Below are 46,637 nucleotides of genomic sequence, written 5' to 3' on the forward strand. Positions count from 1 at the left end.
AATCCGCGGTGAATGCACCGGCAGTAATCAGGCCCTGTTTGGTGCCGGTGATGGACATGTACGCTGGCGTCGCCATTGATGCTCTCCTTGCTGAAAAATAAGGACTTGAAAGGCCTAAATGCCGGTCAAGTGCTGAATGGAGTAACCAAAGTTCATGCCAACTTTTATCAAGCCATTTAAAAACAAGGAGTTACATCAAGTAAGGAATTTGGTTGATTATTTTTTAAACAAAAAACCCTAAAAAGTGCGCAAGAAGTTGCGCAGTACTGTGCAACTTCTTGCGCACTCGTCTACAGATCACGGTTTATATGTCATGTGGCAATGTATCCACACGGTTATCCACACTTGAGTGCGCAACTTCTTGCGCAGTCGCGAAAAATGAGAAACTTCAGAAACGCGATTTTTAAAAGTCTGTTCAGTTTAAAAACAGGCTGTTTTTAGCCCTCAAAATAGTCATTGAGCAGAGCTAAAAATCAGGGGCATTTGGGTAGGCATAACGACAGCGCCTCCCCCCCTCGGCAAAGGCTCTGTTGGTACTGAGCAGAACAGACTTCAAAGATTGGATGGAAGCCCTGCGAGGCTCAAACACAGCGACCAACGGCACAAGCCAAGCGCTTTACGTCGAGAAAAAAATCGGTGAATCAAGGACCGTAGACATCAGCACGCGTGACATCGAACTGTTCCAGCCGCTGTTACTTAAACAAGGACTCGCCCAAACGGCCGTGAATGACATTTCTATGATTGTCAGGCACATCGAGGTCAACATTTTTTTGAGACGGGACTCGCAAATCCACCCCTCTGGGCAGCATCAGTCATGGGGGGTACTGATGCTCAAGTGCTGGGCGGGACTGTCTTTATCTGACGTGATCTAGAAGCCGTACGGTGCAGGTACGCTGGCCGCCAGTGGTTCGAGAATGTCCTTTCATCAAATCCCGGAAACGAAAAAGCCCCTGAAATGTTCAAACATTTCAGGGGCTTAGTCGTATTCAATAATGGCGGAGAGATAGGGATTCGAACCCTAGGTACTGTCGCCAGTACAACGGATTTCGAATCCGTCCCATTCGGCCACTCTGGCATCTCTCCAACGGCGCGCATCATAACAGCACTTTTGATTCAGGCAAACCTTATTTTCAAAAAAACTGCGTGCTATCAGATGCTTGCGCGTTTTTACTGCTTAAAGCGGAACACCCAGGCGGTTTGCCACTTCTTCGTAGGCTTCGATGACGTCGCCCAACCCCTGACGGAAACGGTCTTTGTCCATCTTCTTGCCGGTGGCTTTGTCCCACAGACGGCAGCCGTCCGGGCTGAACTCGTCGCCCAGTACGATCGACCCGTCATGGAACACGCCGAATTCGAGTTTGAAGTCGACCAGCATCAGGCCGGCGTCGTCAAACAGCTTGCTCAGCACCTCGTTGACTTTGAGCGACAGCTCTTTCATGCGCACCAGTTGCTCGGCCGTACCCCAACCAAACGCCACTACGTGGGATTCGTTGATGAACGGGTCGCCTTTGGCGTCGTCTTTGAGGAACAGTTCGAAAGTGTAAGGGTTGAGTTTCATGCCCTCTTCAACGCCCAGGCGCTTGACCAGGCTGCCCGCCGCATAGTTACGCACGACGCACTCAACCGGGATCATGTCGAGCTTTTTCACCAGGCATTCGTTGTCGCCCAGCAGTTTGTCGAATTGGGTCGGCACGCCGGCTTCTTCGAGTTTCTGCATGATGAAGGCGTTGAACTTGTTGTTCACCATGCCTTTGCGATCGAGCTGCTCGATGCGCTTGCCGTCGAACGCCGAGGTGTCGTTGCGGAACAGCAGGATCAAGCGGTTGGCGTCGTCAGTCTTGTAAACCGATTTCGCTTTACCGCGATAGAGTTCTTCACGTTTTTCCATGATGGGCTCCGCATGCTAAGTAGGTGGGCTAGGCGATTGTGCGCCAGTCTAGCCCTGAATCTTGATCGGCCAGTTGCAGCCAGTCCGGGTCGCACCCAAGGGTGTCGACGAAACATTGCCGGGCCAGCTGCGGCAGGTTGTTCTTGCTGCTCAGGTGGGCCAGCACCAGATGTTGCAGGTCTTTCCAGCCCAACTCGGCCACCAGGTTTGCAGCCTGATGGTTGTTCAAATGTCCTTCCTGACCGCCCACCCGCTGCTTGAGAAAGTACGGGTAGTGGCCACGGGCAAGCATGTCGCGACAGTGGTTGGACTCAATTATCAACGCATCCAGATCACGATAGCTGTGCAGTATGCCGTCGCAATAGGACCCCAGGTCAGTCAACAAACCGAAACGCCGTTGACCATCACTGAATACGTATTGCGTTGGCTCCTGTGCATCGTGGGCGACCCGGGTAACGCTGATATTCAACGCACCAATCTGCAACGTTTCGCCACCCGCCACATAACCGGCAGGCTCAAGGGGTTTGCGCATCCCGCGCTGGGTGCCACGGCTCATATAAACCGGCAAATTGTAACGCCGAGACAGTAAACCCACGCCATGCACGTGATCGGCATGTTCGTGGGTTACCAGAATCGCGCTCAGTTGGTGTGGGCTAACGCCCAACCGAACCAGGCGGCGTTCGGTTTCCCGCAGGGAGAAACCGCAATCAACCAATACATAGGTGCTGTCGCTGGCTATCAGCGTGCCATTCCCTTGGCTACCACTGCCGAGAACGGCAAAACGCATAGGATCAGCCCAAGTTGTCCTGGATCACGCTCAACACTTTGCGTGCCACTTCTGGCGACGCGACGGTATTGATGTTTTCTTCGACCGTCACTTGCACCGCGTCGCCCACCTTGCTCAGGCGAACCTGATAGCGCTCGGCGCGGGCTTCGACTTCTTCCTTGTCGGGCTTACTGCCAAACATACCGGCGAAGAAACCAGGCTTATCGTCTTTTTTCTGGGCTTTTTCAGCGAGGTTGATGTAGTACAAACCCAACGTGCGGTTGATATCTTCCACACGCCATTCGCCCTGCTCCAGCGCACGGCCCACGCTGGACCACGCACGGTCGAGGTCTTCGTTGAGGGTCAGCACCGGGTTGCCGCTGCCATCTTCGTTCAGGGTCACACGGGTCGGCGTGTCGAAATCGCGGGCCGCCAGTAGTGACACCGTACCGCCCTTGTCGGCGCTGCGGCTCATGCTGACCAGCATTTCGTTAACCAGCGCTGCATCCAGACCGGTGTTGACTGAACGGTTAGTGAAATCAACATTGGCCGTGCTGCCCGCAGGGCGGTTGGCACTGACCACATAGATTTCGCTGGTATTGCGCTGCACGCCAGGCTCGATGCGGACCCGCAGACGGGTTTCGCTGTCTGCGGCCAGACCACTGCTGCCCAGGTGACGGGCCATCGGGGAGGACAATTCGCTGGCGCCCTGCCACGTGGTGGTGAACTCGCCGGTTTGCGGGCGCTGTTCATCAATACGGAAGCCGTTGTCCTGGAAGAACTGAACGGCCAGCGGCCAGACTTCAGATGGAGAACGCTGCGCCATTAACCAGCGGCTGTCGCCGCTTTTTTGCAGGCTGAAATCGCTGGCGCTGGTGGTAGCCAACAAAGGCTGCGGACGCGGTACTTCAAATTCGCCCTTAACGTTGTCATCCGGCACGTTGCTCGGGATCGGCAACAGCGGCACAAGGCGCTTGTCAGTCTGCACACCCGGCGGCAATTGCATTGGCGCCGTTTGTTGCGCCTCCAGATAGTCACTGCCACGGTCCCGGAAATAACCCTCTGGACCCCACAGCCAACCGCAACCGCTGGTGCTGGAAATAATCACGGCTAGTGCGGAAAGTCCGGCCAATCGCTTCATGCGTAGTGCTTCCTCAATTAAACCAATACGCCGGACTGGCGCAGGGCCTGACGCAGCGGTTCGTGGCAGGCTTCGCTGAGCCAGGTGAGCGGCAGACGGATACCGTCCGGCATCATGCCCATCTCATGCAGCGCCCACTTCACGGGGATAGGGTTGGATTCGATAAACAGGGTTTTATTGAGCGGCATCAGCTTTTCGTGAATGCCACGTGCCTTGACGGCATCACCCGCAATCGCGGCAGCACACAGGTCGCTCATGGCGCGCGGGGCTACGTTGGCGGTCACGGAAATATTGCCTTTGCCGCCTAGCAGCATCAGCTCAACAGCCGTAGCGTCGTCACCGGAGTACACCAGGAAATCTTTGTTGACGCCGGCCAGGATGTCCTTCGCGCGCTGCAGGTCGCCTGTGGCTTCCTTGATGCCGATGATGTTCGGCACCGTCGACAGGCGCACTACCGTGGCAGGCAGCATGTCGCACGCGGTACGACCCGGAACGTTGTAGAGGATCTGCGGGATGTCGACCGCTTCAGCGATGGCTTTGAAGTGCTGATACAAGCCTTCTTGCGTTGGCTTGTTGTAGTAAGGCGTGACCAGCAGGCAAGCATCTGCACCTGCCGCTTTCGCATTGGTGGTCAGCTCGATCGCCTCACGGGTCGAGTTGGCGCCCGTACCGGCGATGACCGGAATACGCCCTGCGACTTGTTTGACAACGTGACGAATCACTTCGATGTGTTCGTTCACATCCAGCGTTGCCGATTCACCTGTAGTGCCAACGGCAACAATGGCGTTGGTGCCCTCTTGCAGGTGAAAGTCCACCAGTTTGCTCAGAGCGTCCCAATCCAGGCGACCTTGTGCATCCATAGGTGTGACCAGTGCCACCATACTGCCCGCAATCATGCAACCGCTCCTGCCGGAAAAAGAGAGCCGTAATGGTACTGGCGCCTTGACCCTTGCACAAGCAACAGCGCGCCCGATGAGCATTCCCCTTCGCGCTGCTTTTCGCTACCCTTCAGCCTTTGATTGGTACTGATGTGCACGCGGGCCTGTTTTACGGCTCTTTATATCGCGCTCAAAGCCCCACCCAAACGCCGCCGTGCCAGGTTTGCAATTTTCCAAACCTTGTGTGACGGCCACTGTGTGCGAGCAAGTCGCGCTCTATTCAGCGGTCCCTGACAGCGCGTGCACCGACCGTACCGACCACTCATCGTTTTAGGAAGGCTGAATGTCCACCCCCACAGTTCGCGAACAATTCCTTGTCATCAGTGCCCTTGGCGCCAACCCAATGGAGCTGACCAACGTCCTGTGCCGTGCCAGCCATGAGAACCGCTGCGCTGTCGTGACTTCGCGCCTGACGCGCCACGGCGAGTGCAGCGCACTGGTACTGGAAGTCACCGGCAGCTGGGATGCCCTGGCGCGCCTTGAGGCCGGTTTGCCAACACTGGCCAAAAAACACGCATTCACCGTCAACGTGATCCGCAGTGCAGCGCTCGAAACCCGCCCGCAAGCCTTGCCTTACGTGGCGTATGTCAGTTCGGCGTATCGCCCGGACATCATCAATGAGCTGTGCCAGTTCTTCATCGACCACAACGTCGAACTCGAAAACCTGACCTGCGACACCTACCAAGCCCCGCAAACCGGCGGCACCATGCTCAACGCCACGTTTACCGTGACCTTGCCGGCAGGCGTGCAAATCAGCTGGCTGCGCGATCAGTTCCTTGATTTTGCCGACGCGCTGAACCTGGATGCGCTAATTGAACCTTGGCGCCCACAGAACCCGATGTAAGGAGCGACCCATGGCTGTTGCAATTGATCAACCCGTCAGCGACTTCCAGATCGCGGCCACCAGTGAGAAAACCGTCAAACTGTCGGACCTCAAAGGCAAGCAGGTGGTGATTTACTTTTACCCCAAAGACAGCACGCCGGGCTGCACCACCGAAGGTCAGGGGTTTCGCGACCATTACGCCGATTTTCAGGCGGCCAATACCGACATTTTTGGCGTTTCACGAGACAGCCTGAAATCACACGAAAACTTCAAGGCCAAGCAAGGCTTCCCGTTCGAGCTGCTGAGCGACAAGGACGAAGCCCTGTGCCAGTTGTTTGACGTGATCAAGCTGAAAAAGCTCTATGGCAAGGAATACCTGGGCGTCGACCGCAGTACCTTCCTGATCGACAAAGAAGGCGTGTTGCGTCACGAATGGCGTGGCGTGAAGGTTCCCGGTCACGTTGAAGCCGTGCTGGAACGAGCCAAGGCGCTGAATAACGCCTGACGCCAGATAACCCGCAGGCGCTAGCCTGCTCCTGCGGGTAATGGTCCTTACTGACGCACCAGGCGCACGTTGTTGAACTCGACCGTTTCAGTAGAACGGTACGGGTTGATGTCCAACCCGCCGCGACGCACGTAACGTGCATACACGGTTAGCTTCTCGGGCTTGAGCAGGCGTTGCAGGTCGAGAAAAATCCGCTCAACGCACTGTTCATGGAAGTCGGAGTGCTGGCGGAAGCTCACCAGATACGCCAGCAGACTGGCGTGATCCAGCGCAGCGCCACGGTATTGCACCACCACGGTGCCCCAATCGGGCTGACTGGTCACCGGGCAGTTGGATTTGAGCAAATGGCTGTAAACGCTTTCCTCAATCACCTGCGAATCATCGCACTCCAAAAGCTCAGGACGCGGCTGCGCATAGTCACTGACTGTGATGTCCAGCCCGTCGATGCACACACCCGGCAAAACACCTACGCCATCAGCTTGCACTTCATCCAACGTCCGTACGCGAACGATGACAGGCTTGCCCGAAGCTTCTGACAAGTCGGATGTCAGGGTCTCAAGCAGGCTTGATGTATCCGTAAACACGGTCTGGTTGAGGGAGTTGAGGTACAACTTGAAGGACTTGGATTCCACAATGTTGGGCGAATCGGCGGCGAAACAAAACTCGCCAATGGCAACGACTGGTTTACCCGACGGCAATAGCCAGGACAGCTCGAAGCACGTCCAGTAATCCACCCCGACATAAGGCAGCGTTTCGGCGCTCAGCCCCAGCTCTGCCCATTTCGCAGCTCGCGGGATGGGGAATAGCAGGGACGGGGTGTAGGTGCTGATGTATTCACTGGACTTGCCCAGCGGCGAATGTTCGGCTGCGGGATGCATGACAAAAAACCTGGCTAGAAAAACCCGGTAATTCTATCGGGTTTACGCCCGGCTTTCAGCGCCCGCAGATGAACTTCACGATTTAAGGCGCCACTTTGAGCGTCCCGACCATGCCTGCCTGATAGTGACCGGGCACATTGCAGGCAAATTCAAGGTCGCGAGCATCGCTGAATGTCCAGGTCAGCTCTGCGGTTTTACCTGGCTCAACCAGCACGCTGTTGGGGTCATCGTGGACCATCCCGGTCATCGACATCGAACCCTGCCCCATCGCGCCATGGTCCATTCCCGAGTGATCCATACCCGAGTGATCCATACCCGAGTGGTTCATGCCCGTGGTGGTCATCGCCCCGCTTTGCTGCATCTTGAGCATTTCTTTCTGATGCTCGGCATGCATCGCCGCATCGCCCAGGTTGAATTCATGCAGCAGCTGCCCCTTATTCACCAGCACAAAACGCACAGTTTCACCCGGCTTTACATTCAGGGTCTTGGGCGAAAATGCCAGATCAGTCATTTCAATATTGACCGTGCGTGTCGCGCTGGCAGCCGGAGCAGGCTGGCCGATCTCAGAATGACTGCTCGGTGAAGCACCGGCCGAGACACTGAATGCCAGCACACATGCCGCAAGGGCTACACGATTACGTCGGGTCATGGGAACTCCAGAAGGCTACTATTCGAATACCCCCCCCCCACTTTAAGCCTCGGCACTGGCAGTCAACTGACCGCAAGATTACAACTTTGTCAGGATTACCCTTCGCCGCAAGCACCGCTGTATAAGGCTGAGGTATTTTTTTAATAGGTCGCCCATGAAACTGCTGATTGTTGAAGACCAGCCCAAAACCGGGCAATACCTGCGTCAGGGCTTGAGCGAGGCGGGTTTCATCACCGAGCTGGCTGCTGACGGTATTACCGGTCAGCACCTCGCCCTGACCGGCGACTATGCGCTGTTGATCCTCGATGTGATGCTCCCCGGACGCGATGGCTGGCAAATCCTGCAAGCGGTGCGCAGCGCCGGGCTGGACATGCCTGTGCTGTTTCTCACCGCCCGTGATGCTGTCGAAGACCGCGTTCATGGCTTGGAACTGGGGGCCGACGATTACCTGGTCAAGCCCTTTGCCTTTTCCGAGCTGTTGGCACGCGTGCGCAGCCTCATGCGGCGAGGCAGCAGTACCCCCCAAGAAACCAGCCTGCAACTGGCCGACCTGCGTCTGGACTTGATCCGCCGCCGTGTCGAACGCAACGGCCAGCGCATCGACCTCACTGCCAAGGAGTTCTCACTGTTGGAGTTGCTGCTCAGGCGTCAGGGTGAAGTGCTGCCCAAATCGCTGATTGCCTCTCAGGTGTGGGACATGAATTTCGACAGCGACACCAATGTCATCGAAGTCGCCATCCGCCGTCTGCGCCTGAAAATCGATGACAGCCACGAACAAAAGCTGATCCACACCGTGCGCGGCATGGGTTACGTGCTCGAAGAGCGCACGCCGTGATGCGTCGTCTGTCGCTGAGCAGTCGTCTGGCGCTGCTGTTCGCGGGTTGCACGGCGGTGGTGTCGCTGTTCGCCGGGGTGCTGTTCGGACGCGCCAGCGAGGTGCATTTCGTTGAACTGGATCAGCAACTGATGGAAGCCCGGCTTGCCGGACTGCGCAGCACGCTGCACGGGGTCAGCACTCTGGACCAGTTCTCCCTGCGTTTACCGGTGTTGCTGCAAGACTTGAGTCATCAGCCCGATCTGAGCATTCGCGTACGTGGCCCGGACGGTCACGTATGGTTCGACAGCTCATCCCGGCTGCCCAACGATTTGCCCACCTCACCCGGACTGGGCAGCCTGCAAATAAACGGCACCGATTATCGCGTACTCAATCCCCAGCCGGAATCCCCGGACGCGCCACGCTTGACGTTGCTGCTAGATATCACCCATCACCAACATTTCTTGCAGCGCATGCAACGCTTGATCTGGATGACCGTCGGCCTCTCAGCGCTGGCCACGGCAATCTTGGGCGCATGGGCCGCGCGCAGTGGCTTGCGTCCATTGCGCCGCATGAGCGCTATTGCGGCCAGCGTCTCGGCTGATTCGCTAAATTCACGCTTGCCCGAAGCGCAAATGCCTACGGAGCTTGCAGATTTGGCGCGTGCTTTCAATGCCATGCTGGAGCGGCTTGACGCGTCATTTCAGCGCCTGTCGGCCTTCTCCGCCGATATTGCACACGAGCTGCGCACACCGCTCTCCAACCTGCTGACCCACACCCAAGTCACGCTGACACGGCCGCGCGACATTGATGCCTACCGCGAAGCCCTGCACAGCAACCTCGAAGAGCTGCAATGGATGGCACAGCTGGTCAACGACATGCTGTACCTGGCCAAAGCCGACCACGGCCTGCTGACACCCAGGCGCGAACCGCTGGACCTTGCACAAGAGGTGGAAGCCTTGCTGGAGTTTTATGCGTTGCTGGCAGAAGAGTCGCACATTCAGTTGACCCACGAAGGCAGCGGCCACTTGGCAGGCGATCGCAGCATGCTGCGCCGGGCCCTGTCCAACCTGCTGGATAACGCCTTGCGCTACACGCCCGCAGGCGGCGAGATCCGGGTGCGCATGACGCCGTCAGCACAAAGCGTGCGTATCACCCTTGAAAACACTGGACCCGGCATCCCGGCAGCGTTACTGCCACGCCTGTTCGACCGGTTTTACCGGGCGGACCCGGCACGCCGGGAAGGCAGCAGTGAGCATGCAGGTTTGGGGCTGGCAATCACCCAATCGATCATTCGCGCCCATGGCGGGCAGATTGGGTGTGAGTCACAGGAAGGGATGACGCGGTTTGTGATTGAACTGCCGGTCAGGCCGCAGTCGGTGTAGGCGCTGTCGCAGGCTGCGATGCTTCGATCATCAAGCAAGCAGCCTGCGCACACGTACGAGGATCAGGAGTAACGCAGGGCGTGGGCCGGCTGGATTTTCGCCGCGCGGTACGCCGGGTACAACGTCGCGAGGAAGCTCAGCACAAAGCCCGCCGTGCAAATCAGCAGCACGTCTGCGCCCTGCAACTCGGACGGCAGGTTGCTGACGAAGTAAACGTCAGAACTAAAGATGTGCTGCCCCGAAACCCGCTCCATCCAACCCACAAGCGCACTGACATTCAGTGCGGCAATCACGCCCAGCACGCCACCGATCAGGGTGCCGACAATGCCGATCACCGTGCCTTGCACCATAAAAATGGCCATGATCTGACGCGGCGTGGCGCCGATGGTGCGCAAGATCGCGATGTCAGCGCCCTTGTCATTCACCACCATGATCAAGGTTGCGATGATGTTGAACGCGGCCACGGCCACAATCATCAACAACAGCAGACCAATCATGGTTTTTTCCATTTTCATGGCGCTGAATAGACTGCCCTGGGTGTGCGTCCAGTCATCCGCGCGGTAGCCGTCACCTAACCCGGCGGCTACTTCAGCCGAGACGCTCGGCGCGGCATACAGGTCCTTGACCGCCAGGCGCACGCTCTGTACCTGATTCGGCTCCCAGCGTTGCATGGTGGCTGCGTCGGCGACGTGGATCAGCCCCATCGAGCCATCCAGTTCGGCGCCCACTTTGAAGATCCCCACCACATTCAAGCGTTGCAGGCGCGGGGTGATGCCACCCGGCGCGGTGCTGGCTTCCGGCACGATCAACGTGATCTTGTCGCCCACGCCCAAGCGGAAACGGCGCGCGGTAATATCACCCAATACCACGCCAAATTCGCCGGGTTTCAAGTCTTCCATGCGCCCCTGCACGATGTGCCGGGTCACGATGGACACCTCGCCTTCCCGTGCCGGGTCCACGCCGCTGATCTGGATAGGCTGCATAGCCCCCTTGTAGGACAGCATCCCTTCCATCTCGGTGAACGGCACCGCCGCCGTGACCTCTGGATTTTTCATGGCGGCTTCGGCCACCGGGCGCCAGTCATCAATGGGCTTTACGCCAATGATGGTGGCATGGGGCACCATGCCGAGGATGCGGTTACTCATTTCACGCTGAAAACCGTTCATCACCGACAGCACCACGATCATCGCCAGCACGCCCAGGGCGAGGCCAATCATTGAAGTCATGGAGATGAACGAAACAAAACGATTGCGGCGCTTGGCGCGGGTATAGCGCGTGCCGATAAAAATCGATAACGGTCTGAACATTCGCGGGCACCGTAAAAAAATAAAAGACCCGGCACCGGTCAGGGCGCCGGGTTTTGGCCGATTAAATCGTGGTCAGGCGACCTTCTTGAAGGTGCAGCACACGATCCATCTGACGGGCCAGGTTCATGTCGTGAGTCACCACCAGGAACGCAGTGCGCATCGAGGTACTGAGTTCGAGCATCAGGTCCTGAATGCCTTGCGCGGTGTGGGCGTCGAGGTTGCCGGTCGGCTCATCGAGCATCACCAGCCCGGGCTTGTTGACCAGCGCACGAGCAATGGCCACGCGTTGGCGCTCACCACCGGACAACTCGGCCGGCTTGTGCTCCAGACGGTGGCTCAGGCCGACACGGGTCAACAGTGCCGTGGCCCGCTCCCGCGCTTCAGGAATCGATGTCTTGCCGATCAACAACGGCATGCACACGTTTTCCAGCGCCGTGAACTCGGGCAGCAAATGGTGAAACTGGTACACGAAACCCAATGAACGGTTACGCAATTGGCCACGGGCCTTCTCGCCCAGCGCCGACAGTTCTTCACCCGCCAGCCACACACTGCCGGAGGACGGCGTGTCGAGGCCACCGAGCAAATTAAGCAAGGTACTTTTGCCCGAACCCGACGTGCCGACGATGGCTACGCGCTCACCCGGGTGCAACTCAAGTTGCAGGCCCGACAACACCACCACCGACTCCGGGCCTTCCTCGTAGGACTTGCCCAGGTCGCGGCAACTCAACACTGCTTGTTCTTTCATGCCCAACTCACTCATAACGAAGCGCCTGCGCAGGCTGGGTGCGCGCAGCACGCCAGGCCGGGTACAAGGTCGCGAGGAAACTCAGAACCAATGCCGCGCCACAGACCATCAACACGTCCTGCATCTGCAATTGCGACGGCAGGTAGTCGATGAAATACACGTCGGCGTTCAGAAACTTGTGGCCGATCAGCCCTTCAAGGGCCGCGATCGCCGCGCTCACATTCAAGGCTGCCAGCATGCCCAGCACCGCGCCAATGGCAGTGCCGACCACGCCGATCACGGTGCCCTGCACCATAAAAATGGCCATGATCGTGCCCGGCGTAGCGCCCAGCGTACGCAGGATCGCGATGTCGCCCTTCTTGTCGTTCACCACCATGACCAGCGTGGAAATGATGTTGAAGGCCGCCACGGCCACAATCAGCAACAGGAGCAGACCGATCATGGCTTTTTCCATGCGGATGGCCTGATACAGGTTACCGTGGGTGCGGGTCCAGTCACGTGCGTAATAACGGTCATCGCCCAGCTTTTGTGCGATTTCCCACGCCGTGCGAGGTGCCTGGAACAGGTCGTCGAACTTCAGGCGCAAACCTTGCACCTGGTCTGGCTTCCAGCGCTGCAAACGCGCCAGATCCTGCAGGTTAGTAATGCCCAGATAGCCGTCGATTTCACCGGCGCCCACATGGAAAATGCCCTGCACCGTGAACCGCTTCATGCGCGGAAACATACCTGCCGGGGTCACCGTGACTTCCGGGGCCACAAACGTCAGTTTGTCGCCAACCGCCACGCCGAGCTTTTTCGCCGCCTTGTCGCCAATGATGATGCCGAAGCCGCCGGGCGCCAGTGAGTCGAGCTGACCTTGCAACATGAACCGGTCAATGATCGACACCTTGCGTTCTTGCGCGGGATCGATCGCATTGAGCAGGACCTTTTGCACGTTACCGTCATGGGTCAGCAGGCCCTGCATCTGGGTGTACGGCGCAACCGCCTCCACCTTCGGGTTCTGCCTGACCTGAGCGGCCAACGACTGCCAGTCACTGATCGGCTGGTCGCCGACAATGGTCGCGTGGGGCACCATGCCCAGCACACGGGTGCGCATCTCATGATCGAAGCCGTTCATCACCGACAACACCACAATCATCACGATCACGCCAAGGGCGAGTCCGATCATTGAAGTCAGAGAAATGAACGACACAAAATGATTGCGACGCTTTGCACGGGTATAACGCGTGCCGATAAATACGAAGAGAGGTCTGAACATGTCGGGGCTTGTTCGAGGGAAAAGAAGACGTCCTTGTGGCGGGGCCTGATAAGCAGCTTTACACTCAGACCACAGCCGCCACCATGGGTTCGCCATGTCGACATTAGATGAAGCAGATCGCCGCGAATACTACCGTATCGATGATGTGATCGCACTGGAAATAACCCCGCTGTCGGCACCTCAAGCCGCGAGCACTGAAGTGTTGCAGGATGCTTCGCCTTTATTCAATTTACTCAGTGAGTTACACCTGAGTGAATTCGAGTCGCAGCACCTGCTGCGCCAGATCAGCGAACGCGACCGCACCCTCTCCAGTTACCTCAAAACCCTGAACAAACGGGTTGACCTGCTTAGCCAGGTGGTCGCGCAGACCGTACTGGGCAAGATCGGCGAACTGCAACCGGTCAAGCTTTCCGAAGGTGGTATCGAGTTCCAGCATGCAAACGCCTATTCACCGGGTACCCACCTCTCAATCAAACTGGTGTTGATGCCGCAAGCGTTGGGGCTGCTGTTGCGCGCCAAGGTCACGCATTGCACCCCGCGCAGCGGCCAATTCGAGATAGGCACCGAGTTCGAAGCCATCACCGACGCACAGCGCCAGTTGCTGGCCCGTTACATATTGCAGAAACAGGCTCAGGCACGCCGTCTGGCCCGAGAACAAAACGAAGCAGCCGAAGAAGAGTAAGCGCGTCCCAACGCTGTGAATTGTGTATTAAGGAGCAATTGTGACCCTGATTTATGGCCATCGCGGCGCCAAAGGCGAAGCACCCGAAAACACCCTCGCCAGCTTTGAGCAATGCCTCAAGCACGGCGTGCGCCGCTGCGAACTCGACCTGCACCTGTCCAAGGACGGTGAGCTGATGGTGATCCACGACCCGACGCTCAAGCGCACTACCGACCGACGCGGCAAGGTGATCGAACACACCGCAGCGGACCTGGCGACCTATGACGCACGCAAAGGCGGCCCTGGCTGGGTGCATCCGTGTCCGATTCCACGACTCGAAGAACTGTTTGAAAAATGCGACTTCGAACACTGGCAGCTGGAAGTCAAAAGCGCGTCACGCACGCGAGCGGCGACCACCGTACTGGCGATTCGCGACATGGCCCAGCGCCACGGCCTGATGGATAAAGTCACCGTGACCTCAAGTTCCCGTGAAGTGCTCAGGGCTGCTATCGAGCTGACACCGGACTTGTCCCGCGGACTGGTTGCAGAGTACGCCTGGCTCGACCCGTTGAAGGTCGCGCAAAACTATGGCTGCGAGATGCTGGCATTGAACTGGACACTCTGCACCCCGGAGCGCCTGGAAAAAGCCCAGCGTCAGGGTTTGCATGTGTCGGTATGGACAGTCAACGAGCCTGCATTGATGCGCAGACTCGCTGATTTCGGCGTAGATAGCCTGATTACAGACTTTCCCGGTTTGGCCACTGCCACCCTCGGGAATGGCTGAAATCGGTCTCCCCGGCCGGCTCAGGCCACCGGCCGGAGCCGCTTAAAAAAGCCGGTTAAGGCCGTCGTAAGCCGCTACCCGATAGGCTTCAGCCATGGTCGGGTAGTTAAACGTGGTATTGACGAAGTACTTCAGGGTATTGAGCTCGCCCGGCTGATTCATGATCGCCTGACCGATGTGCACGATCTCCGATGCCTGATAGCCGAAGCAATGTACGCCCAGTACTTGCAAGGTTTCGCGGTGGAACAGGATTTTCAGCATGCCTTGCGGCTCGCCTGCAATCTGCGCACGCGCCATGCCCTTGAAGAACGCCTTGCCCACTTCGTAAGGCACTTTAGCCTGGGTCAGCTCTTGCTCGTTCTTGCCGATCGAGCTGATCTCCGGAATGGTGTAAATGCCGGTCGGCACGTCATTCACGAAACGCCAGCTGCCATTGTCCACGATGCTGCCCGCAGCCGAGCGGCCCTGGTCGTGCGCCGCACTGGCCAGGCTCGGCCAGCCAATCACATCGCCTGCCGCGTAGATGTTGGGCACCACAGTGCGGTAGTTCTCATCCACGCTGATCTGGCCGCGACCATTGGGTTTGATGCCAATGTTCTCCAGCCCCAGCTGATCAGTGTTGCCAGTACGGCCGTTGCACCAGAGCAAGGCATCGGCCTTGATCTTCTTGCCCGACTTGAGGTGCAGGATCACGCCATTCTCGACGCCTTCAACACGCTCGTACTCTTCGTTGTGACGCACGGTGATGTTGTTGTTGCTGAAGTGGTAGCTCAGCGCCTGCGAGATCTCGGAATCAAGGAAGCTCAGCAGTTGCTCGCGGTTATCCACCAGCTCAACCAGTACGCCCAGACCACTGAAGATCGACGCGTATTCACAACCGATCACGCCAGCACCGTAGACGATCAGCTTGCGCGGGGTGTGACCCAGGCTGAGGATGGTGTCGCTGTCGTAGATGCGCGAGTGGGTGAAATCGATATCGGCCGGGCGATATGGGCGCGAACCGGTAGCAATGATGATCTGCTTGGCCATCAGCGTTTCAACTACACCATTGGCGCAGACCACTTCAATGGTTTGCTCGTCGGTAAAACTGCCAGTGCCGAAGAACAGGTCCACACGGTTACGGGCGTAGTAACCGGTGCGAGAGGTCACTTGCTTGGAAATCACCTTCTCGGCGCTTTTCAGCACATCCGGGAAGGAAAACCAGCGAGGTTCACCGATCGCCCGAAACATCGGGTTGGTGTTGAACTGCATGATCTGCCGGACCGAGTGACGCAACGCCTTGGACGGGATGGTGCCCAAGTGTGTGCAGTTGCCGCCGACCTGACGCCGGCTGTCGACCATCGCCACCTTGCGCCCTGCTTTAGCGGCGTTCATTGCCGCACCTTCTCCTGCCGGGCCGGAACCCAGTACCACTACGTCGTAGTTGTAGACAGCCATGCGTACTCCTCAGAACGGGCCGCGGCGCATTTTCAGGCGCCTGCGGCTAAATCATGACGCGGCCGGCGCCATGAAGGATCAAAACGTGGGGCACAGTCTATAGAAGCCTGAACGCGGCGAACATTAACCCTTGGTCTCGTCGTAGGCTAATTTTGTGTTCACTACATCGAGAAGTGGCCTTAACTCTCTTCAAGGTACAGAAACGGGCTGCGTGAAATGTAAACGCCGCAGGCCCCTTTGCCTTGATCGCAGTCCCGCGCCACTGGTCCCATTTAATCATTCAGAGAGCCCCCTCATGCGCCCGCTATTGATCGCTCTGTTGTTGATGAACAGCATTAACTGCTTGGCAGACGAGACAAAACCGATCAAGGAGGCGAATTTTCCCACCCAGCTTCAAGATGGTTCTCAAACCCTGCAACGCAAAGGTCAAATCGTGCTGACCTACCTGTGGGCCGACATCTACGCTGCAGCACTGTTTACGCCTGCCAACCTCAGCCCCCAACGCGCCTATGAACAGCTGCGTGACGTGCGCCTTGAACTGTTTTATTTGCGCGACCTTGATCACAGCGACATCACCACGGCCTCTGCTGCCATTCTCAAGCGCCAACACTCCCCTGCCACACTCAGCGCCCTCGACCCGGGATTAAAGAAACTGCAAGGCAGCTTCGCCAATATCCAACGCGGTGACCGCTATGCACTGGATTACGACCCCGTTCGGGGCCTGAACCTTGAACGCAATGGCCAGGTCATCTTCAACACCAAAGACAGGGCGCTTGCCAAAGCGTACCTGGGCATTTGGCTCGCCCCTGAAGGGTTGCCCGAAACACTGCGCCAAACACTCCTGGCACAAACCCCGTGAACAATCGGTAGTCACATCATTAGTTGCCTACACATTTTGATACACATATGGTTACAAAACTGTTTTGCTGACCGGCGCAGCCCCGGAACAGGCAGTGTGGACGACTAAAAACATGGATACGCATAAAACAGATAACAGCGGGTGATTTCTGATGGCCTCCAGTGCAGGTAAAGGCAAGGCGATTTTTCGCGTTGTCAGCGGTAACTTCCTCGAAATGTTCGATTTCATGGTCTTTGGCTTTTATGCCACGGCCATTGCCAACACATTCTTTCCAAGTAATAGCGCCTTCGCCTCCTTGATGCTCGCGCTGGCCACGTTCGGCGCTGGCTTCTTGATGCGCCCGCTGGGTGCGATCTTCCTCGGCGCCTACATTGACCGCCATGGCCGACGCAAAGGCCTGATCATCACCCTCGCCCTGATGGCCATGGGTACAGTGCTGATTGCCTGTGTACCGGGTTACGCCACGCTGGGCGTAGCTGCGCCGCTGCTGGTGCTGTTGGGCCGCCTGTTACAAGGGTTCTCCGCAGGTGTAGAGCTGGGTGGCGTCTCGGTGTACTTGTCAGAAATTGCCACACCGGGCCGCAAAGGCTTTTTTGTCAGCTGGCAGTCCGCCAGCCAGCAAGCCGCCGTGGTCTTTGCCGGGCTGCTTGGTGTCGGCTTGAATCACTGGCTTAGCCCACAAGACATGGGCGAATGGGGCTGGCGTATTCCATTTTTGCTGGGCTGCCTGATTGTGCCGGTGATCTTTGTCATTCGCCGCTCAATGGAAGAAACGCCAGAATTTGAAGCTCGCGAACATCGCCCAACCCTGCGGGAAATCATTCGTTCAATCAGTCAGAACTTTGGACTGGTACTGGGCGGTATGGCGCTGGTGGTGATGACCACTGTGTCGTTTTACCTGATCACGGCCTACACCCCGACCTTCGGGAAAGCAGAGCTGAATCTGTCAGATTTTGATGCGCTGTTGGTGACGGTCTGTATCGGTGCCTCCAACTTCTTCTGGCTACCGGTGATGGGCTCACTGTCTGACAAGATCGGGCGCAAACCCTTACTGCTGGGTGCGACCCTTCTCGCGATTCTGACCGCCTACCCATCGCTGTCATGGCTGGTGGCCAACCCGAGCTTCAGCCATTTGCTGATCGTCGAACTGTGGCTGTCGTTCCTGTACAGCTCGTACAACGGCGCGATGGTGGTGGCACTCACCGAAATCATGCCGGTGGAAGTACGAACCACTGGCTTCTCGCTGGCTTATAGCCTGGCGACCGCAACCTTCGGTGGGTTCACCCCGGCAGCGTGCACCTATTTGATCCACGTATTGGACAACAAGGCAGCCCCGGGCCTGTGGCTGACCGGGGCGGCGGTGCTTGGGCTGATTGCGACCGTTGTGCTGTTTCGTGGCAACACGCATGAACTGCGCACAGCCAAATCGGCTGTGGCGGGCAACGCGTGACACCTCTGTAAACGTTACAGAGCAGAAACAAAAACGCCCCGAACCAGTCGGGGCGTTTTCACTTGCAGCAGACGCTTAGCGCGGGAACGCTGGCGGGTTAACCCCGGCCATGTCTTCCATCACGCGCACTACCTGGCAGCTGTAACCGAACTCGTTGTCGTACCACACGTACAGCACAACGCGGTTGTCGTTGCAGATAGTGGCTTCGGCATCAACTACACCCGCATGACGCGAGCCAACGAAGTCAGTGGAAACCACTTCCTGCGAGCTGACGAAGTCGATCTGCTTGTGCAGTTCGGAGTGCAGCGCCATGTGACGCAGGTACTCGTTCATTTCTTCACGAGTGGCCGGCTTCTCAAGGTTCAGGTTGAGGATGGCCATTGACACGTTTGGCGTCGGCACGCGGATCGCGTTACCGGTCAGCTTGCCAGCCAGCTCAGGCAGCGCCTTGGCGGCAGCCGTGGCAGCGCCGGTCTCGGTGATGACCATGTTCAGCGCAGCCGAACGGCCACGGCGGTCGCCCTTGTGGAAGTTGTCGATCAGGTTCTGGTCGTTGGTGTACGAGTGAACCGTTTCAACGTGACCGTTCACAATGCCGAACTTGTCATTCACAGCTTTAAGCACCGGCACAATGGCGTTGGTGGTGCAAGAAGCAGCCGAAATGATTTTGTCGTCAGCGGTGATTTCACCGTGGTTGATGCCGTGAACGATGTTCTTGAGTTTGCCTTTGCCAGGCGCCGTCAGGACCACGCGATCTACGCCAGGGCACGCCAGGTGCTGGCCCAGACCGTCGGCGTCACGCCATACACCGGTGTTGTCCACCAGCAATGCGTTTTGAATGCCGTACTGGGTGTAGTCCACCTCAGTCGGGTTCTTCGCGTAGATCACCTGAATCAGGTTACCGTTAGCGGTGATGGTGTTGTTTTCTTCGTCCACCACGATGGTGCCGTCGAACGGGCCATGCACCGAGTCACGACGCAACAGACTGGCACGCTTGACCAGATCATTATCGGCACCTTTGCGCACAACAATCGCACGCAAGCGCAGACCGTCGCCGCCGCCGGTTTTTTCGATCAGGATGCGCGCCAGCAGGCGACCGATACGGCCAAAACCGTACAGCACGACGTCGGTGCCTTTACGGGCTTCGGCGTTTTGCTGACCTACCACGTCGGCCAGCTCTTCACGCACGAACTGTTCGGCGGTACGGCCATTGCCTTCGGCCTTGAACTTGACGGCCAGCTTGCCCAGGTCTACCGAAGCAGCACCCAGCTTGAGTTCGCTCATCGCTTTGAGCAGCGGGAAAGTTTCGTGCACGGACAATTCGATGTCATCGGACTGGCGATGACGCGCAAAGCGGTGAGCTTTGAGAATCGCAATGACTGAACGGTTGATCAGGCTGCGGCCATAGATCGAGCTCACCACGTTGTTATTGCGGTAGAGCTGACCAATCAGCGGAATCATCGCTTCTGCGAGTGCTTCACGGTCGATCCATTCACCAAGACACTGGTCGGGCTTCTGAGTCACGGGAACCTTCCACATGTAGGGGCTGAAAAAAGGGGCTACATTATGCCGCCGGCTCTGGCCATGGGCAATGTGCGCCTGTCATGAGGCTTGACTGAAACGATTAAGCCTCAATATTTACAGGTGAAAAAAATCGCTATCCGCGTTTTTCCCGTGCGTTTTAGGGGCGTGGCAAGGGGTCACGGGCTGCATTTTGCTGTTTACCCGAAGGATTTGCCGCGCCACTTAAGACGACAACTGACAGCCAGCCCCCAGGCCCGTTACAATCGACCTCTTTGCCGCAACGCTTGGAGCTCAACCTTCCGTGCCCGTCCTGCGACTACCCAAACTTCCTGCTACGGCAGGCAAACAGCACTGGGGCAACCTGCCCGGTGCCGCCCTGAGCCTCGCAATTGCCGAGGCGGCCAGCGCCGCCAAGCGCTTCACCCTGCTTCTGACCGCAGACAGCCAAAGCGCCGAGCGCCTTGAGCAAGAATTGAGGTTCTTTGCGCCCGAACTGCCGGTCTTGCACTTCCCGGACTGGGAAACCCTGCCCTACGACCTGTTCTCGCCGCATCAGGACATCATTTCCCAGCGCATCGCCAGCCTTTACCGCTTGCCGGAGCTGGATCATGGCGTTTTGGTAGTGCCGATCACCACTGCCCTACACCGCCTGGCGCCGACCAAGTTTCTACTTGGCAGCAGCCTGGTGCTGGACATTGGCCAAAAGCTGGATGTCGAGCAGATGCGTACCCGCCTGGAGGCCAGCGGCTATCGCTGTGTCGATACGGTTTACGAGCACGGGGAGTTCGCCGTACGCGGCGCACTGATCGACTTGTTTCCCATGGGCAGCAAGCTGCCTTACAGGATCGACCTGTTCGACGACGAAATCGAAACCTTGCGCACCTTCGATCCAGAGAATCAGCGCTCCATCGACAAGGTCGATTCGGTTCGCTTGCTTCCCGCACGGGAGTTCCCCCTGCAGAAGGATGCCGTGACGCGTTTCAAAGCACGGTTCCGCGAACGTTTCGACGTCGACTTCCGACGCTGCCCTATCTTTCAGGATTTAAGCAGCGGGATTACACCAGCTGGTATCGAGTACTACCTGCCGCTGTTCTTCGATGAAACCTCCACCCTGTTCGATTACCTGCCCGGCGACACTCAGGTGTTTTCGCTGCCCGGTATCGAACAAGCCGCCGAGAACTTCTGGTCCGACGTGCGCAACCGCTACGAAGAGCGTCGGGTTGATCCTTCCCGTCCTTTATTGCCGCCGGCCGAACTGTTCCTGCCGGTCGAAGACTGCTTTGCCCGCCTGAAGAGCTGGCCGCGGGTGGTCGCCAGTCAGGATGATCTGGACACCGGCAGCAGCCGCGAACGCTTCCCAGCGCAGCCATTGCCCAATCTTGCCATCGAGGCCAAGGCCAATCAGCCGCTGGCAGCCCTCTCCGGGTTTCTTGAACAATTTGAAGGCCGCGTGCTGTTCACGGCCGAGTCCGCCGGTCGCCGCGAAGTGTTGCTGGAGCTGCTCGAGCGATTGAAGCTGCGCCCCAAAACCGTCGACAGTTGGCCGGACTTCGTGTCCAGCAAACACCGCCTGGCAATCACTATTGCCCCGCTCGATGAAGGCTTGTTGCTGGACGATCCGGCACTGGCCCTGATTGCCGAGAGCCCGCTGTTCGGCCAGCGGGTGATGCAGCGCCGCCGCCGTGAAAAACGCGCCGATGCCAACAACGACGCCGTCATCAAAAACCTGACCGAGCTGCGCGAAGGCGCGCCAGTGGTTCACATCGACCATGGCGTAGGCCGCTATCAAGGCTTGGCGACGCTTGAAGTCGACAATCAGGTGGCCGAATTCCTGACCCTCGAGTACGCCGAAGGCGCCAAACTTTATGTGCCCGTGGCCAACCTGCACCTGATCGCACGCTACACCGGCAGTGATGACGAGCTGGCGCCACTGCACCGACTGGGCTCCGAAACCTGGCAAAAAGCCAAACGCAAAGCGGCCGAACAAGTTCGTGACGTGGCCGCCGAGCTGCTCGACATTTATGCCCGTCGCGCCGCCCGCGAAGGCTATGCGTTCGACGATCCGAAAGCCGACTACGCAACCTTCAGCGCGGGTTTCCCGTTTGAAGAGACGCCCGATCAGCAGACGGCCATTGAAGCGGTACGCGCTGACATGCTCGCGCCCAAGCCGATGGACCGGCTGGTGTGTGGCGACGTGGGCTTCGGCAAGACCGAAGTGGCCATGCGCGCGGCGTTTATCGCCGTACATGGCGGACGTCAGGTTGCCATTCTGGTCCCGACCACCCTGCTGGCGCAGCAACACTACAACAGCTTCCGCGACCGATTCGCCGACTGGCCAGTGCGGGTAGAAGTCATGAGTCGCTTCAAATCGGCAAAAGAGATCAATGCGGCCGTGGCCGATCTGGCCGAGGGCAAGATCGACATCGTGATCGGCACCCACAAACTGCTGCAAGACGACGTCAAAATCAAAAACCTCGGGCTGGTCATCATTGACGAAGAACACCGGTTCGGCGTTCGTCAGAAAGAACAGCTCAAGGCCCTGCGCAGCGAAGTCGACATCCTGACCCTCACCGCCACGCCGATCCCGCGCACGCTGAACATGGCGGTTTCGGGCATGCGCGACTTGTCGATCATTGCCACACCGCCCGCCCGCCGGCTGTCGGTGCGCACGTTCGTCATGGAGCAAAACAACAGCACGGTCAAAGAAGCCCTGCTGCGTGAACTGCTGCGCGGCGGGCAGGTTTACTACCTGCACAACGATGTAAAGACCATCGAGAAATGTGCGGCCGATCTGGCTGAACTCGTTCCCGAAGCCCGTATCGGCATCGGTCACGGCCAGATGCGCGAGCGTGAACTCGAACAAGTGATGAGCGACTTCTATCACAAACGTTTCAACGTACTGATCGCTTCGACCATCATCGAGACTGGCATCGACGTGCCCAGTGCGAACACAATCATCATCGAACGCGCCGACAAGTTCGGCCTGGCGCAATTGCACCAGTTGCGCGGCCGTGTGGGTCGCAGTCACCACCAGGCTTACGCATACCTGTTGACCCCGCCACGCCAGCAAATTACCGGGGACGCGCAAAAGCGCCTGGAGGCCATCGCCAATACCCAGGACCTGGGTGCCGGCTTTGTACTGGCCACCAACGACCTGGAAATCCGGGGCGCCGGTGAGCTGTTGGGCGACGGTCAAAGTGGGCAGATCCAGGCCGTGGGTTTCACCCTGTACATGGAAATGCTCGAACGCGCCGTCAAGTCGATCCGCAAGGGCGAACAACCGAACCTCGACCAGCCGTTGGGCGGTGGCCCGGAGATCAACCTGCGCGTGCCAGCGCTGATTCCCGAGTCGTACCTGCCAGATGTGCATGCGCGGCTGATCCTGTACAAGCGCATCGCTTCAGCGACCGACGAAGAGGGCTTGAAGGACTTGCAGGTCGAGATGATCGACCGCTTCGGACTGCTCCCGGAACCGACCAAAAATCTGGTGCGCATTACCTTGCTCAAGCTGCACGCCGAGCAACTGGGTATCAAAAAAGTGGATGCCGGGCCGCAAGGCGGGCGCATTGAGTTTGCCGCCGACACGCCGGTCGATCCGCTGGTACTGATCAAACTGATTCAGGGCCAACCCAATCGCTACAAGTTTGAAGGCGCGACGCTGTTCAAGTTCATGGTGCCCATGGAACGCCCGGATGAACGCTTCAACACCATCGAGGCGCTATTTGAGCGCCTGACACCGAAGCCTTCCTGATGGGGCCCGCACAATGAAGTCCACATGCCCCTGAACTCGACACCCCGACTGACCAAACCGCTGGCGCCAACCTGGGTCAGTCGGTTTAAAGAGCAAACCCTTGAGCGTGGCCGTCGCTACGCCCGGGAAAATCGCGTCAGAATCGCCCAGATCGGTGACAGCCTGATCACGTCCAGCTGTCAGGGCTCAGGCGAAAACCCTTACCGCCAGACCATCGAATTGCGCGAGTCTGCCAAAGGCTCGTTGCTGCTGGTGAGCGCGAATTGCACCTGCCCTGTGCGCACCAACTGCAAGCACACAGCGGCCGTACTACTGAAGATTGAAGACACTTTGAACTACCCTGCTGCTGCCCAGGACGCCGAGCTTCTGGAAAAACTGCAAGCCGTGCTCGACTCGCGTCGCCCTGCCAACCTGCCCGAACAACTGATAGACGACGTGCAACCGGTGCCGCGCTTATGGCTGGCCAGTGCTGAGTTCAGTGCGTTCGAGCCGCGCAACGGCAAAATGCAGCGTTACATCCAGCACCGTGCCGCACTGTCTTTCAAATACTTGGAACAGTACGTTTCGGGACAGAAAAACGCAGACGTGCTGATTCGCCAGGATGACCACGTCCTGCGCATCAAGCGTCACCCGGAAACAGAACATGCCTGCCGCGAGCAACTGCGTGCCCTCGGCTTCAAAATCGCTACCCGTCAGAGCAAAGCCCTGCCTGAAAGCGCCGGTGAACTGTTTGAACTGGTCAACGACAGTGCCTGGCTGAACTTCACCCTCAATCAGATGAACAGCTTGCGTGACAAGGGCTGGGAGTTACAGATTGACGAGCATTTCGGCTTTGACTTGAGCCCTGTCGAAGACTGGTATGCCAACGTCGACGAAGCGCCGGAACGTGACTGGTTCGACCTGGAACTGGGGATTATCGTCAATGGCCAGCGCCTGAGCCTGCTACCGATCCTGCTGAACCTGATGCGCTCGCACACCGAGATTCTCAGTCCGGAAAAACTGGCCAAACGCCGAGATGACGAACTGATTCTGGTGAACATCCCCGCCATCCCCAACAGCACCCAAGTACCGCTGCAAGTCGCCCTGCCCTACGGACGTCTGAAGCCCGTGCTGGCCACGTTGGGTGAGTTTTACCTGGGCGAACCGGGCGCCACAACGTTGCGCATCAAAAGCGCAGACGCGCCACGGCTCAATGCACTGGACGCTCTACCGCTGCGCTGGGAGGGCGGCGAACAGATTCGCGGGTTCGCTCAGCGTTTGCGCGACATCAAGGATTTCAGCGTGGAGCCACCACAGGGGCTCAATGCCACCTTGCGCCCCTACCAACTGGAAGGCCTGAGCTGGATGCAGTCGCTACGCCAGCTTGAGGTGGGCGGGATTCTTGCGGATGACATGGGACTGGGTAAAACCCTGCAAACCCTGGCGCATATTCTGTGTGAAAAACACGCAGGAAGACTGGACCGTCCGGCCATGGTGGTGATGCCCACCAGCCTGATCCCGAACTGGATGGACGAAGCCACGCACTTCACACCTCAGCTCAAGGTGCTGGCGCTGTATGGGGCCAGCCGCAAAAAACACTACGAACACCTCAACGAATACGACCTGATCCTGACCACCTATGCGTTGTTGCCCAAAGACATTGACCTGTTGGCCAAGGTGCCGCTGCACATCCTGATCCTCGACGAAGCGCAGTACATCAAAAACCCGAACAGCAAGGCTTCCCAGGCCGCGCGCGAACTGGTGGCCCGGCAACGTCTGTGCCTGAGTGGCACGCCACTGGAAAACCATCTTGGGGAGCTGTGGGCGCTGTTTCACTTTTTGCTGCCCGGCTGGTTGGGGGATGTCAAAGCCTTCAATCGCGACTATCGGGTGCCGATCGAGCGCCAGGGCAACGATGAGCGCTTGCAACACTTGAACGCACGCATCAAACCGTTTCTGCTGCGCCGCACCAAAGAGCAGGTCGCCACCGAGCTGCCGCCCAAGACCGAGATCATCCAGTGGGTTGATCTGAACGAGGCGCAGCGGGATGTATACGAAACCATGCGCCTGGCGATGGACAAGAAAGTGCGCGATGAAATCACCCGCAAAGGGGTCGGGCGCAGCCAGATCATCATTCTTGAAGCGCTGCTCAAGCTACGTCAGGTGTGCTGCGACTTGCGGCTTGTGAGTGATAACCCGCCGAAAAAAGGCAGTACGTCGGGCAAGCTCGACAGCTTGATGGTGATGCTTGACGCGTTGTTCGCAGAGGGCCGGCGCATTCTTCTGTTTTCGCAATTCACCTCGATGCTCGGGCTGATCGAAGCGGAATTGAAGAAGCGCAACATTGCCTATGCCCTGCTCACCGGTCAAACGCGGGACCGACGTACCCCCGTCAAAGACTTTCAGAGCGGCAAACTGCAGATTTTCCTGATCAGCCTCAAGGCCGGAGGCGTGGGCTTGAACCTGACCGAAGCGGACACCGTGATTCATTACGACCCGTGGTGGAACCCGGCGGCCGAGAACCAGGCCACCGACCGCGCCTATCGCATCGGGCAAGAAAAACCGGTGTTTGTGTACAAGATGATTGCCCGCGGTACCGTAGAAGAGAAAATCCAGCACTTGCAGCAGGAAAAATCGGATTTGGCCGCAGGCGTTTTGGACGGCCGTATTGCGGGAGACTGGAAGTTGCAGGACGACGATATCGAAGCCCTGTTCGCGCCCCTGCCACCCAAAAACGAAAAGCGTTAAGCCCAACCCCAACCCTGTAGCCGCTGACAAACAGCGCGAAGCTCCGTCTGGCGGCTACAACGGTGAAAGGGATTACCCTGCCAGCACACGTGCCAGCGTCGCTTTGACCTTACCCATGCCGTCGTGCAGGGCCTGTTCGATTTCGGCCATGGTAATAATCGCCGTGGACTTGCCCGCTGCCGGGTTTACGACCAACGCCAGGCAGGCGTATTCGAGTTCCAGCTCACGGGCCAGTGCCGCCTCTGGCATGCCGGTCATGCCGACAATGTCACAGCCGTCACGCTCAAGCCGGGCAATTTCGGCCACTGTCTCAAGACGCGGCCCTTGGGTTGCTGCATACACACCATGAGAACTGTAGGAACAACCCTCGACAGCCAGTGCGTCAATCAAGTGCTCACGCAGGGATTGCGTGTAGGGATAGCTGAAGTCAATGTGCGTCACATGCTCCAGATCACCCGCAAAAAACGTGTGTTCACGACCGCTGGTGTAATCAATCACTTGGTGGGGTACGCAAAAATGCCCGGTGCCCATGGCCATATGGATCCCGCCTACGGCATTAACAGCCAAAATGGCCTGCGCACCGGCCTGTTTCAACGCCCAGATGTTTGCACGGTAGTTCACCTGATGGGGCGGGACCCGATGCGGGTGGCCGTGGCGCGCCAGAAACATCACTTCACGTCCCGCGAATTCGCCGATCTGAATGTCGGCTGACGTCGGGCCATACGGGGTATCCAGCGCCAATGAGCGCGTAATGGTCAATCCTTCAAGCTGGGTCAGGCCTGTGCCACCAATAATTGCGTAAACCGTCATCAACGCGATCCTTTAATCAATCAACTGAGCATCTTTGAGCGCACCAATCGCCACCTGCCAACGCGGGTCCTGGCGGTAGTCCGTGCTGGCGAAGGCCTGACTGCGCATGCGTGCAATGCGGGCCGAAGGCGTGACCTTCAGGCGCTGGGCCGCCGTGAGGGCCAATTCAGCCGCAGCCCGGTCATTGCATACCAACCCCATGTCACAGCCAGCCGACAAGGCGGCTTCGATCCGGCTGGCCGCATCCCCCACCACATGGGCACCGGCCATTGACAAGTCATCACTGAAAATGACGCCATCAAAGCCCAACTCGCCGCGCAGGATGTCTTGCAACCAGCGACGGGAAAAGCCCGCAGGCTGGCTGTCAACATTGGGATAGATCACATGAGCGGGCATGACCGCCGCCAACTGCCGGCTCAAACGTGCGAACGGCACCAGGTCGTGGCTGCGGATCTGTTCAAGGCTGCGCTCATCGACAGGAATGGCCACGTGGGAATCGGCTTCTGCCCACCCGTGCCCCGGGAAATGCTTACCCGTGGCGGCCATGCCAGCGTCGTTCATCCCACGGATGAAAGCGCCGGCCAAGGCTGCAGCGCGCTCTGGATCGCCCTCAAATGAGCGGCTGCCGACCACGGCGCTGCGTTGGTAATCCAGGTCCAGCACCGGCGCGAAGCTCAAATCCAGGCCAACGGCCAGGACTTCGGTAGCCATGATCCAGCCACACTGCTCGGCCAGGTACTCTGCATTGGGGTTATCCGCGATAGCGCGCATAGCGGGCAATCGGACGAACCCCTGGCGTAAGCGTTGAACCCGCCCGCCTTCCTGATCCACCGCCAGCAGCAGGTCGGGGCGAATGGCCCGAATCGAAGCACACAGCTCACGCACCTGACGCGGGTGCTCAATGTTACGCGCAAAAATAATCAGGCCGCCCACTTCAGGCTGGCGTAACAGGTGTCGGTCGTCGGCCGTCAGCCAAGTGCCGGCGACGTCCACCATCAAGGAGCCTTGCAAGGCAGAACTCATGGGTATTCCTTCAAAGAAAGTGCGCTTGCTTCCTGGTCCCGCACGCAGACAGCGGCGCGCGCGCCAGCAGTGTTGGCAGCAGCCGTAAAGAGGACACAGGGAAACAAGGCGGGAATGAGCATGGCGGCAAGCTTAGCGGAACTGCGCAGCCTCGCCCACCCGCGCCAGGTCAAACCTTGGGGCTGGCCTGAGAAGATTTGTTGCGCGGACGCATTTGCGCCGCCGCCATCGCCGGATCGAGCACGCCGCTTTCCGCACGCATGCCAGCGGCCAGAAAAGGCACCATCAAGCGCATGACTTGCTCAATCGAGGTGTTAACACCGAAGTCGGTTTCGGCAATTGCCCGCAGCGCCTTGATCCCGGACATGCTGAACGCAGCCGCACCCAGCATGAAGTGCACACGCCAAAACAGTTCAATCGGCGGGATTTGCGGCGCAGCCTCATTGACCAGCAGCATGTAGCGGCGAAAGACCTTGCCATACATGTCTTCAAGATAACGGCGCAAATGCCCCTGACTCTGACTGAACGCCAAACCCAGCAAACGCATGAAAATGGACAGGTCGTTGCCGCTGCGCGGCTGAATCACCAGCGCTTGCTCCACCAACATTTCCAGCAACTCTTCGAGCTCGGGACGATTGTCCGGTTTGGCCTGACGCCGCTCCAGTTCACGATCGAGGTTGGCGCAGAAAGGCCCGAGGAAACGCGAAAAAACTGCCTGAATCAGCGCTTTCTTGGACCCGAAATGGTAATTCACAGCTGCCAGGTTAACCCCGGCCTTGCTGGTAATCAGCCGCAATGAAGTCTCGGCAAAACCTTTTTCCGCGAACAGCTGCTCGGCAGCATCAAGGATACGTTCAACGGTTTCCGACTGGGCCATGTCTACTCCGGCTGACAAACACTTAAACAGTTGTTTGAAACATACGTTTCAGTTTGTTAAAAGTCAAGGTGGGCATTCTTTTTGCGACCGGCCAGTCCCGCATTTAACCACAGCCTCGGACGACGTGGCCTGTGCTGATAAAGTAGCCGCCTCATTGCTCATCGACGACCGTCCAGCGGACGGTTAAAAATGGAGCATTGCCAATGAGCCTTCACTGTATATAATCCCAGTCACTGTATAAAAAGACAGAGCGATCAATATGCTAAAACTGACGCCACGCCAAGCTGAGATCCTGGCCTTTATCAAACGCTGCCTGGATGACAACGGATACCCGCCCACCCGTGCCGAAATTGCACAGGAGCTGGGCTTCAAGTCGCCCAATGCCGCCGAGGAACACCTCAAGGCCCTGGCCCGCAAGGGCGCCATCGAAATGACGCCGGGGGCCTCACGGGGCATACGGATTCCCGGTTTCGAGGCCAGCGCCGACGAGTCCACCCTGCCCATCATCGGTCGAGTGGCGGCTGGCGCTCCCATACTGGCGCAGGAACACGTTGAAGAATCCTGCAACATCAACCCGACCTTCTTCCATCCGCGGGCCGACTACTTATTGCGCGTCCAGGGCATGAGTATGAAGGACGTTGGCATCTTTGATGGCGACCTGCTTGCTGTTCACACGTGCCGCGAGGCCAGAAACGGGCAAATTGTGGTTGCACGTATTGATGACGAAGTAACGGTCAAGCGATTCAAGCGAGAAGGCAGCAAGGTCTGGCTGATCGCCGAAAACCCCGATTTCGCGCCCATTGAGGTCAACCTCAAAGAGCAGGAGCTGGTTATCGAAGGCCTGAGTGTCGGCGTTATTCGCCGTTAATAAGGAGGCGTCATGCAGTTCCCGCACACATCGCTACCCGCACAACTCCCTTTATTCGAGGCATTCATGGCTCAACCCATGCCAGCCACGATCAAGACCGTGCTTGATTCACCTTGGCGCGCAGAACCTGAAGTTTTCAGTGAACTGTCGCTACGCGGCGCTGCCGAGAACTGCTTGAGCCTGCTGGCCCCCATGCTTCGCGAACTCAGCGAGCAACAAGATGAGCGCTGGCTGACACTGATCGCACCACCGGCCAGCCTGACACAAACCTGGCTGCGTGATGCCGGACTGAACCGCGAACGCATCTTGCTGCTCCAACCCAACGGCAACAAGAGCGCCTTGCAATTGACTTGCGAAGCGCTGCGCCTGGGCCGTAGCCACACGGTGGTGAGCTGGATAAACCCGCTCAATAGCACGGCTCGCCAACAATTGATCGGCTCAGCGCTGATGGGTCAAGGGCAAAGCCTGAATATTCGATTGGGCTAACCAGACGCGAGCAGCACGGGGCTTCTACAGGACACAGAAGCCAGCCGTTTAGAGGTTCAACCAGAAACACTTAGTGAAGGATGCGCGGTCCTTCATCCTCTTTTTCCAGCTCGCCCTCGGCCAGCCGCCCCGCCATTTGCACACCAACACTCAACATGGCTTTTGCCACTTCAACATGCTGCCCCTGAAGAAAGGCCTTGGCATCTTCGGAGAAGTTCAGCGTCACCAAAGACCCCTCGTCCTCAGCCCGGCGCAACTCGATACGGCCGTCAGGCAATTCGACAATTTCTAGAAAGGACGTTGGCATAAAAGTTGGTTCTCCACGAAAGCGCGGGATTATATCAGTCATCCTTCAGAAATTTGCCACGTTCTATGACGCTTTAATGACGTCCTGATGAATGACCGTACAGTTTCGAACCCGACTTTTAGCACTCATTGAGTCCATCGCGAAAGCGTATGGCCATTTTCTTAAGGTTTTGACGCCATTCTTCCAGGGTGTCGCGACTGAGCGTTTCCGGCCCGTCGCCTTCCACACTGACAACTTCAATCAAGGGTTGAAACACATCGGCCTTGATCTTTTTAGGCGCCTGCAACGTTTGATACAGGGCTGCATGCGCTGCCACCAATTGCGCCAGCCAAGTGCCCGGCGATCTTGCCAGCTCAACCATCTCCGCAAGCTCTGGAATAGCTTTAGCGTCCAGCACCTCTTGAGTTAGCAACAACTCCACACGATTGGCATGGGCCTGCGGCAATCGATAGAAACCTGCAATTTCATGACATAAACCGAGCAACGCGCCATACAAGTGAAATACCGCTGATTCGCGCTCTGCCTGCAGCAATGCCTGCGCGTTCATGGCCCCACCTTGCAGTGCTTTGTTCATGGTTTCCAGCGCCAGGCCCGCAAAATAGATTTTCTGATTGGTGCGGGTATAGAGTTCGTGAGCCATAAAGGCACTCCACAGCAAAAGGATGAGGGCAGGCTGAGCAGTCTCCGGGAAATGAGGTGACAGGCGCAAGAGGGTGGCGCTATGAATGCGCCGCGCCAGGCGTCCGACCACGAAGTCGTCGTGAGAACGCATCAGCCACCTTACCTACCGTAGACCTCAACCCCTGAGCCAAAAAAAAACCGCGCGAGGCATGATGCCATCGCGCGGTTTTTCAGTCGTTCAGCAACTTATCACGCGTCTTTTTCTTTGCGCTTGTCTTCAACCTTCCAGCTGGAGCCGTCGTAAAACGCACGCCAGCCTGTCGGCTTGCCGTCCACCTCAGTTTGCACGTACTGCTCTTTGGTTTTACGGCTGTAGCGGATCACAGCAGGTCGACCATCGGGGTCTTTCTTCGGCGCTTCGCACAAGAAGTGATACTTCGGATCGATCTCATCCTTGTGCGGGATGATTTCAATCACCAGCGGCGCACGGGTCTCACGGTTTTTCGGGAACTGGCTGGCTGCCAGGAACAACCCCGAAGCACCATCACGCAGAATGTAGGTGTCGTTTACCTTCTCGCACTTTAGCTCCGGCATTTTCACCGGGTCCATTTTCGGCGGCGCCGCTTCACCGCTTTTCAGCAGCTTGCGGGTGTTTTTGCACTGCGCATTGGTGCAGCCGAAGAACTTGCCGAAACGACCGGTCTTGAGCTGCATCTCGCTGCCACACTTGTCACATTCCAGGCTCGGGCCTTCATAGCCCTTGATGCGGTAGCTGCCCTCTTCGATTTCGTAGCCAGCGCAATCCGGGTTGTTACCACAGATGTGCAGCTTGTGCTTCTCATCCAGCAGGTAAGCATCCATTGCGGTACTGCAAATCGGGCAACGGTGCTTGCCCAGCAAAACACGCGACTCCGACTCGCCCTCATCGTCGGCTGCGATCTCATCGCCAGGGACCAAGTTCACGGTGGCCTTGCAACGCTCTTTCGGCGGCAGGCTATAACCCGAGCAACCGAGGAATACACCGGTCGATGCCGTACGGATCTGCATCGGACGCCCACATTCCTTGCACGGAATGTCGGTCATCACCGGCTGGTTGGCACGCATGCCACTGTCCGGGTCAGCCGCCACCTCAAGTTTCTTCTTGAAGCTGCCGTAGAACTCGTCCAGCACGTTCTTCCAGTCGCGCTCACCCTGAGCCACGTCATCGAGGTTTTCTTCCATGCCGGCGGTGAAGCCGTAGTCCATCAGGTCAGAGAAACTCTCGGACAAACGCTCGGTAACGATATCGCCCATTTTTTCGGAGTAAAAACGGCGATTGTGCAAGGCCACATAGCCGCGATCCTGAATGGTCGAAATGATTGCCGCATAGGTCGATGGACGACCAATGCCACGTTTTTCCATCTCTTTGACCAGGCTGGCTTCGGAGTAGCGGGCCGGGGGCTTGGTGAAATGCTGGGTAGGATCGAGATTGATCAGCTTCAGCACGTCACCCTGAGCCATATCAGGCAACACATCGTCGTCGCCCGGCTTGGCAATTTGCGGCATGACACGGGTGTAACCGTCAAACTTCAGGATGCGACCTTTGGCACGCAACTCAAAATCACCGGCCGCCACGCTCACGGTAGTAGACAGGTATTTGGCCGGCAGCATCTGACACGCCACAAACTGGCGCCAGATCAGCTCGTAAAGGCGCTCAGCGTCCCGCTCCATGCCTGACAGCTTGCTCGGGTGCATGTTCACGTCAGAAGGACGAATCGCTTCGTGAGCCTCTTGTGCGCCTTCCTTGCTGCTGTACACGTTAGGGGCTGGCGGCAGATAGGACGCGCCGAACTCACCTTCAATGTAGGTGCGGGCCATTTCAACCGCATCCGCCGACAGGTTGGTGGAGTCGGTACGCATATACGTGATGTAGCCCGCTTCGTACAAGCGCTGGGCCATCATCATGGTTTTCTTCACCCCGAAGCCCAGGCGATTGCTCGCGGCCTGTTGCAGGGTGGAGGTAATGAACGGTGCCGACGGCTTGCTGCTGGTCGGTTTGTCTTCACGCTTGGCGATGGTGTAGCTGGACGCCTTGAGCTTCTCCAGCGCGGCCATGGCCTGGGCTTCGTTCAGCGGTTTGAAGGCCTCGCCTTTTTCGCGGGCCACATCGAAGCGCACTTTTGCGCCTTTGGCCGTGCCAAGGTCCGCATGAACTTCCCAGTATTCTTCAGGGTTGAATGCCCGAATTTCGCGCTCACGCTCGACTACCAGCTTCACGGCCACCGATTGCACACGACCTGCCGACAAGCCACGGGCAATTTTTGCCCACAGCAACGGCGAAACCATATAGCCCACCACGCGATCGAGAAAACGGCGCGCTTGCTGGGCGTTGACACGGTTGATGTCGAGTTCGCCCGGTTTGGAGAACGCTTCCTGAATAGCCTTTTTGGTGATCTCGTTAAACACCACGCGCTTGTAGCGACTGTCATCACCACCGATGGCTTCGCGCAGGTGCCATGCAATGGCCTCCCCCTCGCGATCCAAGTCGGTTGCGAGATAGATGGTGTCAGCATCCTTGGCGAGCCGGCGCAGCTCCTCGATGACCTTTTCCTTTCCGGGAAGGATCTCGTACTTGGCTTTCCAGCCGTGCTCCGGATCGACGCCCATGCGTGAGATCAGCTGCTTTTGAGCTTTCTCTTTCGGCGACAAAGCCGGCGCTTCGCCCGCCGCGGCCTTGCCACGCTTGGCAGCCGGTTCTTTGCTGGCGCTAGCCGAACCGCTGGTGGGCAGGTCTCGGATATGGCCGATACTCGACTTCACCACGTACTCGTTACCCAAGTACTTGTTGATGGTCTTGGCCTTAGCCGGGGATTCCACAATGACCAGCGATTTGCCCATGGATCAGAAAATTCCTGAATTCTAGAAGTGAAAGGCGGTTCGCGCCTGACGCGGCACCGCTATATATAGTGGCAACAAGGTGAGGTCAAGCGCGGGGTGCTGCGCCACGCCCACTTATGGCCGGGGAAAAAGACTGGGTTCGGCCTCAATCAGTGCAAAGCGCGGTACCTGCTCGCCATCCACTTCGACCGTTTCCAAAAACATGCTCAATGGGCGCACCCAAAAACCGAAATCCCCATACAGGGCTTGGTAAAACACCACTTCTTCTTCGGTTTCAGAATGGCGAGCCACATTGAATACCCGATAGTGTGGCCCTTTGTAATGTTGATAGAGGCCAGGTTGTAGCGGCATGTTGCAACACCTTTTTTACGGATAAAAAAATTAAAGCTCATAACGATTAAAAAGTCATAAAAACAAAAACCGGGGCACTTGGCCCCGGCTTCTGTCAACGCAACGCTTAGACGCGTTCGAAGACAGTTGCTATGCCCTGGCCAAGACCAATGCACATGGTGGACAACCCGAAGGTGCCGCCATTTTGTTTCATTACATTGAGCAAGGTGCCGGAGATACGCGCACCTGAGCATCCAAATGGATGACCCAGAGCGATGGCGCCGCCATGCAGGTTAACCTTCTCATTCATCTTGTCGAGCACTTTCAAATCTTTCAGCACTGGCAGAGCCTGTGCAGCGAATGCTTCATTGAGCTCGATGAAGTCAATATCAGCCATGCTCAAGCCCGCGCGCTTCAAGGCTTTTTGCGTCGCTGGAACCGGACCATAACCCATAATTGCCGGATCAACACCTGCAACGGCCATCGAACGAATCACCGCCAGCGGCTCCAGACCAAGGTCTTTTGCACGCTGAGCCGACATCACGATCATGCACGAAGCACCATCGGTGATTTGCGACGAGGTACCGGCGGTAACAGTGCCGCCCTTAGGGTTGAACGCAGGTTTCAACGCCGCCAGGCTTTCCATGGTTGTTTCCGGACGAATGGTCTCATCGTAGTCGAAGGTTTTCAGGAAGCCATTTTCGTCATATCCCTGCATCGGGATGATTTCGTCTTTGAACTTGCCTTCAATCGTCGCCTTGTGGGCCAACTGGTGCGAACGAACGCCGAAAGCATCCTGTTGTTCGCGAGTGATACCGTGCATCTTGCCCAGCATTTCAGCGGTCAGGCCCATCATGCCCGACGCCTTTGCCGCATACAGCGACATATGCGGGTTGGGATCGACACCATGCATCATGCTCACGTGACCCATGTGCTCGACGCCGCCCACCACAAATACGTCACCGTTACCGGTCATGATGGCTTGCGCAGCGGTGTGCAAAGCGCTCATGGATGAACCGCACAGGCGGCTCACGGTCTGGGCAGCCGAGGTGTGCGGGATCTGGGTCATCAACGACGCCATGCGCGCGATGTTCCAGCCTTGCTCCAGGGTCTGGTTAACACAGCCCCAAATCACATCTTCTACTTCGTTCGGGTCAACCTTGCTGTTGCGCTCCAGCACTTTGCTGATCAGGTGCGCAGACATGTCTTCAGCACGGGTGTTGCGGTGCATGCCACCCTTGGAGCGGCCCATCGGGGTGCGACCGAAGTCTACAATCACCACGTCTCTAGGATTCAAGCTCATAATTTCACTCTCACTCTAATGGGGCGCTTAACCGAAGAAGCTCTGGCCGTTTTTGGCCATTTCACGCAGCTTCGCAGTCGGGTGGTACAGCGCGCCCAGTTCAGCGTACTGATCAGCCAGGGCCACGAACTCTGCAACACCGACCGAGTCGATGTAACGCAGGGCGCCGCCACGGAATGGAGGGAAACCGATACCGTACACCAGGCCCATGTCGGCCTCGGCTGCGGTTTCAACGATGCCGTCTTCCAGGCAACGCACGGTTTCAAGGCACAGCGGGATCATCATCCAGTTGATGATGTCTTCGTCGGTGACATCGCGCTGTTCATAAACGATCGGCTTGAGCACCTCAAGCACACTTGAGTCCACGATTTTCTTCTGCTTGCCGCGCTTGTCAGCCTCGTAAGCGTAGAAACCCTTACCGTTTTTCTGACCCAGGCGCTTGGCTTCGTACAGCGCATCAATCGCTGAACGACGGTCGTCTTTCATACGGTCCGGAAAACCTTCCGCCATCACGTCGCGACCATGGTGGCCAGTGTCGATGCCGACCACGTCCATCAGGTACGCCGGGCCCATTGGCCAGCCGAATTTTTCCATGACCTTGTCGATGCGCACGAAGTCGACGCCAGCGCTGACCAGCTTGGCGAAGCCGCCGAAGTATGGGAACAGCACACGGTTGACCAAAAAGCCCGGGCAGTCGTTAACGACGATCGGGTTTTTACCCATTTTCTTGGCGTAGGCAACCGTAGTGGCTACGGCCAGATCGCTGGATTTCTCGCCACGAATCACTTCAACCAACGGCATCATGTGCACCGGGTTAAAGAAGTGCATGCCGACGAAGTTTTCCGGACGCTTGAGGGCTTTTGCCAACAGGCTGATGGAAATGGTCGAGGTGTTCGACGCCAGAATGGCATCTTCCTTGACGTGATCTTCAACTTCAGCCAGCACCGCTTGTTTGACCTTCGGGTTTTCAACGACTGCTTCAACCACCAGGTCCACGTGACCGAAATCACCGTAGGACAGAGTAGGACGAATGCCATTGAGCACTTCAGCCATTTTGGCTGGCGTCATACGGCCTTTATCAACGCGGCCCACCAGCAACTTGGCGGCTTCCGCCAACCCTTGCTCGATGCCGTGCTCGTTGATGTCTTTCATCAGGATCGGCGTGCCCTTGGAGGCCGACTGATAGGCAATACCGCCGCCCATGATGCCTGCGCCCAGAACGGCAGCCTGCTTCACGTCTTTGGCGATCTTGTCGTGGATCTTGGCTTTTTTCTTCAGCTCCTGATCGTTCAGGAACAACCCGATCAGGCATTGCGATGCTGAGGTTTTAGCCAGTTTTGCAAAACCTGCCGCTTCAACTTCCAGCGCTTTATCGCGACCGAAGTTCGCAGCCTTCTGGATAGTTTTAATCGCTTCAACCGGTGCCGGGTAGTTTGGACCGGCCTGACCGGCCACGAAACCTTTAGCGGTTTCGAATGCCATCATTTGCTCGATGGCGTTCAGCTTGAGCTTCTCAAGTTTTGGCTGACGCTTGGCCTTGTAGTCCAGCTCGCCGCTAATGGCACGCTTGATCAGGTCCAATGCTGCGGCGCCCAGCTTATCGGCTGTCACTACAGCGTCAACGGCACCGACTTTCAAGGCATCTTCAGCACGGTTTTCTTTGCCGGACGCGATCCACTCAACAGCGTTGTCCACACCAATCAGGCGCGGCAAGCGAACAGTGCCGCCGAAGCCCGGGTAGATGCCGAGCTTGACTTCCGGCAGACCGATTTTTGCGCTGTCGGCCATCACACGGAAATCCGCCGCCAGGCACATTTCCAGACCACCGCCCAGTGCAATACCGTTGATGGCTGCTACGGTTGGAACATTGAGGTCTTCGAAGTCACTGAAGATCTTGTTGGCTTCGAGGTTGCCAGCAATCAGCTCGGCATCCGGCAACTTGAAGTTTTCGACGAATTCGGTGATGTCCGCGCCGACGATAAAGACGTCTTTGCCACTGGAAACAATAACGCCCTTGACCGAAGCATCTGCCTTGATCGCATCGACTGCCTGACGCAATTCGTTCAGGGTTAGACGGTTGAACTTGTTGACGGACTCACCCTTGAGGTCGAACTTCAGTTCGACGATGCCACTTTCAAGAGCCGTAACCGTGATGGCTTTACCTTCGTAAATCATCAACTGATCTCCAGGATATGGAAGCTGAACAGTACACGTCGGACGCTAGCGTCTGGCTGGCAATGACGACACCGTCAATGCTAACGCCAATCCACCAGGCACACCCGCCAACGCGATATTCGGGGTTATGCGAATGCTGCTTGTGTGGCAAACACTCGATTCATACGCCCGTTTGATTTGGGTGTCGACACCTTCACGGAAAAGCGTGCGCTTGTCAATTGTCCGAAACAACGATGACAAAACGACCTGTCAGTCAGTTCCTGGTCGCCTGCGAACGGCAGGCGCTGCTGTCACGCACGCAGGCTCGGGGCAGTTGCCGCCTGCTCAGGCAAGGGCTTTAAGCGTTTCGTCGATCGCCACTAACACCTGCGATTCGCCCTTCTCGCCCCAATACAGCGCAATCATTTGCTTGCCTGCTTCAACCTTGTAAACGTTCGCTGGCAACTTGCGAAACTGCGCCAGCAAGCGCTCGTCTGTACAGACTTCACGCCATTGATTGACCCAGATTCCCGGCGCAGATTGCCAATAACACCACACATCAGGGTCACTGCCGCGCCGCGGACGATGAAACTGCGCGCACGAGCCGGGCGGCTCGGGCTCCAGCCAATGCGGCCATTGCTGAGGCGTCAATTGCATGGCCAACCCCATACGACGCGCCTCCATACGCAGCGCCATACGCCCGCTTTGGCGACGCGAAGGACGCAGCCAGGCAAGCGGACTCAAAATCAGCGCCAGGATTGACACCACTATCCATACCGTCATATGTGTACTCTCACTGCCTTCAAATTAATGCATTGACCCTGACTTGAACCAAGGCTCTGCAAAAGGGCCATACTCATCGCCAATTACTGTTTACAGGAGCGCCTCACATGTCCACACCCAAACCCTACACGCACATTTTGGTTGCCGTAGACCTGACTGAAGAGTGCGACCCGGTGATTTACCGTGCCAGCGCCAGCGCTGAAGCCAACGGCGCGAAGCTGTCCCTGATCCACATCGTCGAACCCATGGCCATGGCCTTTGGGGGCGACGTGCCCATGGACCTGTCGCAGTTGCAGCAGCAACAGTTTGATCAGGCCAAAGAACGCCTCGACCGGCTGATCGATATCTATCCGCAACTCACAAAAGACAACTGCAAGCTGGCGTACGGCCAACCCCGCCAAGAAATCCATGGTTTCGCCAAAGATCATGGCTGCGACCTGATCGTGGTCGGCAGCCACGGCCGCCACGGCCTGGCGCTGCTGCTCGGCTCCACCGCCAATGACGTGCTGCATGGCGCGCCGTGCGACGTATTGGCTGTCAGCCTCAAAAAAACCGATTGAGCACCACCCTCCACAGCAAAAAAGCCCGACCTTTTGATTAAAAAGGCCGGGCTTTTTCAGTTCAGCGACTGCTCAATCAGGCATCCAGCTCAGCCCAACGTTCAACCAGTTGCTCGAGTTCAGCTTGCAACGTTTCGAGCTTGGCAATCACTTCAGCCGTTTGTGCAGCAGGACGCTGATAGAAGCCTGCGTCAGCCATTTCAGCTTCCACGGCAGCAATCGCCTGCTCTTTGGCATCGATCTCGCCAGGGAGCGCTTCCAGTTCGCGCTGCAGCTTGTAGCTCAGCTTCTTTTTCGCCGGAGCAGGGGCCGGAGCAGCCTGAGCTGGCGCTGCGGCGGCCGTGACAACGGCAGAGTTCAGGTCAGCCTTGCCGGATTTGCTTTCAGTCACACCAAGCAAGCGCGGCGAGCCGCCTTGACGCAGCCAGTCCTGATAACCGCCCACGTATTCACGCACCTTGCCTTCGCCTTCAAAGACCAGCGTGCTGGTAACCACGTTGTCGAGGAATGCCCGGTCGTGACTGACCATCAATACCGTGCCCTTGAAGGTCAGCAACACCTCTTCCAGCAGCTCGAGGGTTTCGACGTCGAGGTCGTTGGTCGGCTCATCGAGCACCAGCAGATTGGCAGGCTTGCTGAACAACTTGGCCAGCAGCAAGCGCGCACGCTCGCCGCCTGACAGCGCCTTGACCGGCGTGCGGGCACGCTGCGGGCTGAACAGGAAATCACCCAGGTAGCTCAGGACGTGGCGGCTTTGACCATCGATATCGATAAAGTCGCGACCTTCGGCCACGTTATCGATCACGGTTTTTTCCAGGTCCAACTGGTGACGCAACTGGTCGAAGTACGCCACGTCGATGCGCGTCCCCTCTTCCACCTTGCCGTTGGTAGGCTGCAAGCCGCCCAGCATCAACTTGAGCAGTGTCGTTTTGCCCGTACCGTTGGCGCCCAGCAGACCGATGCGGTCGCCGCGTTGCAACACCATGGAGAAGTCCTTGATCAGGAACGGACCTTCCGGGTGCGCGAAACTGACGTTTTCCAGCACCATCACTTGCTTGCCGGACTTGTCGGCGGTGTCCAGCTGGATGTTGGCCTTACCGGTGCGCTCACGGCGCTCGCTGCGTTCAACACGCAGGGCCTTGAGGGCACGTACACGGCCTTCGTTACGGGTGCGACGCGCCTTGATGCCCTGACGAATCCACACTTCTTCCTGGGCCAGGCGCTTGTCGAACAGCGCGTTTGCGGTTTCTTCCGCCGCCAGGGAGGCTTCCTTGTGGACCAGGAAGCTCGCGTAGTCGCCGTTCCAGTCAATCAGACCGCCACGGTCCAGTTCCAGAATCCGGGTGGCCAGATTTTGCAGGAAGGAACGGTCGTGGGTAATAAACAGCACAGCGCCCTGGAAGTCCTTGAGGGCTTCTTCCAGCCAGGCGATGGCGCCGATATCCAGGTGGTTGGTCGGTTCGTCGAGCAGCAGCAGGTCCGGTTCGGACACCAGTGCTTGCGCCAGCAGAACGCGACGACGCCAGCCGCCGGATAATTCGGCCAGGGTTTTGTCCGCCGGCAATTGCAGGCGGCTCAGGGTGCTGTCGACCAATTGCTGCAAGCGCCAGCCATCACGGGCTTCAAGGTCTTGCTGGACGTGCATCAGCTTGTCCAGGTCGGCATCGGTGACGATGTTCTGGCTGAGGTGATGGTACTGAGCCAGCAGCTCGCCCACACCGTCGAGGCCCTCGGCCACAACATCGAACACGGTCCGTCCGTCGGCAACCGGCAACTCTTGCGGCAATTCGCCAATCTTGAGGCCGGGTGCGCGCCAGACAGAGCCGTCGTCAGGCTTTTGATCACCTTTTACCAGCTTCATCATGCTGGACTTGCCGGTGCCGTTGCGGCCGATGATGCACACCCGCTCTCCACGGGCGATCTGCCAGGACACCTTGTCCAACAACGGCGTAGAGCCGAAAGCAAGGGACACATCGCTGAATTTGAGCAGGGTCATGAGCTTCTCCAAAAACTGGGCGCGCATTCTACCTGATTTGCGCCCTCAGGCGGCCGGCTATTTATTGTTGCCCCTGCTCGCAGCTCCATTTAGTCGCAAGTTTCACCGCTGGGCCTGCAAGGCGTTCACGCGCTGCTGGCAAAAGGCTAAGCTACGACTCAATCAGTGCCGGGCCCGCCCTGCACACGCCGCGTTTTTCATCTGTACGGAAGCCCCATGCGCAGTCGTCTCTTCAACTTTTTATCCTGCCTGCTTCTCACCAGTTGCGCCGTGCAAGCCGCACAGGCCGCCGACTTGACCCAACAACGCCAGCTGTACGACGAGGCCAAGCGCGCTTTGGCCAAAGGCGACTCCGGCCCCTATTTCCGAAATGCCGACGCCCTGCGCAGCTATCCGCTGACACCGTACCTGGCGTACGACGAACTCACCGCCCGCTTGAAAAGCGCCAGTAACGCTGAAATTGAGCAGTTCTTGGCGGCGCATGGCGATCTGCCGCAAGCCAACTGGATGAAACTGCGTTGGTTGCGCTGGCTGGCTGATCGCGGCGACTGGGCGACCTTTGCCAAATATTACGACCCCAAGCTCAACTTCACCGAGCTTGACTGCCTTAATGGCCAGTACCAACTGGCGCACAACCAGAAGGCCGAAGGCTACGCCAGCGCGGAAAAACTCTGGCTGGTGGGCAAAGCACAACCGGCGGCATGCGACGCCCTGTTCAGCCAGTGGGCCGCTGAAGGTCAACTGACCGAACAAAAGCGGTGGCAGCGCGTGAAGTTGGCGGCTGAAGCACGCAATTACGGCTTGGCCACGACACTGGCCAATGGCCTCAACACGCTGGGACCACAAGCCAAAGTGATGATTGACGTGGCGCAAAAGCCTGATCTTCTCAGTCAACCCTCGCGTTTTCTGCCCGCCAGTGAAGCCATGTCTGATGCCGTGGGACTGGGCCTGCGTCGTTTAGCGCGACAGGACCCTGAAAAAGCGGCAGCACTGCTCGATACATACGCCACCAACATGCACTTCTCGCGGGATGAAAAGGTCGCCATCGCCCGTGAGATTGGTCTGACGTTCGCCCGCCGGTATGACAGCCGTGGCCTGGACATCATGACTAAATATGACCCCGAGCTGCGCGACAACACCGTCACCGAATGGCGCCTGCGCCTGCTGTTGCGCCTGGCTCGCTGGGAAGATGCCTATCAACTGACCCGCCAATTGCCGCAGGACTTGGCGACCAGCAACCGCTGGCGTTACTGGCAGGCGCGCAGCCTGGAGCTGGCCGAACCGAAAAATCCGCAAGCGCAAGTGCTGTTCAAAAATGTCGCCCGCGAACGTGATTTCTACGGCTTCCTGGCAGCCGATCGGGCGCAGACCCCTTATCAGCTCAACAACAAACCGCTCGTGCTCAGCCCGCAACTGATCAACAAAGTGCGCAACACACCCGGCGTGCAGCGTGCACTCGAGTTCCATGACCGCGGGCAAATCGTGGATGGCCGTCGTGAGTGGTATTACGTGAGTCGTCACTTCAACCGCGACGAAATGGTGGCGCAAGCTAAATTAGCCTACGACCGCAAATGGTATTTCCCGGCCATCCGCACCATCAGTCAGGCTCAGTACTGGGACGATCTGGACATCCGCTTTCCGATGGCGCACCGCGACACACTGGTGCGCGAGGCCAAAGTGCGCGGTTTGCATTCAAGTTGGGTGTTCGCCATTACCCGTCAGGAAAGTGCTTTTATGGATGACGCACGTTCCGGCGTAGGCGCGAGCGGTTTGATGCAATTGATGCCGGCCACAGCAAAAGAAACTGCCAGAAAATTCAGCATTCCGCTGGCATCGCCCCAACAAGTGCTGAACCCGGACAAGAACATCCAACTGGGTGCAGCCTACCTGAGTCAGGTGCATGGCCAGTTCAACGGCAACCGGGTATTGGCTTCAGCGGCATATAACGCAGGGCCGGGGCGTGTTCGCCAATGGCTACGGGGCGCCAACCACCTGGGCTTCGACGTGTGGATTGAAAGTATTCCCTTCGACGAAACCCGCCAATACGTGCAGAACGTTTTGTCGTACTCGGTGATCTACGGCCAGAAACTCAACGTGCCTCAACCTCTGGTGGACTGGCATGAGCGGTATTTTGACGATCAGTGATCGTGGGTAACACCTTGCAGGTGCGCGCGCACCTGCAAGTGCCGCGCTTTATTCCAGCACGGTGACCGGCATGCCGACTTCCAGCAGGCCATGGCTGTCGTTCACCAGGTTCTGCCCAAACATCGTGCCGCCTTCCTGCTTGCGGTAGCTCATCAGGGTTTGCAACGGCTCACGCTGCTCGTCACGCACGCCGGTCTGGGGATCGATAGTGGTCAGGATGCAACGCGAGCATGACTTGACCACGCGAAACTCCACCTCGCCAATGCGCACCCGTTTCCAACCATCTTCGGCAAACGCTTCACTGCCGGACACCACGAGGTTGGGGCGAAAACGCAGCATCTCTAACGTTCGATTGACCTTGTGTGAAAGGTCGTCGAGCGATGCCTGACCTATGAGCAACAACGGGTAACCATCGGCGAACGCCACTTTGTCATCATCGCGGCCATAACCGGCTTCGGTGGTCCGCGCTCGCTCCAGCGGCACATGCACCAGTCGCACGCTCTGGTTGATAAAGCGGCTCAACCACTGCGCCGCCTCGTCGCCTGCATCGGGCACACGCAACGTATCGCGCCAGATGGTCACACCGCGCAGGTCACTGTCGGCCTGCGGCAACGGCACGTCCAGCGCCTCAAAACCTTCGGTCGTCAACGTCAGGCCGCCATTGGCATTCCACAAGGCAGAGAGTTGGCTCATCTGCGGGTGGGAGCGCTGGGTCAAAAAGCGCCCGGAGGCTTCATCCACCAGCATCCAGCGTCGATCACCCTCCACACCCAGTTTGTCCAGGCGCACCTGAGACAAGCTTTCGCCTTTGCCGGACTTGAGCGGGAATCGGTAAATCGAACTTAGATGCAGCATGGATCAGCTCCCTGCGGATTAAAAACGCCACAGTATACGAGCCGATCCCGCGTGCAAAGAATCAGGCAGGTACTTGATCCAGCATCAGGCGCTGGCGCACCACATCCACCAGTTTGTCCGGCTGGAATTTGGACAGGAAATTGTCACAGCCAACCTTCTTGACCATGGATTCGTTGAAGCTGCCCGACAGCGAGGTGTGGAGCACCACGTACAGCCCCCGCAGGCGCGGATCGTTACGAATTTCGGTGGTCAGGCGATAACCATCCATCTCGGGCATTTCGGCATCGGTAAAGATCATCAACAGTTTGTCGGTCATGACCTGCCCGGCGTCTGCCCACCCCTTGAGCATGTTCAGTGCCTTGAGACCATCGCTGGCCACGTGCATCTTGACCCCCAACTGCGAAAGGGTTTCGCGCAGTTGAGACAGGGCGACTTTCGAGTCATCGACCAACAGCACTTCCCGGCCACGCGCATGCTCCAGGATCGGGTCTTCGAGCTTCTCGCGCGAGACCTTGGCGCTGTACGGCACGATCTCCGCCAGCACTTTCTCAACGTCAATGATCTCGACCAGTTGCTCATCGACCTTACTGATGGCCGTCAAGTAATGCTGGCGACCGGCGCTGGTGGGCGGGGGCAATATGGCTTCCCAGTTCATGTTGACGATGCGGTCCACTCCGCCCACAAGAAATGCCTGAACCGAACGGTTGTACTCGGTCACGATGATCGTACTGTCAGGGCCAGGCACCAGAGGGCGCATACCGATGGCCTGCGACAAGTCAATCACTGGCAGGGTTTGGCCACGCAGATTCACCACACCACACACAAACGGGTGTCGCTGCGGCATCAAGGTCAATTTGGGTAATTGCAGAACCTCTTGCACCTTGAACACGTTGATCGCGAACAGCTGCCGACCCGCCAGACGGAACATGAGAATTTCCAGTCGGTTTTCACCGACCAACTGGGTGCGCTGGTCTACCGCGTCGAGAATGCCGGCCATGAATAACTCCTGGGCGTGGGTACTGAATGTCTAGCGTTATCGGCAGAAAAAACGCGAGCTTGACCCCCTGCGAAAATCTGCCTCATAAAAGTGGTGGCACTTTAACATCATCCAGTGCCATTATCGGTTTCGTCTTTCGTCCGACCTCCCCTCGCAACTCTCCCCCTTGCTTCCCCCTAAGGGATTCCCTGAGCAGTGCTCAGGAGCGACCTGATATTCGTGCTATTCGATTGCCATTATTGTGACCCCCTTCGCATTATATGAATCACCGCAGGAACTTTTTATTACTGAAACAGCGCTGTCTTGTGCCGGGTTTTACATATCGGCACACAACGCTTTAAAACTTTCTATGTGAACGCACCCATTACTCACACCCAAAAAGTTGCACTTAAAGTCACCCAAAACGCTGATCCAGTTGCCATGCTCATTGAGGGCTTTTGCACGATGAGCCCGGACATTACTTAAAAGGCGTTCCAGAAGAGTGAGAATAAGCATGTTCAATGGCAATGACCGGCCATTAGCGCTAGCCGACTTTTTAATCGAAGCCCAGGTGTTATTGACCACCGCAGAAGAATGCCTGACCCACTTGCGATTGATTCACAATGACGAGGACGCGATCGACTGCATGGTCAATACCCTCTCCAGGCTGGAGAAGCGTGCCAAAGCATTGACCATTGCCCCCATTGCGGGCTTTTGCCGAACCCTGCGCACCCTGCTCAGGCAGGCAAGAAACCTGGGTACCCTGCACGACCAAGCGGTTGAAATCCTCAAAGACTGCTTTAGCCTGCTGGCATGGCAGGTTGAACTGATAGACCCCACTACAGGCCAACTGAGCCTCGATGACAGTGAGCAAGAGATGCTGATCACGTCGTTCACCGAACAGGTCGAAGCCATGCGAACGGCCCCGCCGCCACTCGGTTAGCCTCGCATCCCCGATGCCTTATCCCGGTCCACGTCTTCAATGACGCATTAAAACGTCCTGCGCCGTGAATACATTACATGTCGACTATCCTGTAAGTTAATTCTGATATCAGACTGTCAGCGCGGTTCAGGCGTTTGCATCTAAGGGCCAACTAAGCTATCGACTTATTTCCTATTTAAGCGCACAGGCAAAACCTGTAATGCGCAACTAACCATGCTGTGCAAAATGCCATTTAACCCATGTCAAAGGCGACCCGCTTTAAATGAAGTGATACCATGCGCGCCGATCGTTAAGCCGAACGCCTGTGTGTAAATCCGTTCAGGCTTGGCATCAGCCATGAACGTTGATCCCGTTAAGGATGCTCCGATCAACTTGCTGCGCGGCGGCGGCAAGTCGTAATTTGCACGGCACGCAGCGCTATTTGCTCAAAACG

Annotated in this window: 39 protein-coding genes, 1 tRNA gene and 1 pseudogene; 15 read left to right on the plus strand and 26 right to left on the minus strand. The window is 57.7% G+C overall.

What is annotated here, in order from left to right:
- The 6 genes and pseudogenes from CJF39_RS22875 to dapA form a co-directional block, all read right to left on the minus strand.
- Window positions 1-76 (minus strand): annotated as a pseudogene (locus tag CJF39_RS22875) (Hcp family type VI secretion system effector); the annotation flags it as partial.
- Window positions 77-993: 917 nt separating this feature from the next.
- A tRNA-Ser gene (locus CJF39_RS18535) sits at window positions 994-1,083 on the minus strand.
- Between the two features lie 91 nt (window positions 1,084-1,174).
- Window positions 1,175-1,888: a phosphoribosylaminoimidazolesuccinocarboxamide synthase gene (purC, locus tag CJF39_RS18540; protein ID WP_047274084.1), complete on the minus strand. Its 714-nt coding sequence runs from the start codon at window positions 1,886-1,888 to the stop codon at window positions 1,175-1,177.
- A gap of 28 nt (window positions 1,889-1,916) precedes the next feature.
- Entirely contained in the window at window positions 1,917-2,675 is a 759-nt protein-coding gene (locus CJF39_RS18545; RefSeq protein WP_094994751.1) for an MBL fold metallo-hydrolase, read from the minus strand.
- A gap of 4 nt (window positions 2,676-2,679) precedes the next feature.
- A complete protein-coding gene (bamC, locus tag CJF39_RS18550) occupies window positions 2,680-3,795 on the minus strand; it encodes an outer membrane protein assembly factor BamC (protein WP_094994752.1) in 1,116 nt (371 codons plus the stop codon).
- Between the two features lie 17 nt (window positions 3,796-3,812).
- Window positions 3,813-4,691 (minus strand): 4-hydroxy-tetrahydrodipicolinate synthase, encoded by an 879-nt coding sequence (gene dapA, locus CJF39_RS18555; protein ID WP_094994753.1) that lies wholly within the window; start codon window positions 4,689-4,691, stop codon window positions 3,813-3,815.
- 325 nt (window positions 4,692-5,016) lie between these two features.
- Here dapA and CJF39_RS18560 point away from each other — a divergent pair, with 325 nt between their 5' ends.
- Together CJF39_RS18560 and CJF39_RS18565 are read left to right on the plus strand one after the other, a co-directional pair.
- Complete coding sequence (locus CJF39_RS18560; RefSeq protein WP_094994754.1) at window positions 5,017-5,577, plus strand: glycine cleavage system protein R; 561 nt, start codon at window positions 5,017-5,019, stop codon at window positions 5,575-5,577.
- Window positions 5,578-5,587: 10 nt separating this feature from the next.
- Entirely contained in the window at window positions 5,588-6,061 is a 474-nt protein-coding gene (locus CJF39_RS18565) for a peroxiredoxin (RefSeq protein WP_094994755.1), read from the plus strand.
- Between the two features lie 47 nt (window positions 6,062-6,108).
- On the opposite strand, the gene queF is transcribed toward CJF39_RS18565, so the two are convergent.
- Both queF and CJF39_RS18575 read right to left on the minus strand, forming a co-directional pair.
- The gene (gene queF, locus CJF39_RS18570) at window positions 6,109-6,939 is read right to left on the minus strand and encodes an NADPH-dependent 7-cyano-7-deazaguanine reductase QueF (protein ID WP_094994756.1); all 831 of its coding nucleotides are present in this window, start codon (window positions 6,937-6,939) and stop codon (window positions 6,109-6,111) included.
- Between the two features lie 82 nt (window positions 6,940-7,021).
- A complete protein-coding gene (locus CJF39_RS18575) occupies window positions 7,022-7,588 on the minus strand; it encodes a copper-resistant cuproprotein CopI (protein ID WP_094994757.1) in 567 nt (188 codons plus the stop codon).
- Window positions 7,589-7,742: 154 nt separating this feature from the next.
- Between CJF39_RS18575 and CJF39_RS18580 the strand changes: the two genes are divergently transcribed.
- Complete coding sequence (locus tag CJF39_RS18580) at window positions 7,743-8,423, plus strand: heavy metal response regulator transcription factor (RefSeq protein ID WP_094994758.1); 681 nt, start codon at window positions 7,743-7,745, stop codon at window positions 8,421-8,423.
- Window positions 8,423-9,787: a heavy metal sensor histidine kinase gene (locus CJF39_RS18585; protein WP_094994759.1), complete on the plus strand. Its 1,365-nt coding sequence runs from the start codon at window positions 8,423-8,425 to the stop codon at window positions 9,785-9,787. Before CJF39_RS18580 ends, CJF39_RS18585 begins: the two co-directional genes overlap by 1 nt.
- Window positions 9,788-9,849: 62 nt before the next feature.
- Here CJF39_RS18585 and CJF39_RS18590 read toward each other — a convergent pair whose 3' ends face one another.
- From CJF39_RS18590 to CJF39_RS18600, 3 genes are all read right to left on the minus strand, one after another.
- Window positions 9,850-11,094: a lipoprotein-releasing ABC transporter permease subunit gene (locus CJF39_RS18590; protein WP_094994760.1), complete on the minus strand. Its 1,245-nt coding sequence runs from the start codon at window positions 11,092-11,094 to the stop codon at window positions 9,850-9,852.
- Between the two features lie 61 nt (window positions 11,095-11,155).
- A complete protein-coding gene (lolD, locus tag CJF39_RS18595) occupies window positions 11,156-11,839 on the minus strand; it encodes a lipoprotein-releasing ABC transporter ATP-binding protein LolD (protein ID WP_169965720.1) in 684 nt (227 codons plus the stop codon).
- A 7-nt stretch (window positions 11,840-11,846) separates the two neighbouring features.
- Window positions 11,847-13,097 (minus strand): lipoprotein-releasing ABC transporter permease subunit, encoded by a 1,251-nt coding sequence (locus CJF39_RS18600; RefSeq protein ID WP_094994762.1) that lies wholly within the window; start codon window positions 13,095-13,097, stop codon window positions 11,847-11,849.
- A 94-nt stretch (window positions 13,098-13,191) separates the two neighbouring features.
- On the opposite strand from CJF39_RS18600, the gene CJF39_RS18605 reads away from it, so the two are divergent.
- The gene (locus CJF39_RS18605) at window positions 13,192-13,779 is read left to right on the plus strand and encodes a PilZ domain-containing protein (protein ID WP_070413007.1); all 588 of its coding nucleotides are present in this window, start codon (window positions 13,192-13,194) and stop codon (window positions 13,777-13,779) included.
- A gap of 40 nt (window positions 13,780-13,819) precedes the next feature.
- Entirely contained in the window at window positions 13,820-14,542 is a 723-nt protein-coding gene (locus CJF39_RS18610) for a glycerophosphodiester phosphodiesterase (RefSeq protein ID WP_094994763.1), read from the plus strand.
- 42 nt (window positions 14,543-14,584) lie between these two features.
- On the opposite strand, the gene sthA is transcribed toward CJF39_RS18610, so the two are convergent.
- On the minus strand, window positions 14,585-15,979 hold the full coding sequence (sthA, locus tag CJF39_RS18615) for a Si-specific NAD(P)(+) transhydrogenase (protein ID WP_047275673.1): 1,395 nt from the start codon (window positions 15,977-15,979) through the stop codon (window positions 14,585-14,587).
- A 295-nt stretch (window positions 15,980-16,274) separates the two neighbouring features.
- On the opposite strand from sthA, the gene CJF39_RS18620 reads away from it, so the two are divergent.
- Both CJF39_RS18620 and CJF39_RS18625 read left to right on the plus strand, forming a co-directional pair.
- Window positions 16,275-16,838, plus strand: a complete 564-nt coding sequence (locus tag CJF39_RS18620; protein ID WP_094994764.1) for a chalcone isomerase family protein — start codon at window positions 16,275-16,277, stop codon at window positions 16,836-16,838.
- 151 nt (window positions 16,839-16,989) lie between these two features.
- The gene (locus CJF39_RS18625; RefSeq protein ID WP_094994765.1) at window positions 16,990-18,288 is read left to right on the plus strand and encodes an MFS transporter; all 1,299 of its coding nucleotides are present in this window, start codon (window positions 16,990-16,992) and stop codon (window positions 18,286-18,288) included.
- A 75-nt stretch (window positions 18,289-18,363) separates the two neighbouring features.
- Here the strand turns inward: CJF39_RS18625 and CJF39_RS18630 are convergent, their stop codons facing one another.
- A complete protein-coding gene (locus CJF39_RS18630) occupies window positions 18,364-19,827 on the minus strand; it encodes a glyceraldehyde-3-phosphate dehydrogenase (protein WP_094994766.1) in 1,464 nt (487 codons plus the stop codon).
- A gap of 286 nt (window positions 19,828-20,113) precedes the next feature.
- Between CJF39_RS18630 and mfd the strand changes: the two genes are divergently transcribed.
- Entirely contained in the window at window positions 20,114-23,563 is a 3,450-nt protein-coding gene (mfd, locus tag CJF39_RS18635) for a transcription-repair coupling factor (protein WP_047274045.1), read from the plus strand.
- A 24-nt stretch (window positions 23,564-23,587) separates the two neighbouring features.
- Window positions 23,588-26,290, plus strand: coding sequence for a DEAD/DEAH box helicase (locus CJF39_RS18640; RefSeq protein WP_094994767.1), 2,703 nt, complete (start codon window positions 23,588-23,590; stop codon window positions 26,288-26,290).
- 72 nt (window positions 26,291-26,362) lie between these two features.
- On the opposite strand, the gene CJF39_RS18645 is transcribed toward CJF39_RS18640, so the two are convergent.
- The 3 genes from CJF39_RS18645 to CJF39_RS18655 all read right to left on the minus strand — a co-directional run bounded on the left by CJF39_RS18645 (window position 26,363) and on the right by CJF39_RS18655 (window position 29,000).
- Window positions 26,363-27,100, minus strand: a complete 738-nt coding sequence (locus CJF39_RS18645; protein ID WP_094994768.1) for an S-methyl-5'-thioinosine phosphorylase — start codon at window positions 27,098-27,100, stop codon at window positions 26,363-26,365.
- Between the two features lie 12 nt (window positions 27,101-27,112).
- Complete coding sequence (nagZ, locus tag CJF39_RS18650) at window positions 27,113-28,111, minus strand: beta-N-acetylhexosaminidase (protein WP_169965818.1); 999 nt, start codon at window positions 28,109-28,111, stop codon at window positions 27,113-27,115.
- 181 nt (window positions 28,112-28,292) lie between these two features.
- Window positions 28,293-29,000 carry a TetR/AcrR family transcriptional regulator gene (locus CJF39_RS18655; RefSeq protein WP_094994770.1) on the minus strand — a complete coding sequence of 236 codons (708 nt, stop codon included), beginning with the start codon at window positions 28,998-29,000 and terminating at the stop codon, window positions 28,293-28,295.
- Window positions 29,001-29,259: 259 nt separating this feature from the next.
- Between CJF39_RS18655 and lexA the strand changes: the two genes are divergently transcribed.
- Both lexA and sulA read left to right on the plus strand, forming a co-directional pair.
- The gene (gene lexA, locus CJF39_RS18660; RefSeq protein ID WP_047274037.1) at window positions 29,260-29,868 is read left to right on the plus strand and encodes a transcriptional repressor LexA; all 609 of its coding nucleotides are present in this window, start codon (window positions 29,260-29,262) and stop codon (window positions 29,866-29,868) included.
- Window positions 29,869-29,880: 12 nt separating this feature from the next.
- Window positions 29,881-30,354: an SOS-induced cell division inhibitor SulA gene (gene sulA / locus CJF39_RS18665; RefSeq protein WP_094994771.1), complete on the plus strand. Its 474-nt coding sequence runs from the start codon at window positions 29,881-29,883 to the stop codon at window positions 30,352-30,354.
- A gap of 70 nt (window positions 30,355-30,424) precedes the next feature.
- Here sulA and CJF39_RS18670 read toward each other — a convergent pair whose 3' ends face one another.
- The 7 genes from CJF39_RS18670 to CJF39_RS18705 form a co-directional block, all read right to left on the minus strand.
- Complete coding sequence (locus CJF39_RS18670; RefSeq protein ID WP_047275661.1) at window positions 30,425-30,661, minus strand: hypothetical protein; 237 nt, start codon at window positions 30,659-30,661, stop codon at window positions 30,425-30,427.
- Window positions 30,662-30,779: 118 nt separating this feature from the next.
- On the minus strand, window positions 30,780-31,301 hold the full coding sequence (locus tag CJF39_RS18675) for a DUF6586 family protein (protein WP_094994782.1): 522 nt from the start codon (window positions 31,299-31,301) through the stop codon (window positions 30,780-30,782).
- Window positions 31,302-31,531: 230 nt separating this feature from the next.
- Window positions 31,532-34,159, minus strand: coding sequence for a type I DNA topoisomerase (topA, locus tag CJF39_RS18680; RefSeq protein ID WP_094994772.1), 2,628 nt, complete (start codon window positions 34,157-34,159; stop codon window positions 31,532-31,534).
- A gap of 114 nt (window positions 34,160-34,273) precedes the next feature.
- Window positions 34,274-34,510 (minus strand): DUF1653 domain-containing protein, encoded by a 237-nt coding sequence (locus CJF39_RS18685; protein ID WP_094994773.1) that lies wholly within the window; start codon window positions 34,508-34,510, stop codon window positions 34,274-34,276.
- 106 nt (window positions 34,511-34,616) lie between these two features.
- Entirely contained in the window at window positions 34,617-35,792 is a 1,176-nt protein-coding gene (gene fadA, locus CJF39_RS18690) for an acetyl-CoA C-acyltransferase FadA (protein ID WP_047274026.1), read from the minus strand.
- A gap of 27 nt (window positions 35,793-35,819) precedes the next feature.
- Window positions 35,820-37,967: a fatty acid oxidation complex subunit alpha FadB gene (gene fadB / locus CJF39_RS18695; protein ID WP_094994774.1), complete on the minus strand. Its 2,148-nt coding sequence runs from the start codon at window positions 37,965-37,967 to the stop codon at window positions 35,820-35,822.
- 324 nt (window positions 37,968-38,291) lie between these two features.
- Window positions 38,292-38,729, minus strand: a complete 438-nt coding sequence (locus CJF39_RS18705) for a hypothetical protein (RefSeq protein WP_094994775.1) — start codon at window positions 38,727-38,729, stop codon at window positions 38,292-38,294.
- Window positions 38,730-38,836: 107 nt separating this feature from the next.
- On the opposite strand from CJF39_RS18705, the gene CJF39_RS18710 reads away from it, so the two are divergent.
- Window positions 38,837-39,289, plus strand: a complete 453-nt coding sequence (locus CJF39_RS18710) for a universal stress protein (protein WP_094994776.1) — start codon at window positions 38,837-38,839, stop codon at window positions 39,287-39,289.
- Between the two features lie 76 nt (window positions 39,290-39,365).
- Here CJF39_RS18710 and CJF39_RS18715 read toward each other — a convergent pair whose 3' ends face one another.
- The gene (locus tag CJF39_RS18715; RefSeq protein WP_094994777.1) at window positions 39,366-41,285 is read right to left on the minus strand and encodes an ATP-binding cassette domain-containing protein; all 1,920 of its coding nucleotides are present in this window, start codon (window positions 41,283-41,285) and stop codon (window positions 39,366-39,368) included.
- Between the two features lie 216 nt (window positions 41,286-41,501).
- Here CJF39_RS18715 and CJF39_RS18720 point away from each other — a divergent pair, with 216 nt between their 5' ends.
- The gene (locus CJF39_RS18720) at window positions 41,502-43,430 is read left to right on the plus strand and encodes a transglycosylase SLT domain-containing protein (RefSeq protein ID WP_094994778.1); all 1,929 of its coding nucleotides are present in this window, start codon (window positions 41,502-41,504) and stop codon (window positions 43,428-43,430) included.
- Window positions 43,431-43,478: 48 nt separating this feature from the next.
- On the opposite strand, the gene CJF39_RS18725 is transcribed toward CJF39_RS18720, so the two are convergent.
- Both CJF39_RS18725 and CJF39_RS18730 read right to left on the minus strand, forming a co-directional pair.
- Complete coding sequence (locus CJF39_RS18725) at window positions 43,479-44,285, minus strand: MOSC domain-containing protein (RefSeq protein WP_094994779.1); 807 nt, start codon at window positions 44,283-44,285, stop codon at window positions 43,479-43,481.
- A 61-nt stretch (window positions 44,286-44,346) separates the two neighbouring features.
- Complete coding sequence (locus tag CJF39_RS18730) at window positions 44,347-45,282, minus strand: chemotaxis protein CheV (protein ID WP_094994780.1); 936 nt, start codon at window positions 45,280-45,282, stop codon at window positions 44,347-44,349.
- Window positions 45,283-45,775: 493 nt separating this feature from the next.
- Between CJF39_RS18730 and CJF39_RS18735 the strand changes: the two genes are divergently transcribed.
- Window positions 45,776-46,204, plus strand: a complete 429-nt coding sequence (locus tag CJF39_RS18735) for a hypothetical protein (RefSeq protein ID WP_094994781.1) — start codon at window positions 45,776-45,778, stop codon at window positions 46,202-46,204.
- Window positions 46,205-46,637: the final 433 nt, after the last annotated feature.

This window comes from Pseudomonas lundensis, assembly GCF_002269125.1.
In the GTDB taxonomy this organism is placed as follows: domain Bacteria; phylum Pseudomonadota; class Gammaproteobacteria; order Pseudomonadales; family Pseudomonadaceae; genus Aquipseudomonas; species Aquipseudomonas lundensis_A.

Bases quoted from the DNA above. Each gene is read 5' to 3' on its own strand.
- CJF39_RS18735 (WP_094994781.1), top strand. From the start codon at position 45,776: ATGTTCAATGGCAATGACCGGCCATTAGCGCTAGCCGACTTTTTAATC.
- CJF39_RS18720 (WP_094994778.1), top strand. From the start codon at position 41,502: ATGCGCAGTCGTCTCTTCAACTTTTTATCCTGCCTGCTTCTCACCAGT.
- CJF39_RS18705 (WP_094994775.1), bottom strand. From the start codon at position 38,729: ATGACGGTATGGATAGTGGTGTCAATCCTGGCGCTGATTTTGAGTCCG.
- CJF39_RS18675 (WP_094994782.1), bottom strand. From the start codon at position 31,301: ATGGCTCACGAACTCTATACCCGCACCAATCAGAAAATCTATTTTGCG.
- CJF39_RS18630 (WP_094994766.1), bottom strand. From the start codon at position 19,827: ATGTGGAAGGTTCCCGTGACTCAGAAGCCCGACCAGTGTCTTGGTGAA.
- CJF39_RS18715 (WP_094994777.1), bottom strand. From the start codon at position 41,285: ATGACCCTGCTCAAATTCAGCGATGTGTCCCTTGCTTTCGGCTCTACG.
- purC (WP_047274084.1), bottom strand. From the start codon at position 1,888: ATGGAAAAACGTGAAGAACTCTATCGCGGTAAAGCGAAATCGGTTTAC.
- CJF39_RS18725 (WP_094994779.1), bottom strand. From the start codon at position 44,285: ATGCTGCATCTAAGTTCGATTTACCGATTCCCGCTCAAGTCCGGCAAA.
- CJF39_RS18580 (WP_094994758.1), top strand. From the start codon at position 7,743: ATGAAACTGCTGATTGTTGAAGACCAGCCCAAAACCGGGCAATACCTG.
- CJF39_RS18685 (WP_094994773.1), bottom strand. From the start codon at position 34,510: ATGCCGCTACAACCTGGCCTCTATCAACATTACAAAGGGCCACACTAT.
- CJF39_RS18710 (WP_094994776.1), top strand. From the start codon at position 38,837: ATGTCCACACCCAAACCCTACACGCACATTTTGGTTGCCGTAGACCTG.
- CJF39_RS18640 (WP_094994767.1), top strand. From the start codon at position 23,588: ATGCCCCTGAACTCGACACCCCGACTGACCAAACCGCTGGCGCCAACC.
- topA (WP_094994772.1), bottom strand. From the start codon at position 34,159: ATGGGCAAATCGCTGGTCATTGTGGAATCCCCGGCTAAGGCCAAGACC.
- CJF39_RS18600 (WP_094994762.1), bottom strand. From the start codon at position 13,097: ATGTTCAGACCTCTCTTCGTATTTATCGGCACGCGTTATACCCGTGCA.
- dapA (WP_094994753.1), bottom strand. From the start codon at position 4,691: ATGATTGCGGGCAGTATGGTGGCACTGGTCACACCTATGGATGCACAA.
- sulA (WP_094994771.1), top strand. From the start codon at position 29,881: ATGCAGTTCCCGCACACATCGCTACCCGCACAACTCCCTTTATTCGAG.
- lexA (WP_047274037.1), top strand. From the start codon at position 29,260: ATGCTAAAACTGACGCCACGCCAAGCTGAGATCCTGGCCTTTATCAAA.
- CJF39_RS18625 (WP_094994765.1), top strand. From the start codon at position 16,990: ATGGCCTCCAGTGCAGGTAAAGGCAAGGCGATTTTTCGCGTTGTCAGC.
- bamC (WP_094994752.1), bottom strand. From the start codon at position 3,795: ATGAAGCGATTGGCCGGACTTTCCGCACTAGCCGTGATTATTTCCAGC.
- CJF39_RS18565 (WP_094994755.1), top strand. From the start codon at position 5,588: ATGGCTGTTGCAATTGATCAACCCGTCAGCGACTTCCAGATCGCGGCC.
- CJF39_RS18560 (WP_094994754.1), top strand. From the start codon at position 5,017: ATGTCCACCCCCACAGTTCGCGAACAATTCCTTGTCATCAGTGCCCTT.
- CJF39_RS18670 (WP_047275661.1), bottom strand. From the start codon at position 30,661: ATGCCAACGTCCTTTCTAGAAATTGTCGAATTGCCTGACGGCCGTATC.
- CJF39_RS18585 (WP_094994759.1), top strand. From the start codon at position 8,423: ATGCGTCGTCTGTCGCTGAGCAGTCGTCTGGCGCTGCTGTTCGCGGGT.
- CJF39_RS18620 (WP_094994764.1), top strand. From the start codon at position 16,275: ATGCGCCCGCTATTGATCGCTCTGTTGTTGATGAACAGCATTAACTGC.
- CJF39_RS18575 (WP_094994757.1), bottom strand. From the start codon at position 7,588: ATGACCCGACGTAATCGTGTAGCCCTTGCGGCATGTGTGCTGGCATTC.
- CJF39_RS18590 (WP_094994760.1), bottom strand. From the start codon at position 11,094: ATGTTCAGACCGTTATCGATTTTTATCGGCACGCGCTATACCCGCGCC.
- CJF39_RS18730 (WP_094994780.1), bottom strand. From the start codon at position 45,282: ATGGCCGGCATTCTCGACGCGGTAGACCAGCGCACCCAGTTGGTCGGT.
- CJF39_RS18545 (WP_094994751.1), bottom strand. From the start codon at position 2,675: ATGCGTTTTGCCGTTCTCGGCAGTGGTAGCCAAGGGAATGGCACGCTG.
- CJF39_RS18645 (WP_094994768.1), bottom strand. From the start codon at position 27,100: ATGACGGTTTACGCAATTATTGGTGGCACAGGCCTGACCCAGCTTGAA.
- fadB (WP_094994774.1), bottom strand. From the start codon at position 37,967: ATGATTTACGAAGGTAAAGCCATCACGGTTACGGCTCTTGAAAGTGGC.
- CJF39_RS18605 (WP_070413007.1), top strand. From the start codon at position 13,192: ATGTCGACATTAGATGAAGCAGATCGCCGCGAATACTACCGTATCGAT.
- fadA (WP_047274026.1), bottom strand. From the start codon at position 35,792: ATGAGCTTGAATCCTAGAGACGTGGTGATTGTAGACTTCGGTCGCACC.
- sthA (WP_047275673.1), bottom strand. From the start codon at position 15,979: ATGGCTGTCTACAACTACGACGTAGTGGTACTGGGTTCCGGCCCGGCA.
- CJF39_RS18655 (WP_094994770.1), bottom strand. From the start codon at position 29,000: ATGGCCCAGTCGGAAACCGTTGAACGTATCCTTGATGCTGCCGAGCAG.
- lolD (WP_169965720.1), bottom strand. From the start codon at position 11,839: ATGAAAGAACAAGCAGTGTTGAGTTGCCGCGACCTGGGCAAGTCCTAC.
- queF (WP_094994756.1), bottom strand. From the start codon at position 6,939: ATGCATCCCGCAGCCGAACATTCGCCGCTGGGCAAGTCCAGTGAATAC.